The following is a 56,116-nucleotide window of genomic DNA, read 5'->3' as shown; positions in this document are numbered from 1 at the left end:
ATGGTCTGTTCAGGCTCATCAGAGACTGTAACGGCAGTGACTGACTCGTGCTGTCCGTCGAGAACGGCCTTAACCTTGTAACAGCCGTCCTGTAACAGGCTGACCGAGCACCCCGACTGGCCTGCCAGAAGATGATAGTGTGCTGTATGACACCATTCCTCGTCATCGTATATTTTCACCTGGATATCATGCTTGGTGTCAGTGGCATTTCTGATGTGGAGGTCTTCGCGTGCTAAACGCCACTCTTCACTGGTCGCCGAGAGGAGTGCAAGACTGCTGGAGGGCATATCGACATCGTATCTATGTAACAACTACAATATATATTTTAAGATGGATATACGATATACATGTATCCCGTGTCGTCAATCTCATCGCGGCAACTCGGATTTTACCAGCGGCTGTACCACGTCGGATTTTTATCTGTCCATCATCTTCATAATTATATGCAATTTTACGAGGATGTCGCAGTCGGCGACGTGCGCCAGTCGGATGGCTACACTGTGTCGAAATCCGAGATCGTCGAATTTGCCAAGAAATACGACCCACAACCGTTCCACACCGACGAGGAGGCAGCGAAGGACTCAGTCTTTGGCGGGCTAGTCGCCTCCGGGTGGCAGACCGCCGCGATCTGTATGCGTCTCAACGTCGAGACCAGCGAGGACATGGCAACACAGGCTGGCGTCGGCGTCGACAATCTCCGCTGGCACCAGCCACTCCAGCCCGGTGATACGCTACGATTACGAACCGAAATCATCGACAAACGTCCCTCTGACAGTGATCCGAGCCGGGGGTACCTCACCGCCCGCTACGAAGGTCTGAATCAGGACGACGAACTGGTTATTTCATACGAGGCGACAGCCATGATCCGCCGCGAAACCGACGAGTGACGACACACGCAAGCCGTCTGCATTCCTGTGTGTAACTCGTTGAACTGGCGGCGTTCGTTGGCAGCTACATATTGATATCTGCTTCAATAACATTTCTACAAAAACAACTCTCGGTATGGGCACCTGTCGATGAGTGTACCCTTTCACATCGATATGCTGGCTGTATGCGGAAGCTTAGATACAAATATGCGCCCCTGAGGTAGCAAAGGAGTATACCACATCCGAGTACCACTTATATGACATTCCTTCTCCACACCCAATGGCACTCAGCCGAATTCGGTCTATGTTCGGGTACGTGCCCGTATTCGCTACTGCCAGCCGAGTTCAACGGCCGAACCGGTGTCTCGACAGTGTTCGAGTTCGTGTTTTGCAGTCATGCCCGCGGTTTGGGCGGTGCGTGCCCGACCGACGCCGACCTTCAGGTCTACATCTACGGTATCTCGAACGTGGGTGATCGTATCCCGATATGCCGATGCGCCCATCTCCGAACAGACGGCAATGACGTTGTCGCCGCCAACAAAGAATGCCAGTGACTCATGCGCTTCCCGGAGATATCGCATCAGTTCCGCGTAGCCCTGCTCGATGCGAATGAAAGTATCGAACTCGTTGAGGCGGTCAGTGTACTTGCCTGTGGCGTCGTTGACATCGAAATGCGCAATCTGAACATCATCGTCACTCCGACTGGTAGCGGGGTCCCCCTGGAGGACTTCCCGGCGGGTACTGTCCTGAGCGCTTCCGGTATCCTGGAGGCGACGGGAGGCGGTACCTAGGGCTTGGACGGGCGAGGAACGGGCTTCGAGACTCATGCTTACCGTCACCGGATAGCGGTTGCCTAACGACTCCTGGATGCGGATATGATCGGACGCATCGAGGCCGTTTGTGACGGCGACCATGTTGTCGAACCTGCCGAAGAAGGCGTACCCGTCCATGTTGCCAACCAACTGCGAGACATCAGCGAACAGACGCGACTGTAACGTCTGGAGGTCAACCTCGCGGCGTGGTTCGGGCGTTGTTGTCCACGGGCCATAGTTGTCAATCTGAACCAGAGTTACCTGCGTATTTGTCACATAGGTATTCAGGAACTGACCTATGTTTGTGTTTGGAAATCAGTCAGTAGCACCGGTTTACGAGTCGATACACCCAAAGAAATCCAGCTGATGTGTGTAATACAGTAATTCGGCTGCAGCGACCTGTTCTCGCCGGCGTGCCAGCCAGGTCTCAAGGTCCTCGAAGTCGTTACCTGTCACCTCATCGACTGCATCTCCGATTGTATCGAGAATGTAGCGGAGAAAGTAGGCTTCGTCTGCCGGGTAACTTCCGTCTATAGGCCGGACGATCCAGTCTGATCCGGCCACCGCCGAGAGCGTCGTGCCGTCGAGGCGCTGGAGTCGGGCAAGCACGGTGCCGCCGGCGCGGCTGTCTCCGCCCTGTTTTGCGTCCATGTGGTCGTGATAGTGACCCTCGATCGCTCGGTCGGCCGGATGGCTGGGCTGGAAACGCGTCGCGCCGTCGAACGTGATCGGGAAGTAGTACAGACCACCGGGTGCAAGCGGTTCGAGTAGCGTCGCCAGCTCTTCACGGTCGAGAATGTCGAGCAGGGCGGCCCCGATGAGGAGGTCGTACTCCCCGTCGGCGGCTTCGGCGTATGCAACCGCTTCGGCCTGGACCGTCTCAATCCGAATCCGTCGGTTTTCGCCTTCCAGGACGGGTGGACTGTCTCCCACTGATATCTGCCGGTCGGCGGTCCAGTCACGGAGATAGTCGGGCAGGTGGGCCAGGTTCTCTGACTGAATATCGACCGCTGTGTAGCGGATATCGCCCGCAGGAAGCACGTCCCACTCGACGAAGCGAGCGAGCATCGTGCCGATGCCAGCCCCGATTTCGAGGACACGTAGTGGTCCGTCAGTGTCGGCTGCCCGGGCCGCCAACTGCTCGCGGAGGGTTTCGATCAGCCGGCGGTCCACCGCGCGGTCGTCGATAGTCTGCTTGGCCCGCAGATACCGCTGGAAGGACCCCGTCACGCCGGCACCTCCGCGGGCTGTACGATGTCGGACAGCAGGCCGCGGACACGCGCTACCGTCGCCTCCCAGTCTGGATGCGCCTCATAGCTCTGTCTTGCGGCCCACCCCATTTCGGCCAGTCGGTCCCGGTCGGTAGCGAACCGCTCCAGTTCGCGGGCGACAGCTGCCGAATCGTCGGGGTCGACGAGTGCCCCCGTTTTGTCATCAGTTATGATGTCGGCTGCTCCGCCCGCCCGGGTGGCGAGCGCCGGTAGTCCGAAGCTCATCCCCTCCAGGTAGACGATGCCAAATCCCTCGTATCGGGACGGCACTGCGAGAACGTGGCTCGACCGGAGCGTGCTCGCCAGTTCGGAATCCAGAAGCCGCCCCGTGAACTGTACGCGGTCATCCAGACCGTGTTCTCGGACGCGGTTCCGGACCGCAGTAACATGGGCCGCGTCGGCAGGGCGACCAACGACGGTCAGTTCGATGTCGGCATCTGCCTTGGCTACACCGTCGACGAGCGTATCCAGTCCCTTTCGAGGCGTGACGTTCCCGACGAAAACGACTCGTAGCGGCTCGGTGGTGGCCCGTTGCTCGACTGTTGACCGGTCGATTTCGGGGGCGAACCGGTCCCCGGTCGGCGGCGCAACGACGGTGTTGTTGGGGTTGACGCCCAAGTCGGTCACGACGCCTCGGGTCGTAGTACTGTTACAGACGACGCCCCGAACAGTCCCGAGATAGCGTCGCTCGACTGCTCGGTACAGCGGCGCGAGTCGGCGCGGCTCGCTCGCCCGTAGGTGATGGACGATGCTGACGATCGGGTATGAGAGGGCACGGTTCGTGCGGACGAGCGACGGATGGGCGAGTTCGTCTTGCAACATAACGTCGACGTCGACGTCCAGTCGCCGGCGGAGCTTGCGCGACCCGTTGTCGAGGAGTCCTCTGTGGTAGTCACGCCAGGGGAGCTGGATACACTCGACGGTGTTTCCGGCGTCACGAAGTCCCTCGACGAGTTTTCTATCGTACCGAAACCCGCCCGACTGCTCGTCGAGGCTCCCGTACAGCGTCAGTCCGACCCTCATACGGCGGCGTCGTAACTTGCAGCAGCCTCGTCGTCCTCCCAGATGGTGACTGACAGTTCGGTGACTGTCTCGTCGGTGACATGCTCCATGACACGTTCGAAGATGACCCGGGCGAACCGTTCGACGCTGGGGTTGTACCCCTTGAACTCCGGGAGTTCGTTGAGCATCGTGTCCCGGTACCGGCCGGCGAGTGACGACAGGGCTGTGTCGGCATCGTCGATGTCAACGATGTAATCGAACTCGTTGAGTTCGGGGCCCCGGAAACACAGCTCAACTCTGTAGTGGTGTGAGTGTGGGTCACCTTCGAGGCCCGGGTTTGGGACAGTGAGGTAGTGCTGTGCCACGAACTCGGTCCGCACTGTCGTCGCGTACATGCCTGCACAAACGGTCGGGGCAAACCTAAATTTCGGGTGTCAGCTGTACGTCAACACGACCTGGACTGCGTCATCTGGCCGGTTCTCTAGGAGTTGATACGCGTCGGCCGCACGTTCGATGTCGATTTCGTGTGTCAGCAGCGCTGAGAGGTCGGTGTCACTCAACCACGACCGAACAACGTCCAGTCGGCGGTCCTTGTCCCAGCGGTCCGCGTGGTCCGGGTCGATTCGGCTCACCTGACTGCTGCGAAAGCGGATGTGGCTCCGATGGAAGTGGTGCCCGAGGTCGAGTGAGACGTCCTTCGAGCCGTACCACGACCCGACGATGACTTGGCCTGCATAGCCAGTGGCGTCGACCGCCCTGTCGAGTGCGGTGGGGTTCCCCGAGAGTTCGAAGGTGATGTCGGCGTCGGCGTCACTGAGATTCCCCGGGGAGACCGACCGGTTTGCACCGAGCGCTTCCGAGAGTCGACGGCGGCCAGCACAGGGGTCGACTGTTACGAGCGACGACAGCGGAAACTCGGCTAGGAGTCCGGTCGTCAGTAGCCCGACCGGGCCCTGGCCGAAGACGACCACCCGAGCGCCGATACGCGGCCGGGCGTCCATCACGAAGTTGACCGCCGCCTCGACGTTCGGGATGAATACTGCCTGTTCCGGTGGTAATGTCGTGGGGATGAGCGACGACGGCTCGGCGAGAAAGTGGCTTTCGTGTGGGTTGAACGCGAACACACGCCGGTCCAGCCAGCCGTCGTCAACCGTCTCCCCGACGGCGGTGACACAGCCGACCGCAGCGTAGCCGTACTGCAGGGGATACGAGAATGTGCCGTCGAGGGCGTCGATCGTCTCGTCAGTCGTAAGCTCCGAATCGACCTCACCGCGGTACACCAACAGCTCCGTTCCGGGACTGATGCCCGACAATTCTGTCCGGACACGGACCTCTGTGGGACCAGGGTCGGGCACCGTCTCTTCGTCGACCCTGACTGATTCCGAGCCAGTAAAGTACAGCGCTTTGGCGGGCATTATACTGGCTCCTGGCGGCGTGAGTGTGAACCGGTGCCGATGGTTCGGTGCGACCCAGCTCGAACGCGGCGACGGCTCCGGGGATGCACGTCTTCAATCCAGGCTTTCTCGGACTAAAAGGTATCTCAGCAAGAATTATAAGTATCCAAGCGAGTCGAGTCGGTCCCTGTCACTCGCAGCACCGTAGACACGCGAAACCGGGAGTGGCTCGGGTGGCGTCAGTTCGGGCTCGCGCTGGCCGTGATTGACGCCGCTCGTCTCAGCCCACGGCACGGCCAGTAGCGCCGGGACTGGCGTGTGCATCGGATGGCCGTACAGCCCCCACTCCCCGAAGAGATTACCGTGGTCTGCGGTGACGGCGATTCGGCCGTCGACGTTTTTGACGAGTGCTTCGACTTCCCGAAGGACGTACCGCAGGTTTGCTTCGTAGGCGTTCCAGACGCACTCCGGCGAGACTTCGCCGCGGCGGAGCGCAACCCACGGATTCGCCGTGTTACTGTGGCTTCCATTGCGGGCCAGCCCGCCGTCACTATCCAGCGGGTCGGGAATAAACGGGTGATGTGGCTGCATGTAATGGACGACCAACCGTTTGGGGTCCAGACACCGGGTTTGCGCGATGGCCCGGTCTGTGATAGCCGCGGCCGGGACGGTGTTCAAATCCTCGTCCCACGCGTACTTCCAGACTTCGTCCAGCGCGGCGAAGGCATCGGCATCGAGATACCGGTCTGTCCACGTGTTGCCGGTGACCATGACGGTGTGGGCTGTTTCCGGATGACCGAGGAACGTGTTTTCGAGCCACTCCGAGGACGAACTCCCGATCGAGCGGACCGTCGAGACGGAATCGAACAACTCGATATCGGGGGCAACCGTCCGTAGCAGATCCGCTCGACAGGCGTCGAGGACGACGAGTACGTCCCACTCGCGCTCGTAGACGTTCGTTCCGTACGGAATCCGCCGGCCCAGCGCCTGCAACGCGCGCAAGTACGCCGTCCCCAGCCGGCTCATCCCCGGTTCTGTCACGTCTGGCATTCGGCGGCGGCGAATAAAACCCCACTGTCGATATGATATATATGTGAGGACGCCTCTATCGGAGTGTGCACTGTCTGTTCGTCGGTGCGGGCAGTATCGCGGCGGAGTACGCGGCAGAGCTGGCAGATGGCCCGCTCTCGCTGGCGGGCGTCTGTGACCTCGAAGCGGACCGGGCGAAGGCACTCGCCGCGGAACACGATTGCCCGGCGTTTACCGACCTCGACACCGCGCTCACCGCCGTCGACGCTCCGCTGGTGGTGAACCTGACGAACCACGCTGCCCACGCATCGGTGACTCGAACGGTACTCGAAGCAGGGCGACACGTGTACTCGCAGAAGCCGTTGGCACTGGAAGAGGCGGCCGCCGCCGATTTGCTTGCGCTGGCCCGGGACCGGAATCTGGCGCTTGGTTGTGCCCCGGGCACGCCCCAGGGGCCGTCACAGCGTCGTGCTGGACGACTGCTCGCCGACGGTCGTATGGGTCCCGTCCAGCTAGGATACGCCCACGCTCACGTCGGCCGCGTGACCGATTGGCACGACCGGCCCGATTCGTTTCTCTCTATTGGGCCGCTCTACGACGGCGGTGTCTATCCGCTCGCGCTGCTGATCTCGTGGTTTGGCCCCGTCAAATCCGTCCAGTCCGCTACTGCACTCGATAGCTGGCCCGAGCGGGAGGCAAAACGGCCGTCCGTCCCGAGCCACATTGAGGCGACGCTCGCGTTTGACGGCGGTCTGACCGTGCGGCTAACCGCGAGTTTCTACGCGCCACACCGGAGTCGCGAGTTCTACGGGCTCGAACTCCACGGCGACGACGGCTCGCTGTATCTCCGCGGGACCGGCGCAATGGCCGACAGCCCCTCAGCCGTTCAGTATGGTCGCGTCGGCCGCGAATACATCGACGCGCCCGCCCAGCACCCCACACAACCGTATCGCTATCTCGACCCGGTGGAGTCGCTTGCGGCCAGTGTCAATCGTGGTTCTCCGTCGCGGAAGACGGGCCGCCGTGGCGCCCACGTTGTCGCGGTCTGTAACGCGATTGAGACGACTGCGGAGACGAGTGGGCCGGAGTCCGTGTCCGACTACGGCGTGGCGGCCGCCCCTCAGCCAGCACCGACAGTCACCCCGAACAGTAGCCAAGAGCAAGCGATTCGGCTCCCGGCCGTCGGGTTTGGCTGTTCCCGCTACCGCAACGGAACGTACGTCGACCGCGCGGACTCCATTGCGGCGGCCCTCGATGCCGGCTACCGACTGCTCGACAGCGCCGAACTGTACGGTAATGAACACCGTATCGGCCGTATCCTTGCCGCTCCGGGCGCGCCCGACCGGCATCAGGTGTTCCTGCTCGGGAAAGTCTGGCGCACGAACCATCGTCAGGAGCACATGCTTACGGCCTGTCGGGGCAGTCTCGACGAGTTAGGCATCGACGCGTTCGACTGCTACGCATTACACTGGCCAGAGGCGTGGGCTCACAGCGGGCGCTTAGATCGACTGGCCGAGAAACCAATCGAGCGCCAGGAGGCATTGACCTTCCCCGAGGACGACGCGGGCGACATCGAGACCGACTCGGTCTCGCTCCAGCGAGCCTGGGCGAATCTGGAAACCCTCCACAAGCGGGGCTGGGCGCGCACGCTCGGGCTCTGTAACGTCTCGCAGCCCCAACTGGAGACGGTCATCGAGAGCGGGACTGTCAGGCCGGCACTCGTCCAGGTTGAGCGCCATCCGTACCAGCCACGGACTGACCTCGTCGAGTACTGTCACGAGCGAGGCATTAGGGTCGTCGCACACTCGCCGCTGTCGGCTCCCGGATTGCTTGACGAACCAGTTCTGGTGGATATCGCGGAGGCGTTTGGCTTATCACCAGCCGGAGCGGTGCTGGCGTGGAACGTCACACAGGGCGTCGTTCCAATTCCGTCCAGTACGACACCATCTCATATCGTCGAGAACATAGACGCCGCTGGACAGCGACTCGACGCCGAGGCCTGTACCAGAATCACCGGGCTTCAACGGCCGGATTTCGAGCGGTGAGCGACACATTTGGGAGTGTTGTTATATGACTGAAAGTCGAATCAAACCCATGGCCGCGACGGAGACACAGGGACCTTCACTTGATGTAGCTTCGCTAGACAGCCGACACTGGATCGGTGTCGTCGCGGCACTGGTCACGGCCGCGATACACCTCCTGCTCGGTGTCAGGCTAGCCCCATCTGGTATAGGTATCAGCTTTATCCTCGCGGGGCTGGGGTTTCTCGGCGCTATTGTGCTGGTTATCCTGGGTATTCGACGCCGACTCGTCTACGCCGTCGGTGTCCCGTTCACGCTCGTCCAGATACTGTTGTGGTACTACGTCAACTTCGCCACCGGGCCAAAATCGTTCCCGGCTGATGTTGGAACACTGGGGGCAGTCGACAAGGTCGCACAGCTTGTCCTGCTGACGGTCCTCGTTGCGCTGCTGCGATGAGCTGTGCTACTGTAGCGGCGGATGAATGGCGGCCGGGAGGTGTCGATGGCCGAGAAACACGGTGACGGCGGGGTCCCTGTCGAACTTTCGGTTGTCGGCGGGTTCATTATCGCTGCCATTGTCGGCGTGCTGTTTCCCGCAGACGCGATGACCCATTGGATGTTCCACCCGGCGGTCGTCGCAGGCTGTTGCTGGGCCGGACAGCTCTGGTACGTCGGCCGAAAGCTCAGTGTCACGCCGGCCGCCGGTAACCCTTGGCGCTACACCTTCGGGATCGCGAACACGGTGACGCTACTTCGCGGTGGGCTTTATGCTGTCGTCGCTGGCTTTCTCGTGGTGCCGGCGACGACCGATCTCGTCTGGGTTCCGGCGGCCTGCTACGGTGCTGGCGTCGTGCTGGATAAGCTTGATGGCACCGTTGCCCGAACCGTCGGTAAGCAAACCCAATTGGGCACGCGGTTGGACATAGCTTTCGACACTTTCGGGTTCGTGGTCGCACCGCTTGTCGCAGTCCTTTGGGGTCAGCTTCCCGCCTTGTACCTCTCACTGTCGGCTGCTCGTTACGTCTACGTCGGCGGTATTCGCTGGCGGCGATACCAAAACCGGCCCGTCTTTGAGCGGCCTGACAGTGACCTCGGGAAGTATCTCGCCGGCGTCCAGATGGTGTTCATTACTGCCGCACTCGTCCCTACGGCGCCGACAGAACTGGTCTTCAAGCTCACACCGGTCGTCATCGCCCCGTCGCTCGCGGTGTTCCTCCGAGACTTCCTCGTCGCCAGCGGTCGCCTTCCCCGCGAGTGGTTCGACCGGCAGCGTTGATACGTCTCTGTCCCTACCCTTCTGTATGCTCTTCCCAACACACTTGCTCGTGGCCGCGCTTCTGGGACGGGTGTCGCGGTTGTCGCCGCTGTGGCTTGTGGTCGGGACCGCAGTGCCGGACGTAGTGGACAAGCCGCTAGCAACGGTCGGTGTCACCTCTCTCTATCATTCAATCGGTCACTCTGCGCTACTCGTCATCGTGGTGCTCCCGCTGGCTCTCTCAGGCCGGACCGGCTTGTCGGTGGCAGCTGGCTGGGTATTACATCTCCTCCTCGACACTGTCCACGTCGTTCTCAACGGCCGCGCCGGCGACGCAGTCTTTCTGTTTTGGCCTGTTGTCATTCCGGCGGACCCACTGTCGCTCTCACCAAGGCCGTTCTTCGTGTACTACCTCTGGAGTCCGTCGTTCTTCCTCGAAGTCGCGCTCTGGTTCACTACCGCGGGCCTAGCCGTCAGACACGTTACACGAGGAGGCCGTGTTAGCTTGTGGGACTTGGTCGATTGAACGCCCCTGTTGCTTTGGTAACTACAACACGGAGTTACAGCCCCTGAAACGCTGCTGCACTGATAGGGTCGACACTATCGGACTGGGTCAGCATCTGCCAACACAACAAAGCAACTGAGAGTTGCTGTGCCGTCGGCATCCCGTCTCACCGCAGTTACCGTCCAACACGGCTGACCGCACGCCTACGCATTCGGTTAGGTCGCACTACGTTCGGCCTTGACCTGCTCGACGTACGCTTCGACGACGTTTTGAATGATCACTTTCCCGGCCTCGGTGGTTGCCGCTGTCGGGTCACCGAGGACACCGTTTTCTGTGATTGATTTGAACCCTTCGCTTAGCAACCGTGCCGGCGAAATATCACCTTCGGGCCCGGGTTCGATAGCCTCCGTCCTGATGAGTCCCTCATCGATAGCTAGTACAATCGCTGTTTCGGCGGCCCCGGCGTGAATAACATCCTGCTCGTACTCGATACCGGCCTTGCTGAGTCCCTCATTCAGCAACTGCATGTGGTCATCGAGGTCAGCGAGCGGAATTACTGCGGCTTCGAGGTCACGTGCGATGTCTGGTGCCACGGTTTTGACCGGCCCGAAGTTCCCACCGTGGGTCGGGACAAGCACGATGTGTTCGAAGCCGTGGGTATCGAGTGACCTGCAGTACGATCGGATGACATCCATCAATGTCTCGGGTGGAACGGTTATTGTTCCAGGGAACTCCATGTGATGTCCCGAGCATCCGGGGCGGATTGTGGGAGCGGCAAGAGCATCGCCCATCTCGACCGCCATTCGGCGCGAGAGTTCATCCCCATCTAGCGTATCCATATTCAGCGGCAGGTGTGGGCCGTGTTGTTCGATCGAACCGACAGCTACGATCACTGTCCGTGTTCCGTTTTCGAGTGCAGACTCAATTTCTGGCCATGCCAGTTCCTCAAGACACACTGACCTGCGAGAAGACATTGCTGTCAGTTATCTGTCTTGACCCAAATACCTGCCGAACCCTGCATACGATTACCCATTAGCGGGTACGGGTCCACCGTTAGATTGCCCTTTGTACTGATTTTCGTCCTGTCGGGCCAGTAACCCGATGTTAGCTTTCTACACAGTCAGTGCAGCGGCCAGCGCCGGGTAGCGAGGGCCCGCCACATTCTGTGCACGCGTCAAGGCCTGCGCTGGGCTTCTCCCGTGGGACAGGTATTGTATCCAGTGCTTTTCGCAACCGCTTTTTCATGTAGCGTAGTATTGTAGTCAAGTATTTTAATATTTGGGGAGAACATCCGATTGATGGTGTACTTAAGTGGGAAAAATAGCCACAGTATTGGATGAATGTGCCGCAATACCGTCTTGTATATGAGAAATTAACCAAAATATGTCTAGTCTGGCGACGCTACATTTTGTACCCGTGCCGATGGACGAATCATGTGGGCTCAGACTGTCTTGCCAGCTTTCGTGGCCGTCCCAATGTCCGAGAATATGAATTTGGTTTCTTCAGGTCTCGTTTCTACGTCGCCCTCCCAGCCATGCCCAGAAACGACTCGCTCTACGATTAGGAGGCCGAGGCCGACTCGATTTTGGCCGAACGAGCCACCAAACACCGACTTTGCTATCGGCTCCGGTAGTTCAGGCCCGTCATTACTGACTTCAAATCCGGTCTCTGTGCCCCGGACCGTGACTGTCACATCCTCGCCACAGTGCTCTTTGACATTACGGAACAGGTTCTCGAATAATTGCTGGAGACGCGACCTGTCAGCCATAATCGTGCGACTATCAGAGATGGTCAATGTGGCGCTCGGCGGCGAAACGATATCCCATGCGTCACGTGCAATCGTTGCGATATCGACCGGTTCTCGCTCTCCAACATCCGCGCCGTTGCGGGCCAGCGAGAGTGTATTTGTGATGAGTGTCTCAATCCGGTCTAGGGAGTCAAGCACTGTCTGTAAGTGCGTCGCAACTGCGTCCGGCGCGGATTCCAAGGCATATTCTGTGTATCCGATTGCAGCCGTCAGTGGGTTCCGAATATCGTGTGCAAGCACCCCAGCGAACTCGTTGAGTCGCTCATTTTGCGCTTCGACGGTCTGGTAGTGTTTGTGCCGCTCTATTTCGTAGCTAATCCACTGCGTTAATAGCTCGACGAACTGTTGTTCCTGGTCTTCAAACTCGCCCTTTCGAGGGCTGTCGTCAGAGTAACAAAGCGTTCCATATGTTTCACCGTCGACCAGTATTGGTGCACCGATATAACACTGCAACCCGGTAGCCTCTGCGGCGATGTCATCAGCATATTCCGAGGCGTCCGCATCAGATACAATGAGCATTTCGTGGTCCTTGACAACGTGCCGACACCACGTTTCGTCAAGATTGTGGACTGTCCCGACTGCGTAGTCGCCCGTCTCAACAGTTGACCCAACGACATTATACTCGCCTTCAGCTGTGTATGAGAGCACTCCGTAGGCCAGCCCCAGTCGATCACGTCCGATTGTTATCGCCTGCTCGATTTTTTCATCTAATGCCAATGAGCGATCTGCGCCGAGTTCATACAGGTCTCGAAAGTAATCGTCAGCATCGGCTGCCATAGCCATTTGGTTACATTCAGTTCTCAGCTATCTTCACGGTTTTCAACGCTGAACCCGCCCCGTTCCATGACGCCCCAGCTATCTACTCCGCGGAAATACTCAATGAGGCCCTGCCAGGCCACGATAGTCTTCCACTGTCGGTAACCGAAGTTCTCCAGCACGCCGTACCACAGTAATCGTCCTATCTGCCGTGGGTCTTCATATCGGTTGAAACTCCAGACTTCGCTGAACACGCCGAACCATGACAGGAAGATACCAAACCCAGTCGTAAGCAAAAAGAAAACAATGACAAATTCGATGCTCAACACCCCAAAGTACCACGCAAGCGGGAGAATAATGTAGCCTAGCCCCTCGATAAGTGGACCAAACACCTCCGCTGCGACAAAGAACGGAAGAATGACTGTTCCGACGCGGCCGTACGATGGGTTGAATAGCATTCCTCGATTCGTGACAACCGTCTCAACCATTCCACGGAACCAGCGACGGCGCTGGCGGCCGAGCATGCGTCTATTGCTTGGAACTTCCGTCCAGGCGACTGGCTCGGGCACAAAATCGACAGTGTATTCCCGTCCTTCGTCGGTCAGATACCGGTGGAGGCGAACGATGATGTCGAAGTCTTCTGTAATCGTGTCATGGCGATAGCCACCAATCTCGCGGACAACGTCGGTTCGAAAGAGACCGAACGCACCCGAGATGAGAATTAATCCTTTGAGCCGATTGAGTCCGAGTCGACCGGAGTAGAACGCACGGAGATACTCCATTACCTGTAGTCCTGGGAGCCCAGTCTTCGGAAGCTTCACCTCTTTGACGAGGCCATCCTTGACAATACATTCGTTTGCTACTCTGATGACGCCGCCTGTCGCCACTGTCGTCCCCGGCCGCTTGAGAAACGGTTTGACGATCTGCAATAATGCATCTCTGTCGATAATCGTATCCGAATCGACCGCACAGAACAGCGCCATCTCTGTCAGCCAGATACCGGCATTGAGTGCGTCACTCTTGCCCCCGTTTGCCTTGTCAACAACCAACAGCTCCTCGTATCGGGTTGACCGGTATGTCCCGTGTATCTCTTCGCTAGGCACTTCGAATGGCACGGCTGCCTCGATTTCCTCGAGTTCAAACCGTTCGATCAATCTCTCAAGCGTCTCATCAGTTGACCCATCGTTGACGACGACAACCTCGAGTTCTGGGTAGTTCAGCGACAGCATCGACTGGACACTCTCTTCAATCGTCGCTGCCTCGTTGTAGGCTGGAACGACAAGCGCAATCCCTGGATAAAACGGGCTGGCAAACCGCCTGAACGGCTCATCCCAGTTTGCTTCACGCACGTCGTCGCGCAACTCGAACAGAGCCAGAATATGGAGACAGAGATAATAGCCGTTTACTACGAGATAGTAGGCAAGAATGAACAGCCCAATTGCGCCAAACACTGTGACGGCCAGATGAGTCGTTGAATGCATTAGTTATCCCTGGGTGGCCCGGGTGTGGCCCCGGGCGACACTATCGTATGATACGTGTTCACTGCTCCATTCCCAGGCAGCGCCGAGAATAGCTGGTCCACTACGACCGATCTGATCCTGTCGTCGCACCAGTGCGTTCGTTCCACGGACTAACGCCCGTGGATCCTCTTCGGAAACAAGCGCATAGAGAAGGATTGTCACTGCCTCTTGATCGCCCCATGAACCCAGCATCTCGTAGACAGCACCCCGAACACGCGGCGAGGAATCAGCCGTGGCCCGGGCCAGAAACCGTGAATCTCGAAGCTCCGGTCGCCAGCCGAAACTGCCAAGCGCACTTGCTGCGGCCGCTCGTACACCCTCGTCATCAGCCTCCAAATTGGATGTCAACCAAGATATATCTGCTGTGCGAATGCCGGTTCCGAGTTGTCCGTGAACGAGTAACACTTGCGCCAACAGTGCATCTGACCACGCCTCGTACCGGTTTGCTGCAAGTGCAAACATCGTATCGGGGGCCTCCCGTGCAAGCCGATACAGCGTATCTTGACCAAAGACACTGAACTCCGTTGTCGCCCCATCTAGCAGTAACTCGACGCCCTCTGCGGGGGAATCCAACTGTCCGGTCTGAAAGAGCAGACGCGCTACGGCCGCTCGCTCGGCCTGTGTCGTTGGCTCGTAAGATGCCGCATGATACGGATCTGGATCATCTAGTCTGATGAGCCACGTTAATGCCTGTAATCGAACGAACGTATGACCACGTTCTAAATCAGACCGGGCGTCATCTGGGATGCCCAACGCGGCACCGAGCTGCTTGAGCGAGTCGGCTTCGCTCCCGTCAAGCTCACGAAGATACTCTGCTAGAAGTTCCATCGCGACGCTCCGTTCTGTCTTCGAAAGAGTAGGGACCCATTCGTCCCACTTTGATTCTGGTGCAAAGGCTCTGCTGAGTAGCTCGTCTTGTACGTCCGAGCGCACACGACTCCGCTGTGTGGCCTTGAGATACCGGTAGCTCGACAGCCCCATTGTGAGTGCAAGCGAGACTATGAGTCCGATTCCAACGAGGAGTCCTATAACAGCGAGGATGACACTGATGGGTACGGAATACTCACCTACCGCCACAGCACCCTGCATCACCGGCACTCCTGTTCACGCCGTCGCATATCTTCGAACCCGAGCTAGTAGCTCTTGTGCACGAAACGGCTTGGTGACATAATCATCCGCGCCGGAGTCAAACCCCTCTAGTACGTGCTCTTCCTGTCCACGAGATGTGAGCATGACAATGGGTAAGTCCGAACGCACTGCCAACTCACCGCCCCGGATCATCCGTAGTAGTCGGGTCCCGTCGAGACGCGGCATCATCACATCACAAATAACCAGTGCTGGTTCATACCCCGTATCAAGCAGATCGGCCGCGGCCTGTCCGTCCTCACAGACGCGGACAGCGTATCCCGCACTCTCCAATCGGTGGGTGAGCAACTGCCGAAGTGTTTCATCGTCATCAACTACGAGTATTTCATCACCCATTTGTTGTCGTCGCTAATATATGCAGGGTCAAAAGTCCGTCTAATAATATATCAGTGGCTAGTAATTACTATCCATTAGAGAGCAATAGAGTAATCAGATACAGAACCATATGCTATCTATGGAACGTCGCCGCTTTCTCGCGTCTGTCGGTGTGACTGGGGCTGCTGGTGTTGCGGGGTGTTTAAGCGAGAACGGTAATCAACCGATGTTTCAGGTCCGTCGGAAAGGGTTTGAGCGACTCACTGACGACGGGTATGAACCGCTGACCGTTCGTGGCCTGAACATTGGTATGGCAAAGCCCGGCTATTTCCCAGGGTCGGCAGCCATTACACGGGACGAATACGACCGCTGGATAGCGGATATCGGCGCTATCGCCAATGTGATACGAACCTATACGATTCATCCTCCCGAGTTCTATCACGCCCTTGTAGCGTACAACGCGGATGCAACCGATCCGTTGTACCTCTTGCAGGGAACGTGGGTACCACACGAGCCACTAGTCACCGCAGGCGATGCAACCAGCATCGCAGACACAGTCGATCAGGAGCTACAGCGTACCGTGGACGTTGTCCACGGTGACACGACTCTTCCGGACCGACCCGGGCATGCTGGTGGTATCTACGATGCTGATGTTCACGAGTGGCTTCTGGGGTATTTATTCGGTATCGAGTGGCCACCATCCGTGGTCGAGGCAACGAACCAAGCCAACGACGCTGGGACGTACAGCGGGTCGTACGTACAAAGTGATGGGAGTGCCTTCGAGCGGTGGCTTGCGGAGCGGTTAGACGGTACTGTCGCTCACGAAACAACCAACCATGACTGGCAAGCCCCTGTCGGGTTCGTCAACTGGGTGACGACTGATCCGCTGGAGCATCCGTATGAGCCATTTGTCGACGAAGATTCAGTCACGATTGACCCGGATACTGTTACCACAACTGATGCGTTCGATCCGGGCACGTTTGCGGCCTACCACGTCTACCCGTACTATCCCGACCTGCTCAATGAAACACCGGACTACGTCGACTTTATTGACCACCGTGGTGAGCCCAATAGCTACGCCGGCTACCTCAATGACCTGGTCAGTGTGACAACCCATCCACTCCTCATTGCTGAGTTCGGAGTGCCAAGTTCACGGGGTATCGCGCACCGTGACGTACATGGGCGTCATCAGGGCCAACATACTGAGCAGTCCCAGGGCGAGATCGTCGCGGCGATGTACGAGGACATCGTCAAAGCAGGCACCGCAGGCGGCGTTGCATTCGCATGGCAAGACGAGTGGTTCAAGCGGACGTGGAATCTTGATGCCCGCTCGGTCCCCGGCCGTCGTCCGTACTGGTCAAACATTGAGACTCCCGAACAGCGATTCGGATTGTTGGCGTTTGAGCCGGAGAATTCTGTTTCCCTGTCCGGCAACAGCTCAGACTGGAACGACGCCACTGTCATCAAGCCACAAACAGCAGCCAATGTTCCAGCCGATCAACAACTCGAGGAGCTTCGCATCTCACACAGTCTAGAAGGATTAGAGATGCGAGTAACGCTCGGTGACGTAGCCGACCCGATGGACTGGAGTCAGGTGAACATCATCCTGACAGTTGGACTACGTGGGCAAGAGACGCCTCTCCCACTCAATACGGGTGCGACAGCCGCTGCTGACTTTGTCGTTCACCTGCGTGGACCAGCGACATCCCGTCTGCTGGTCCAGTCGTCGTTCGACGCGTTCGCCCGCGAATCCGGTTCTCAGGCGGGCTTACCAGTGCAGGAATATCGCGACGGAACGGCGGGATTCGTTCCGGTACGCGAGCCTATCAATCGTGGATACACTGTCCCAGCGACCGGCGATGTGGTTCCGTTTGAGGCCGTCGAAACGGGACAGCTCACCTACGCGAACGGGGACCCGTCATCGCCAGATTACAGTTCCCTCACCGATGTCCACGTCAGTCCGGCAGACCGAACAGTCGAGATGCGACTGCCCTGGGTTCTACTCAACGTTGCTGATCCGTCAACCAAACAGCGAATCGCATCAGACTGGTCCGACGGTCTTGAAACAACGTCTTTCGAGACAGTAACAGTTGGCGCTGCAACGTATCGTCCGACCACAGATGGACGTCAGGCGCAGACTCTCGATGGCACAACAAATCTCATAGACGCTCTCCCCGGACGCAACGGTACGACAGTGGACACAGCCACGTACAGCTGGGAACAGTGGAACCAGCCATCATATACCGAGCGATTAAAACAATCATATGACGTTTTGCAGAACCTGTGGAGTTAGCTTGCTGTGAAACCCCCGCGCTCGTGCCCACATGGCGACTCGTTCATCTCCATGGCAGCGTTAACTACAGCATGGCCCGTCAGCACAGGGCTAAAAAAGACACACAATCACTGCTGTCCGACAGCGCGGCCTGACCGTTCCTGCGCTTTCAGTGCCCACACGTTAGGATTCTCCTGCAGTTCGTACTCAGAGAGAAGGTTTGACTGGTACGCGTTATCAGCGAGTGACTCACGTGCGCTGTCCCATTCGTCGATTTCGATGCGGTTGAGCGGTCCGGAGACAATCACACTCCGCCATGCACCATCTTGACCAATATCGAAGGTGGTAAAACTCGCGACATCCGTCTGTTCCGCGTAACTTTCTTTCCGGAGTTCGGTGGTTGCGCCCAAAAACACGAAATATAGGGTGTCCTCTCCGTCGTACCCGAAAGATAGCGGCACGCCGTATGGCACTCCCTCAGCGGCCATCGACAGCACACCAACACCTCTCTCAGTTAGCACCTCATCAATGACCGATTCTTCCAATTCCGCACCCAACAAGGGTTGGTAATCTGAACTCATAGCTAAGATATGTTCTTGATAATGGATTAAACTGTGATAGGATTCCCAGAACCTCGGAATTCGAGTCTTGATTAACGACCCGGGGGAGCGCAGGCCACCACTATAACAGATAACGACCAACACTACTCCCTGTCACTTGCTACCTGAGTACAAGACTTTGTTACCTGTCAGTCCGAACAGGTGGTATGGCGATCGACCCACTGACTAACGACGAAGTTCTGGCGGTCCTTGAAGACTGTGAGGCGACGGCGGTCCCGACAGCACACATCTCTGCACGGCTTGCGGCCCCAAAACCGTATGTCACGACACACCTCCAACAACTCGCGTTGAAGGGATTAGTCGGGTTCAACACACACAGAGGCGTTCGCCGCTGGCGGCTCACAACCGCCGCGAGAGAAGCACGTGAGTAAGAGACAGGTGCCCCTTCCTGCTGTCGTCTGGGCACAACTCCTTCACAGAACGCTGGGCTGTGAGCACACGGCTATGCGTCGGCGCGAATATCCCGATCAACAGCGTTCCTCGCAAGCGTACCGAAGCGGTCTTTCGCGTCGTCTGCTAGTACGTAGCGCTCGTGGACATCATCCGGTTCTCTGCCGCGCCCACTCGCCAGACCAACGACATGCGCGATCTTCTCGTAGTTCTCTCTGACGAGCGAACCGACGAGATCAGGGAGGCCGGCGCGGCCGGCGAGTTCTTCGGCGGCTGCCCGCCCCGCGTACACCTGCTTTGCCGGCCGATCGACCAGCACCATCGCAAACGGTGGCTCGTCGAACTGGGCCGTCAGAAACGACTGAGCTGACTCATCATACCACGAGATCGCGCCGATATCGTCGACCTGCTCCAGAGCTTTCGCAGCCACCGAGCAGTACGGGCATTCGCCGTCGTAGATGAGAACCGAGCTAAAACGGGCCATGTATCTACTAGGGGTTCTCGATGCATATATCGTTGGATTGGGGGCCGTAGGTAGTGTCAGTGGCCAGTTCGGACCGCGACTTATCTGCCTTTATTTCCCTGAACTACCCTCGCCTGAGCCGAAGTTGTGTGCCGACTCTTGCCTGTTGTTTGGCACAGTTGCTGTGTAATCAGTTCGTTCATACGTCATTAGCTATCACCACGGAGTAATGCCCTTCACCAGACGGGTTCTCTGTACAGAGGATAGCCGTCGGACAGAACTACTTGGTACTATTGCCTCGAATTCGCTCCCGATTGTTGGTGTTGCGTTTCTCGACTGGAATGCGGCCGCACTGCTGTTTCTCTACTGGTTTGAGCTCGGTGTCGACTCGGTCTGGGCACTTGTCCGAGCAGTGTTTGCCGGTCGCCCACCGGAGATTGAGACTGGCACCTTACTTATCGGGTCACTGGCGACACGACAGTGCTCCCTCTCCGTCCCGAGAACCGGTCTGCGAGTCTATCTCACGACGCTGCTCGTGCTCCCAATTACCATTCTCATCCTGGCGGTCGTCTGGTTGTTTACTGGAGCCCTACTCGTCGGGCCACTGCCGGAACCCACTACAGAAACGGTAACTGGCGTGCTGCTTGCAACTGTTGGGATCTTCGTTCTGACGGGCGTCACAACGGTACGCAATTACTTCTACAACGGAGAATATCGGAAACATAACTCGACGACGGCGTTTCGCGGACTGTTACCTCGGATATGTACTGTCTTTTTCGGCGGCATACTCACTCTGACACTGCTAACAGCAGCTACGGAAGGGCCTGAAGCGGAACTCGGCAGTCTTGATCCGACTGTCGTCGGACTCCCACTGTTACTCATGGTCGTCTGCCTCAAATTCACCTCTGATCTCCTGGGCGTCTATAGCGACCGTCTTGCTGTCTATTTCAAGTCATACGATCAGGAATACGGCTGGCAAACGGCCCCGCCGAAGGCACGATCTATCGACGGGATGCTCGCTGATGCACCGGAGCGCGTTTGCCCGGTTCGCTGGGGACGGGTCATCGGCGGCCTCCTCCGACTCCCATATCACCCGGGAAGTGCACTTATCGGCGGCTTGGGGCTGCTCGTTGCGGCCCTGTTTGCAATTGGGGGTGCGTGGGACATCGTTGCCGTCATTGTTGTCGCAAGCGTTAGCATCCCGGTTCTCCTGCTGTGTCTCGATCAGCTATTGCGATACGGGACGGTCGAATACCGAATTGACTCTGACGCTGGTGCGCTCGTCGCATATGACCGTCTGTTTGGCACGGCACTCTGGCGGATCGAGTCGTGGGAGGAAAGCAGCCTCCGCGTTGAGAAGACGCCTCTTGATTCGCTGCTGGGAACAGAGACGGTTACTATCGAACACGCTGACGGCGAGTATATACTGCCACATCTGCCTGAGACCACCGCAGTCGTGGCGGTGTTTGACCGACAACCTGAGCGTTCAGAACAGATATTCCCCGGTCGGGCTGGTCTACTCGGCTGAGTCGTTTGAGCCCGTGCGGGGGTCGTTATCTATCCTCGGAGCCGATGTTGTCGGTCCACAGGTCATAACCGACGACAAGCGCCATGCCACTCGTTGGGATAATCAACAGCAGCCTGCCAACGGGTGAGAAGTCAATGCCTGCCATCGAGAGACCGATGTATGCGACAGCGAGTACTGGTGGGACAGTGAGTGCGGCACCGAGTTGAGTACTGTCCGCCCGGAGGTAGCCAGCGCCCCAGCCGACGAGTCCCAGGAGTATGAGCGGGATCGCAAGAGCCCAGATGAGGAAGGCGGTGAGTTCTCTCCCGATATCGTCTGTGCCGGCTGTGGTGAACAACAGTGTTCCAAGCAAACAGGCCCCAGTCCCACAGAGAGCGCCGAATGCGAACCCGCGCTGCAAGCGTGACATCGACGCGCTGTCACGCCTGAGGACGGCACCGAGACCGACCACCAGTAGCGCATTCGCGCCTATGATGAGTCCGGGCCTGAGTGTCTGTTGCACCCAAATTGCACTAAGCAGCGGTGGGTTGAATACATACGAATCTCCCGGCCGCGGTGTCGGCCAGAGTTCAAGCGGCACTGCGGTGATGAGCAGACAGACTGCACTCAGACCGAGGAGCGAAGCGGCGACCCGAGATGAGTGACGCATAGCAGGTCACTCACCTCCAAGAGCCACAACAGTTCCATCTGGAGAGACACCCACGATTCCGCCATCGAGTACTGCCAGTGAGACAGCCTGATACTCGGCTGGATACTGCCATACTGCCTCGCCAAAACGCGTTGTGAACGCGGTGAGGCCATCATCAGGCTGGAAGGTAAACACAGCGTCATCAGCCGCGGCAGTCACGGCGCCACCGAGATTGATTTCCGAACACCACCGTGGCTCCGGTGGACCGTTATCGACGCGGTCGAAGGCGAACGTCGCACTGGCGGCCTCACCGGGCCGCTCGATTGCATACACACTCTCGGGCGTCACGACCGGGAACTCAAGCGACCGCCTGTTGTCGAGACGCCACTGCTCGGTCCCGTCTGTGAGTGACCGGCCGAGCAGATCGCCGTACGTGTTGCTCACATAGACCGTCCCATCGGACAGGACAGGATATCCACCGGGCCGGTCCGAGCGTCTCCACTGGACCGCCCCGGTTGCGGCGTCTACCGCCACTATCTCCTCACCGGCGACAACGACGGTGTCGTCCACCATGGCCAGCCTCGTCCCGTTGGCGGTCGCCGTCCACTGCCGGCGTCCGTCGTCGGTCGCAAATCTCGCTACCCCGTCAGTCGTGGGGACGAACAGGGCGTCGTCAGTCACCGCTGGAACGCCTGCCCCGGCCGTGTCGGTGTTTCGCCACGCAACTGTTCCGTCCGCAACCTCGAATGCAGCGATACCGTCTGCCGTCGCGAGGAAGACGCGACTGTTAGCTATCACCGGTGGCGCTGGTTCGTCTACGATGTCGACCACTGACGGGACTGCCACCGGTGTGAGATCACGCCGCCATTGTTCTGTGCCGTCACGGAGCGATAGGGCGACGACACCGGTCGCCGTCGTTAGCACGACAGTTCCGTCGGCGACGACCACCGCGCTTGCACCGGTGATTTCACTGTCACCAGACGTTGTTGAAATATCTGCGTGCCATCTGACCGATGGTGTCGTCGTCTTCATCTGCACTGGCGCATAGCTCGTGTTTGCTGCGTCGAACCGCGGCGAGGGCCACGAGCCGTCGGGTACCGTTTTGAAGCCGGGGTTGTCGAAACCCGGTTCGACTGTATGAGATGGGTCTGGTGCGCCGTCGTCGGGACACGTCGACGAACAGCCAGCGACGCTGGCGACTGTTCCGGTGGCGACCATTCCGAGGAATGTCCGCCGCGATGTGGAGGGCATCGACTGTTCGTTCCGATACCTGCATAAAAAATGTTAATACGATATCCTGGTGAGGCGAAAATTCTCTTCTGTTGATCCAGGTCGTCCATCCATCTTCAAGTCAATTGTCGGGTGAAGCCCGCTCTATTATCGATTGGCGGCTCAGCCTGCGATAAATCCAGCAAAGCTTAGTGAACCGTTCGCAATAGCGTTTCCATGGCCGAAACGACACTTGCGACGATGGACGAACTATTGGAAGGCGCTTTAGATGACGTGGACGACCCTGAAGTCCGATACAAACTCAGAAGTGCGCGACAACTTCTCCAAGTCGTTCAACAGCGGCAGGATATCATGGATGAAGCCATCGATACTGCCATTGAAGATGAAGCGGTTCTAGAAAACCTCCGCGACCTTGGCTATACTGAGTGATACGACACTAGCTGTCTGTTGACTCAGAACAAGTCTTTTGTCCTTCTCACCTAACTCTCCGACATGGCAACAGATACTGCTGAGCAACTCAGGGCGGAGTTAGAGTCGGTGTTCACGAACGCGGATTACCCCGTCGAAGAACCGATGGAACTGGTGCCAGCCCTGCCGGACGGTCCAGGTACGACATTCGAGGCGGGTGATATACGCGTCGGGGTGATGGATTTCGGTGCAGAATACGCCGACTATCAAGAGTACCCGTACGAGACGGCGGAGGCCCTCATTGACGACCTGATGACTGGGTTTCGGGAAGAAGGACTGTTTGACTGAGCGGGACGTTCCTCACACCGCTTGACTGCGTGATGGATATTCGCTACTCAGCAGTAGGAACGAAGCTGTATCGACAGCAACTATAACAGCGTTCGCGACGAGGCTGTCTCAGGCCTCCGCGTCATACCCCGCATCCTCCACAGCGGCGATGAGCTGTTCTGTGCTCACATTGCCGTCGACAGACACCTGCTCGGCGTCTTTGTCGGCCTCAGCGCCTTGCACTCCGGTGAGCGCTTCGATGGCCTCTTCGACGGTCTGCTCACAGTGGCCGCAACTCATCCCTTCGACGGTCAACGTCGTAGACATAGCAGTTTTGACGAAGAAAGCACGGACCTTTTCGGTTACGACTTAACTATCAGGAAAGTAGTATATGGTCCTATTAGAATACGGTTATTTGAGATATCAACTCAGTAGATAGACATACGTATACCAGAATATTATCGATATAGTTTTCGGCGCTCAGTAAAGAAGGATTGCACCGCCTCGGGAACACTCCAAGCAGTTCTCGACCAACTTCGCCAAAAGCGGAACGATCCTCAGAACACCGTTCTGATCAAGCTACGATGAGTCCCACCGAGGCGTACTCGTAGCTCCCACCACAGATGAGAAGCGGGTCTGGTCTAAGAGCAATTACAGCGGTTAGAACTTTTGAGCAGCAGTTACAGGGATTGTAGCCCTGTCGGTCACGTCAACGCCGGTTCGTTGAGCCCATAGCAACCGCTACCGACGGTGAAATACCTGCGACCAGTGTGTGACTACACAGCCTCTTACTCTATCTCGGAAACGTCAACGGTGAGGACCGGAACGGACGACTTCGTGACGACCTTCTGTGCCGTGCTCCCGAGCATATTCTGCTCATATTTGTCTGCCTGCGTTCCCATCGTAATCAGATCAATATCGGCGTCTTCAACGTACGACACAATGTTGTCTGCCGGCTTGCCCCGCTGGGTCGCTGTCGAGACTTCGATTCCTTCCTGTTCCAGTGTGTCCCGGACTGCCGACGTGGCTTCTTCGCCCTCTGCTCGCAGGTTCTCAAGCACTTCGTCCTGCATCTCGTCATCCATCGACAGGAACGCCCGGTCGTCGATGACATACAGCGCGTGGACGGTAACATCCCGCCCGTCGGCAATATCGATTGTGTGTTCCAGTACCTGCTCCATTGACGCACTCCCATCCGTTGGAACGAGAATATCGCTATACATCGTTCGTACAAATCAAGTTGTGACAAACATCCCTTTCGATTCTGTTCAGGCATTGTAAATACAGTAGCTGTACCGCGAGTGTGGCGAACGATGCTCGGTTTCGGCCTGATGACACCGTTTCAAAGATAACCGAGCCGCTCCAGCCGCGACTGGAGATCTATGTCGTCAAAGCCATCGATGTCGTACTCTGCCATTTCATCTTCTCCGGTAGCGAGTTCGGTGATGTCGAGTGTCTCACTCCGCTCTGCGGAGTCAGCGACAACGTCGGACGGTGGGCGGTCGATAGGTGTGCCGTCGATGGACTCAGACCGCCGGCCCCGCACGACCGCTTCGTACTCATCATCCCCCCACGCTGCGCGCTTGTATACGGTGTCGCCGGGCCCATCACGATAGACGAGTGACGCAGACTGCCGGAACCGGTCGGGTTCGTCAGTGTACTGCTCGGCGTACTCCGCCGTCTGGCCGGTCGGTGGTGCTTGGTATGCAGTCGTTTGTCCATCGGGTGCGGCGAACCACCCGGAATCGTCTGCTTCGCCGTCGAAGGCAGCCAGCACAGCGTCGGGAAACTGTGCTAACGTCGCCAGGGACTCGATTCGCTGTCCCTCGGTCTGCCCCGGTCCGTGGACGACCAGTGGGACGTGAAACAGTTCCTCCTGTGTGCCCATCCCGTGCATGACGGCCGGTGGCTCTGTGGCGGCCTGTGGCGGCTCTCCGAACCCATCACCGTGGTCCGACGTGATGACCACGAGCGTGTCGTCTAACACACCGCGTGCCTCCAGAGCACCGACGACCTGCTCTAGAATGGCGTCAGTCTGTCGAATCGCTCCGTCGTACAGCGGTTCGAGCAGTTGTCCGACGCCCGCCGGGAGTTGCTCCCCATAGACGCTCCACTCCCACTTGATCGGGAGTTCGTCGTGCATGGCCCAGTAAAAGTCTGCCCCCCACTCATCGTAGGCGTCCCGCGTCACGTACGGCATATGCGCGTCCATCAGATTCAGGCACGCAGCCCAGGACTCCACTTGTTCGTCGATCCACTCAGTCAGCCTATCAGCGTACCAGAAGCCGTCGACACCGTTGCGGGTCTCGGACGGGTCGTCAACGTCTGTCGAATCGGGCCGTTCCGTAACGACGGTCTCGAAGCTGTCACTGAGTCCGGACGGGTGAACCGTGAGATACGGGTTCTCGGTGAACACGCCGGTCTCGTAGCCCTCCCCATCGAGGAAATCAAAGATGGTCTGGCCGGGTTGCAGCCGTTCAGTTATCTGGAGTTTATGGCCCTCTGAGGGAACACCGGTGAACAGACTCGTATGGGCCGGCAGCGACCAGCTCGCGGTCGTCCGTGCCTGCGTGTACACCGTCGCCTCACGACCGAATTCTTCGAGGAAGGGTGTGGTCTTGCGCCGATGACCTAACAGCGAGGTGTTCGCCGCGCGTACGCAGTCAAGAACGACGAGTAACACGTTTGGCCGACCCATTGTCAGGCTTTAGGAGGTCTTCACGGCAAAAGTATGTTCTGTAACCGTTCTCTTTCACGACAGCACCGGTGGTCCATCTCGACCCGTCTGGGAATCACATCGACCACTCGGAACAGAGCCAGTCGGTTATTCAGCGGTTGCCGGCGGAGAACTCTTCTATCAGTAAGCGCCAGATTCACCGCTTGTTGCCGTTACAAACCTCCAACCATTTTGATACAACCCGTCACTTCTTGGACTATGCCAGAAAGTCAAGACACAGGCTCTGTTGCAATCAGCGGCAAGTGTTAGTTTTGTACCCCGGCCGTCCAGTACAGAGGACAATTCTATCAACAAGTCTTTTAATTGGATTGTCTGACACCTAGAAGAGTCGCCCATGGTCCTTCGTCGAAGAAAGTACCTCCAATTCCTTCCAATGTTGACGCTTCCGGTTGTCTCGGGATGTAGCCAGCAAAATGAGTCGCCTTCGGTTATTCTTCGGATGGTACGGATCATCAATCTCTCCGAGACGGAGTTACCGGTTGAACTGACTGCGGTGGATGACACAAGAACGGCTGTTGGGCTATATACCGGACAGATTGGGACTCAAGGGCCGACTGCAGGGGATGGTGAAGTTGTCCTCCAGCCGAGTGAAATTATGGAGCCGCTCCAGTACGATTATTACCTCACAGTCTCCGGGTCCCAGCGAGCAAAAATCATCGCTAAAAGCCTCAAATCTGCCTATCAGAGAGAGTCGTCCGAACATCTCGTGGGATGTGTAGAACTCAGTTTCGCCATTCGTGATCCAACCACCGATGCCGAAGTGTGGGGTGACTACACGTTCTGGGAACGTTGCGAGACTGCCCCCGGAACAGTGGACCCCACGACCAGTTCCTGAACTGCACATACGCACCTTTCTGCGACCGACTGTTTTTGCCTGTTTTCTATCTGAAAATAGGACTTTAGCAGAGCCAAGACACAGTGTGCCAAACCCGCGGGAGTATATTTTATATGGGTCGACAGTCTGATGAGTAATACGTGGTCAAGTCAACGGTTCGGTTCCCTGAAGCGGTGATGGACTGCGTTGAGGAGATGGTAGAAGAGGGTGTCTTCTCGAACAAGTCCGAGTTTCAGCGGTTCGCCGTTGAGTACGTCCTTTCGGAAATCGAGGACTACGAACCCGAGATGGTTGATTTCGACGAACTACAGAAAGAAGTCTTTCAACACCAGCCGGTTTCCAGCCGGGGCGAAATGTCACCAGAGATCAACGAGAACTTCTACGAGAACGCCGCGCGCGTCCGACAGTTCGCTATTCGCGGTGACATCGAGACGGCAGAGGAGTACATCGACACCGCGTACCCCGTTACTGACCCTCGCTGTTTGCTCCTCGATGACTTGCTTGAACCCTATCGACAGCGCGAAACCGACGACGAGTAAGCTTCTTCTCGGAACTGGTACTTGTCGCCTCGCGGCGTCCATCGTTGGAAATCTCTGTGGCTGTGTCCTCGCCTCGGTAAAACGGTGACCAGTTCTCCGTATCTTTACACCGCTCATCAGCGAGCGTCTGTTCTCCGGAGCGTCAGTCGTCGTCAGCGCGGGCCTCTGGCGCTTCTTCCGAGCGTGGCCCAGCAGCGTGTCCCTCATGCGCCAGCGCCGTGGCGAACAGTTCTTCGGAGACAGCGGGCACCTCCGCATCTTCGACCGCTCCCTCGGACTCGATGTCGTCGACTGAACGCGGGTACTTCCTGAGGTCTTTGTGGATCGCAATACCCGCGTCTGCACCTTCGCCCATGGCGATCGGGATCTGGTTGTGGCCCGGCGTCAGGTCGCCGACGGCGTAGACGCCGGAGACACTGGTCTCGCCGTGGTCGTCGACAGCCACTGTCCCGTCGTCGTTTCTATTGAGCCCCAGTTCATCGGCCAGTTCCGCGTGGTAGTCCGACCCCAGCATCGGGAAGCCACCCTTGTACTCCCGAACGCTTCCGTCCTCGAATTCGTAGGCGGATAGCCAGCCGTCGTCGTCAGTCTGCTTCCCGGAGAGCTCCGTCTCGACGATCTCGACCGGGTGATTGTCAAGCATCGTCTGCGTCTCGTCGCTCCACTCCGGCGTTTCGCCGCGAGTCAGGATGTCAACGTCGTCGGTGTAGTTTAGCATAATCATCGCGACGTGGGCCGCGGCTTCGCCGGTCCCCATGACGAAGACCGGTTCGCCGACAAACATGAACGCGTCACAGTGGAGACACCAGTGCAGCCCCTTGCCGGTCCGTGGCAGCGGCGGGTCCGGACGCTCGTCGGCGAACCCGGTCGCCAGCACAACTCGCTTAACTGCCAGCTCGCCGTCGCTCGTCGTCACGGTGAAGCCATCCTCATCCTCGTCGGCAAGTGGGTCCACTGACTCAACGAAGCCCCGCTCATAGGTTCCGCCGTAGTCCTGCACCTGTTCGCGTGCCGTCTCTAGAAATTCGTTCCCCGAAACGTCCTCGGTGACGCCGATGACGTTGTGAGTGTCGGTCATCATCGCAGCGCGGCCCCCACCGCGGTTGATAACAACCGTGTCCATCCCCAGTCGGGAGGTGTACAGTGCGCTCGTCAGTCCGGCCGGCCCACCGCCGACCACGGCCACATCATAGTCGAACTGCCCATCGGTATACATTATCATAAAACACGTGCTCAAGGAATAAAAACAGCAGAACAGCGGCCATCGACACAGTAATGTGTCACTGGTGACTGACTTCTTGAGCGACGGGAACGACAGGCTCGCTGGCCCTCTGTCTCACCCAGGACCGAGGGCTGCGATATCAGCCCCGACCGTCGCCTGTGCATCAGCCGGATTCGGATCACTGTCGGCCAGATGCGTCCACTCATGAGCCGTCAGTGCCGACAGATGGTCAGTGATTGCGGTGCTGTACGGAGTCGCCTTCACAGTGCTCTCGCTGTCGCCCCAGATGTGGTTGATGACAGTCATTGAATCGATGCGTATCTCAACTGATTCCGGGTCACATCGTGCCGCTAGCGCCTGTAGTCCAAGGTGGAGGGCAGCGTATTCGGCGACATTGTTGTTCGTCCGGGAGCCGACTGGCCGTCCGAGCCGGGCAATCGGTGTCCCGTCGGCCTGAATCACAGCACCGGCTCCAGCCGGTCCGTTACTGTGCGCGCTGCCGTCCACATAGAGGACGACCTGTGACGCGGCGACAGCAGCCGCAGCCTGCTGTCTCGGTGGCGGGCTGGATTCGAGGACTTCCTCGATTGCGGTCCGTATTTCATCAGCCGTGGTCTCCGGGTCGAACAGGCCACCGTAGCCAGCAACGGCCGCATTAATCGCATCGATAGCGGGGGTGAGTTCATATCGATACAGCGCAAGCAGCTCATCGACCCGCGTCGCCAGCGGCGAGAGCGTCTCGGCTGGCAGACGCTCTCTGTCACCTGCCGGCTGATCCTGACGGTCCATCTATGATATGTAACTGCGGGCGGGTAAAAGACACTTCGCCGCAACAGGCCCAAGGACGGGCGGCCGGCGTACGGACATCTCTCGGTGACGGAGCTCACACAGGCTATCGATATCGCCGACCGAATGCTTGCGGAAGGACGGTCCGCGGTTGTCGAACTGAACAACAATTCGCTTCGGTGGCGTGGAACGCTTGACCAGCCGATACCGTACAGCTCTCCAGCGGTTGCCGCGTTGTTTGCTCCAACGACTGGAAGCTACGGATGGGAGTCCAAATAAGCCGTCGCTGCCTACCGGATAGATATCTGATGAACGTCGATCGGATCGAAGTAAGCCACACCGCTGCAGAGAAAGCTGACCGATATCTCACGCCAGAGCAACTCAAAACCGTGCTGCGGGAACACACCGGCTACGTGTGCCGACGCGCGTCACCGAATCACGACGACCTGTACCCGGACAACGAATTCACACTGCGCGGTGAGTTTTACGGACTACAGCTTGACATCGTCTTCGCCGTCGAAAGCGACCATGTTGCAGTCATTACACAGATGTCACAGCACAGCGACAGCTTGCGCGGACAGTTCTACGAGTACGTCGGCGACACCGCTGAGGATGCCGTCAAACACGCCAGGTCGTAGAGCGCATGAATTCAATGGACTGTCCGCAGTTGGGACCGCAGTTAACAGTACTGAGGCCGTAGCCGTGGCCACGATGGACAGACGGACCTTCCTCGCTGCGAGCGGGCTCACGGTTGCGGGGGCACTGACTGGCTGTAGTGCTCCCAGTGACGACCAGCAAGGGGGCGGCGATACAGTGACGGATTCCGGACAGACCGACGATGCAGCGACGGCTGTGACTGTCGAGACCGTCGCCGACGGGCTCGAATCGCCGTGGAGCATCACGCCGCTGTCTGATGACTCGCAATTGCTGGTCACAGAGCGCGTCGGCCGCGTGGTGCTGGTTGATCCAGCCGACGGCACAGTCACACCGATCAGTAATGCACCGTCGGTGTACGCGAGCGGACAGGGCGGGATGCTCGATGCGGCGCTCCATCCCGATTTTCCGGACCCGGCGTGGGTGTATCTGACATATTCGAAGGCTAACGACAGCGGTGAGTCGGCCACACATCTGGGCCGTGGTCGCCTGAACGTGGCTGACGCGAAGTTCGAAACGTTTGAACAACTACACGTCGCCGAGCCGTTTGTCGACTCCGACGGCCATTTCGGGTCCCGCGTCGTGTTCGGCCCTGACGGACTGGTGTACATGACTGTGGGCGACAGGCAGTTCAAGGACTTCGGGCCCGACCACGTCGCACAGGACCGGACGAACGAACTCGGGACCACACTTCGATTGACGCCCTCAGGCGGGATTCCCGATTCGAACCCGTTCACTGACGACCCGAACGCGGTCGCGTCGATATTCAGCTACGGCCACCGCAACGCACAGGGAATGACCGTCCACCCCGACACCGGTGCAATCTGGCAGGCTGAGTTCGGTGAACAGGACGGCGACGAAATCAACATCGTCGAACGGGGCGCGAACTACGGCTGGCCGGTCGCCGACGAGGGCTGTACCTACGGCAGCGGCGACCCGATCGGCGTCAGCCACGCGGAGCGTGACGATGTCATTGCACCGGTGTATTCGTGGGAGTGTGGTTCGGGAGGGTTCCCGCCCAGCGGCGCGACTTTCTACACCGGCGATGCCTTTTCCGAGTGGACCGGTGATTTGCTCGTCGGCGGGCTAGCCTCGCAGTACCTCGCCCGGTTCACCGTCGACGGGCGAACGGTTGAGGAGGCGACGCCTCTCCTTGCCGACCGAGGGTGGCGAATCCGCGATGTCGTGATTGAATCCGGGAGCGGCCATATCCTTGCTGTTGTTGACGCGCCGAATGCACCGATTGTCCGACTCCGGCCCGCCTGAGGCGGGAAATTCGTCGACAACGGCATGGAGGGCCGGCGACCCGTTCCCAGAGCCTGAATTGGTGCTGGAGGAGTGCGTCAGCGCTGGCAAGGTGGCGCTCCGGTCGCATAGCCCCACACAGATTTGCACCGATTCGTCCCGGAACAGCAAGCCTCGGACCGCGTCATTTTTGCTTCTGAACCCGCTAAACTGGCTGTGAATCAGACTGCGATTCTGCACGTTGCGTTCGGAGTACTGATCGTCGCAGGGTTCCTCGTTTCGGCACCACTGAGCTATGGCCTGTACGGACTGGGGGCCGCGTGCTTCATTGCCGGCATCGTACTTGCACGGCAGAACAGCGATGAACCGGAGACCGCTGATAGCGTCTGACATCTCAGACATAGACGCCGCTTTCAGGATGCGATCGAAGCTTCTACAGAGATGTACAATAAATATATGTCACATGGGCGCGAATAGATCGCTTCCTGACCGGTCACGCTTCCTGTAGCCGACCACCGTCGATGGCCACATTCTGGCCGGAAATGTAGTCAGCCGCATCACTACAGAAAAACAGAATCGGTGCCGCAACGTCCTCGAATGTGGCTGCCCGCCCACGCGGGAACTCTGAGACGTCCACGACAGTGTTTTCGACCGCAAAGGGCGACACGGTGTTGACCGTAATCCCATCGTCCTGCGTATCATACGCCAGGGTTCGCGTAAACTGCAGGACAGCCTTCTTCGCTGCGAAGTACGGGAAGTTCATCGGGACTGCTCTATCATCTCGCGCATCCGCCACGCCGAAGTTGACAATCCGCCCCCAGCCGGCTGACCGCATCGGCGGGAGCGCGCGCTGCGAGCAGAGGTACGTCGAATACAGACACCCTTCCACAGCGGTTTTCCACTCGTCGAGGGACAACTCGTCCCACCGCCCCTGTGGGAGCGGACCGACTGCGTTGACCAAGATATCGACATCGCCAAGTTCCGATTCACAGTCCGAGAACAGCGAATCAACGGCTTCGGGTTCCGTTACGTCGCCCTGTACGGTTGTTGCCTCCACACCGTGGGCCCGTGCGTCGGCTGCTGTCTCCGCCGCCGCTTCTTCGCTCGTCCGGTAATGTACGGCGACATCGGCACCGGCAGCTGCCAACTCGAGGAGCATCTCTCGGCCGACACGCTTCGCAGACCCTGTCACAAGAGCAGTACGCCCGTCCAGCTCCGGCTGAATTGCTACCACTTTTCGATATAGCGCTGTGATAAGCAAAAATGCGCGGGTACTCGCAACGCTTGATGACCGGCTGCTGTCCGGTGTCCCCTTTTCGCGTCATCCGAGCCAGCGTCCATCGGCCGACACACCACCCCCCAAGTACATTCCACCAACGGAGTACAACAATAGCGATTGAACCGCGTACCGCGGCGTGCTGTCAGTCGTCGGCAGGCGTCTCGGCTTCCTCCGTGGGACCGAGCGGTTCCTTGGGCTTGATCGGGTCCCCCGATTCCAGTCCCTTTTCTGCGAGTGCCATGCTCCCCATGACCTCGATGATGAGACGGTTGGCCAGCCCGCTGGTGACGCCCCCGTTGTAGGAACTACTGTCGCTGGTGTCGTAGGCCGGGGAGACTTCGACCACGTCGAAGCCGAAGTCCTCTGGGTCGAGGGCCTTCACAACCTCGCGGACCATGTAGATGGCTTCCCGCGGAACGAGGCCGCCGGGTTCGGGTTCGCCGGTGCCGGGTGCGTAGGCCGGCTCCATCACGTCCACGTCGAAAGAGACCCACACTGCGTCGGTCCCGTCAGTAGCTCGCTGGACCGCGTCGGCGACGATATCGTCGAGGTCCATCCCGCCGACATCCATGGAGGTGTACCACTTCATATCTGCCTCTCGCATCTCCTCATAGGTGTCCGGACCGGGCCAGAACCCACGCGGACCGATGAGCGTGTAGTTCTCTCCGGCCATGAGGTCGTCGTCGAAGACGCGCTTGACCCACGCCCCGTGGTCGTACTCGAAGCCGGTAAGGCCCTCGTCGCCCGTGTCCGCGTGACAGTCGAAGTGGATGAGGCCGATGTCGTCGTAGCCGTTCGCTTCGGCCCAGCCCTTGATGTCCGGGTAGGAAATAGAGTGGTCGCCGCCGATGACAATGGGCGTGGCCTGCTCGCTGATTTCGTAGACCGCGTCCTCGATGTTCAGTTGGCTCTCACGGGTGTCCCCGGGAGAGACGGCTGCATCGCCGGTGTCGGCCACACTAAATGTGTCGAAGGGGTCGACGCCGGTCTCGATGTTGAAATGCTCGTAGGGGGGCGAGGGGACCGTCGAGGCGGCCCGGACTGCACGCGGGCCGTAGCGGGTGCCCGGACGGATAGTCGTCGCCGTGTCCAGCGGTGCACCGAGAATACCGATGTCGACATCCTCTTCATCGAGCGCGTCGCGTTCGACTTCTGGGAGTTTGAGGAACGTCGGGATGCCGCTGAAAATGGGTTCGTTCGCTTCTTTGTGCTTTTCGCCGTAGATGTCGTCGCCGTTTCGGTTAGTCATGATATAGTGGTTTCCCGGGCTCGAACTGGTCGAACCCAGCGTGTGTATCGACAAAAGTAGATGATTGCGAACTACGGATAAGCGTTCCTTCGGATGTGTAAAACCCACCCTTATGACCACGAGTGGACATGTACCGTTCGAGTTTCCTTAAGGAATTTAATGCTGGCTCGCCCCTCTCGGTCAGCAGTTACTCCCCGGTGACCAGAGAAGGGTCGTTCCGGAAGGCCAGATGCGTCGCAACTGAGAGGCTGTCGCGGGCGTGTCTGGCGCTACGTTCGAGCAGGACCACAGCGCGCTGGAGCGCCAGCAACGGTTCGGGACGTTCGGCTTCGAGGTGGGCGTTCAGTTCGGCGATCCTGTCATCGACCAGGTCGAACGCGGCGCGGGCGTCTTCGGTCGCGTCGTAGTCGGGGGTCGTCACTGCCGACCGGGTCGCGCTCGCGGCGTCATCGAGCGCGTCACCGAGTTCGGTGAGCTTCGAGGCGGTCCGTTGGTCGGGTGTCGCCGAGTCGCTCGCCAGCCCCGCGATCTCGATGGCCGTGTCGGCCATCAAGACCACGTCCTGTGCGACCGAGCGGTACCCGATCAGTGGAAAGCCTGTCTCCAGCCCGACAGTCTGGTTCAGTCGCGGGTTCCGGTAGATAGTAAACACCAGACGCAGGAACAGGTAAAACAGCTTCTCGACCTGGGCCTGGCGGCTCTCCACCGTCTCGATGAGGGCCGTGTCACCCTCGATGAGCGCGGAAATCGCGTCCCCACGTATCACCGCCTCGGTGCGACTAAGTCGGCCCAGCAGCGTCGGGAGGTCGAAGTCCTCGGGCGCGACCGAGCATCGCACTGTCACCGTTGTTTCGGCCTGTTCAACGATACCCAGCCCCATTAGTCGACGCTCGGCATTCATTACGGCGGTACGGTGTTCGGTCTCCAGCGGTGCCGTCGCCTCGATTCGGATGAGCTGTCGGCCAAGAACGTACTGCGTGATGATGGCCCGCTCCAGCGCGTCAGGGGTCAGCGCGTCGGCGTCGATGGTCGCCTCTACGTCCTCGATAGTGGGCTGTTCGGGGACGACGAGCAGCGACCCACCATTTTCGTCGCGCTGGACGATGACCTCGTCACCCTTCGAGATGTCGTGTTGCCGTGCCCAGTCCACGGGCAGTGTCACCGCCAGCGTGGACGAGCCCAGCTGCTGGACTTTCCGTTTCATTCGAATCGGATCGGGCGTCACCACGCACCACTCCTATGGATTTTCGAAACGTCCATCAATCGCTCTATCTCTTATCAGATTAGGGCGCATTTTCTACTTCCGGTTGAAACAAATTCTCCACATTCGCAAGAAACTGAACGATATGCAAGTGCCTGCGCAGCTAAGGTATTAAAACAGTCCTAGGAGTTACGCACCGTACATGTGTCCACTAACACACTCCTACAGTCCATGCTCGTTGCGGGATAACTCTACTGTGTAAACAATACTGTCATAATCGCTTTATGTAGTCCTCAAAACGAAACTGATGTGACTCAATACCGTCCGGCCCGGAACCAATCTGGGCGTAAAACTGTGGAATCGGGCTACAGAGGCGATTATAGTTGTCCAATCGTCAACAGTGGTGGTTCGCCGTGAGCGTCATCCTCTACGGGCTTGCCGCCACCATCGTGACGATGATGGCGATCGGGTTCTACGTCGCGAAGAAGGTCAACGGCGACAGTATCAACTACATCGTCGCCGGTCGGGGACTCATTCTCCCGCTGGCCGCGGCGACGCTGATGGCGCAATCGCTCGACTCGAACGCGACGCTTGGGAACACCGACCTCGCAGCAGGCTTTGGTTTCTGGGCCGGCGCTGCACTGCCTGTCGGGCTGGCGCTCTGTCTGTTCCTCACCGGGCTGTTCTTTGCGAAGCCGATGAACCGACTCAACCTCACGACGCTGCCGGACTTCTACCGCCGAAAGTACGGTCGGACCGCCGAGATCGTCGCAAGCATAATTATGTCCGTCGCCTATGCGTTCCTGCTTGCGGGGAACCTCGTCGCCGGTGGCTACCTCTTCCAGATTTTCGTCGGGACGAGCTTCCAAGTGGGCGTGTTCATCATCGCCGGACTCGTGCTCACGTACACTGTCGCCGGCGGGCTGTTCTCGGTCGCCTACACCGACGTGTTACAGGCGGGCGTCGCGTTCATCGGCTCCATCGCGCTCATCGTCTACGTCACGACGAACTATGGCATCACGATTCCATCCGGGATGGGGCCGACGAACCTCGGGCAGCTCACCGACCCGAGTCAGGGGGCGTACATCAACCTCGCTACCATCGTCGCCCTCGGTCTCGGTGACATCGTCGCAATCGACTTCATGGAGCGGGTGTTTGCGGCTGACAGCCCCGAGACTGCACAGAAAGCCTGCTTCATCGGGGCTGCCGGTACGCTGATTATCGGCGTCCCGTTCTCCGTCGTTGCGCTGTCGGCGAACCCGATTCTCGCCTCCCTCGGTGTCGAGGCCGGGAACCAGGCCGTGCTGTATACGCTCCTCCAGAACGCCGTGCCGCCGTGGCTGGCCGCACTCGTCCTCGCCGGTATCGTCGCCGCCTCATTCTCGACGAGCGATGGGGCGATTCTGGGAACCTCTGCCGTTATTGCCCGGAACATCGGTAACATCCGCGTCGACGAAGAGGGTACCGCCAGCCCGGCAGCCGCCGCGGACGGCGGCGTCGACGAGGGCTTCTTTGGTTCGGAGAGTGACAAGCTGCTCACCGTCACGCGCCTGATGTCAGTCCCGATAACGCTACTTGGCGTGTTCCTCGCAATACGGGTTTCCGCGACCGGGATGTTGCTCGTGCTGGCGTTCGATATCATGCTGGCCGGCGCGTTTGTCCCGCTTGTGATGGGACTATACTGGTCCGATATCGCGACCACGCCGGCAGCACTCGGCTCGATGATTGCCGGCTCCGCCACCCGTCTCGTGCTCTTCGTGATGGTGCCGACGACCTACGCCTACGAGAACACGCTTCTGTACATCCCTAACGACATCTTCACCGCCGCTTTTGACGGCCTGCCGACGTTCATCGCCGCCGCGGTGGGACTCGTGGCGTTCCTGGTGATCGCCTTCGTCACCAAGGATGACTACCCGATATACAGCGTCGAGAAACAGAGCAACCCCAACATCGTGGCCGGCGGAGAGGAAGACTGAGTACATACCGCTTTATCACCAGTGCTTCCGACTACGCTGTCGAACAGCACATAGCAGCCCCGAGTTGCCACACTTAGACCAGTTACCTCAGATGAGCCGTGGCAGTCTGGTCGGCTCTTCATGGGATGCTTCTCCCATCACTGGGACCTCTTGCCAATTAAACAACCCCAGTCGGAACAGCCGGTAACTGTAGGGCTCCCCGTGTGGGGCAAACACGACGAGCGCGAACCGGTCACGGATGTTCCGTCGGTCGGTGCCCGTCAGACCGGACGGCGTTGACGCCGACGTGTGTGAGTGATAGAACACGCGAGGCTCCGGCGGAACCTGATCGGGTGCCGTGGCGGCGAACCGACGCCGCGGCCTCGGTGAAACATTTTCGAGCGGGACGTGATCGGTCGCATACAACTGGTCATCCTGTAGCGTACACGCGAGGTATCCTCCGGCCTCGTGGGGATGACTCGCCGCGATGTGCGCCGCTATCGCGTCCCGAATGTCGTCGGGAACCGTGAGCGCTCGGGCCCGATGACTGAAACGCACAGTATTCACAGCAAGTGACCGAGACATAGAGTTGTTTCGACTGGCCAGCCGGTAGTGTGTGGCCGGCTCACTGGCTTCCGGAGCCGCAAGCGGGGTTTCGCGAGCCCACAGAGATGGTTCTCTATGTGGCGCTACGCGCCGGCTGCTCATCCAGTTCACCGGCGCTGTGGCCTGCGGAGTCGGCACGCATTTCGTCGGCGGTTTTATCGGGTAGGTGGGAATATTCTGTCACATGCCTGAGCAGCCTGTCGACGTCGACCCTGCAGGCGAGAACATCGCCGGTGAGGTACCTGCTGAGGAACCGGAAGCCGTCACCGACGACGCAGTCGTCCACGACGACAACGTTGAACTGGAACGGACTATCGGGCTGGTCGGTGGGCTGGCAATCGGAATCGGGACGATGATCGGTGCTGGAATCTTCGTGTTTCCGGGGCTGGCGGCCGCAAACGCTGGCCTTGCAGCTACCCTTTCGTTCGCAATCGGCGGGCTGATCGCGTTGCTCGTGGCGCTTCCGACCTCCGAACTCGCCACGGCGATGCCACGGAGCGGTGGCGGGTACTACTTCATCTCGCGCGGGATGGGGACGGCGTATGGCGCGATCGTGGGCCTCGGACTGTGGCTCGGACTGATGTTCGCCTCGGCGTTCTATCTGGTCGGGCTCGGCCACTACGCGAGCGCCGTGTTCGCTGAGCTAAACGTCGCGCTCCCGTTCAGTCCGGTCATCGGCATCGGGTTGCTGTTCGGGGCTGCACTGACGGCACTGAGTATCGGCGGCACCGAAAACACCGCGAAGATTCAGAACGTGGTGGTGGGGGTCCTCCTCGTCGTGCTCACGGGATTCCTTTCATACGGCGTACTCGATGCCGTGGGCGTGTTCGGCGGCGACACCGTACCGGAGCAGTTCTTCTCGAAAGGATACATCCCAGTGTTGACGACCGCTGCGCTCGTGTTCACGTCGTATCTGGGGTTCGCGCAGGTCGCCACTGTCGCAGGTGAGATCAAACAACCGAGTCGGAACCTCCCGCTGGCGATGGTGGGCTCGGTCGTTATCGTCACCGTATTTTACGTTGTCACAATTTTCGTCGCGACCAGCGCATTCGGTGCCGATCGGCTGGGGGAGTTCGGGGAGACCGCGATGGTCGAAGTCGCCCGTGACTTCCTTGGGCTGCCCGGTGCGGTTGCGATTCTGGGTGCCGGGCTGTTGGCGACGTTCTCGAGTGCGAACGCGTCAATTCTCAGTGCCTCCCGGGCCGTGTACGCTCTGAGCCGGGATGCCTTGCTCCCCAGAAAGGCGAGCGAAGTCAACCTTCGATACGGCACGCCACACATCGCATTGCTCTCTGCTGGCGGTCCAATCCTCGTCCTCGTCGCGACTGGCCGGGTCGAACTCCTCGCCGAAGTCGCCTCGTTTCTCCACCTGATTATGTACGGGCTGATGTGTATCGCCCTGCTCGTGTTGCGTCGTCAAAATCCCGAGTGGTACTCGCCAAGCTATCGAGTGCCGGGCTATCCAGTGGTCCCGGTCGTGGGCGCGCTCGCGAGCTTCGGACTGATCATCTTCATGCAGCCCACGTCAATCGGCATCGGCATCGTGGTCATGCTCGCCTCGTACCTCTGGTACCGTTATTACGCTGGGGACGTGACACTTAAGGGAGATATCTGAGTATGACTGACCGTTTATCCATACTCGTCCCAATTCGCGTCCTCGAGGGAGAATCGGTCCCGGAGGGCGTCCCCGAACTGCTCGCCCATGCACATGTCGTCCTGCTGGGGTATCACGTCATCCCGGAACAGACTGCGCCCGGCCAGGCCCGGATGCAGTTCGAGGACCGGGCCACGGAACGGCTCGATGATTACGAGGAGATGTTCGAGGACGCCGGGGCCACCGTCGAGCGGCGACTCGTGTTCACACACGACGGCCAGAAGACCATCGATCGCATGATTGCCGAGCACGACTGCATGGCTGTTCTCGTTCCGAACGCCACAGGGCCGGTCGAAGACGTACTGGTCCCAGTCCGTGGGGCCATTGGCGTTGACCGTCTCTCCCGTGTCGTCGCCAGTGTGTTCGGAGACATGGACGCCGATGTGACGTTATATCACGTTGCGGACGAAGATACAACAGACGACGATATCAAGACACTACTCGGCGGAATGGCGGACCGGTTGGCGGAGTTCGGCATGGACCCGTCGACTATCGAGACACGGATCGACCGCGATCAGGACCCCCTTGACGCAATTGTCGACGTTGCTGATGCGTTTGACACGGTCGTGATGGGTGAAACCGACCCGTCGCTGTCGACGTTCGTGTTCGGGATGCCAGCCGATCAGGTCGCGAACCGGTTCCTCGGGCCGGTGTTCGTAGTCCAGCGCGAACGCGCTGAAGAGGACGAAGACGGGTAACCCACCCTGACTCAGCATCCGGTCGGCTGGATAGCTGCCGGTGCTTACTCTCTTGTCATGCCCTCAGTGCCCCACTGCCCACGGATAGCCACCCGTTGCCGCGTGGGCGTGGTCGTGTTCAGCGTCAGTTCTGCGCTCGTCTGCGCTAATCTGCACGATGTCGTCAACCCGGAGGATCTGTGTCACAACAGCGACTGCCCGTTGCAGAGCACTCCTGAACACTGTGGATGGTTCCAGAACACCCGCCGCAACCATATCCCGGGGATGTCCATCGGGGCCGACACCGACCGTCGCCGCGCCGGCGTCGTGTCGCTGTTTTATCGCTGTCAGCGTGCTCAATGGGTCTGTGCCCGCGTTCGTGGCCAGTGTCCGGGGGAGGGCTTCCAGCGCGGCTCCAAACCCATCGAAGACGAGCTGTGTCCGGTCTGGTATCCCACGGGACAGGGCAGCGATGTCTATCGCCAGTGCGGTCGGAACCGCACCGCCGCCGGGCACGAACACGCCGTCATCGAGTGTGACACGCGTAACGTCGATACAATCCGCCACGATGCGACGGACCTCGTCCGCAACGTGTGGCGTGCCGCCACGGAGCAGTAGTGTTGCTCGTTGTTCCTCTGGGCAGCCCTGCAGCGTGAGCGTCTGTGTGGTCCCGACCGTCCGCTGCGTGACCGATTCGACAGTGCCGGTGCTGTCCACGGTCAGGTCGTCGACGGACATGACTGGCGTGCTTCCCGTCGCCCGGGCGATGACATCGAACTCGTCCCGCCGGGTCCGCTCGACGGGGAGTACGCCCCGTTGCGCGAGCGCAGTCCTGACTGCCTCGTCGATGGATTTCTGACAGAGGAGCACGGTCGCACCCGACTGCACCACCTGCTCTACCAGTTCCGTCTTCCGGTCCTGTTCGTGGTCCTGAAACGCGCTCCGCTGTGTCGCATTCTGCAGCTCTACCGATTCGATGTGGTTTGGTTCCTCGATGCCGATTTCGGCGTCGACCATCGCGATAGCCGGCTCGTCGTGCGTTTGGATGCTTGGGTGACTGAGCGCTTCGAGGGATGTTGATGATGTCTCTAGATCGACCACCACTCCGTCGAGACAGACGGATTCACGGAGTTCGCCGCCGGGGTAGGATTTGAGCGTGAGCCGCGATGTGTCGAACTCGACTGCCTGCAGCGCACTAAGAGTCAATTCGGCGAATCGGTCGGTCGAAGCGTCGTCCCACCGCCCCGTGACGGCGGTCCTCGCAATCTGTATCAGTCGGTCGTCGTTTCGGCTGTGCAGGCCACGTTCGTACTGCTCAAGCTGGTCAAGGGCAGCTTCGGCAGCCCTGACGTAGCCGTCGATGATTGTCGTCGGATGAAGCCCGTCCGAACGAAGCGCCGCGGCTTCCTCGAGCAGTGCCCCGACCAGCACAACTGCCGTCGTCGTCCCGTCCCCGACGGCGCTGTCCTGTGCAGCCGCGGCCTGCTCGACCAACCGGCCGACCGGATGCGTGATATCCATCCATTCGACGATACTCGACCCGTCGTTCGTGACGATGACTGTCCCGTTCTCACCGACGACCATCTTGTCCAGCCCGTTAGGTCCGAGTGTCGTCCGAATTGCGTCGGCGAGTTCACCTGCGGCGGTGTGCGTGGGATTCGGCTCGTCATTGCCGTCATCTTCAGTCGTCTCTCCCAACATCAGTGTCGACAGTCCTCGTTGTCTCTGGCCCTCATTACAGTGGGTCGTCAGTGACACAGAGGTCACCGCGGTCGGTGCTGTTGTGTTCGATACCTTCGGGTGACGCGTCGAAGTCGAACGCGCCCGTCGGGAGCGCCAGCGTCGAGCAGGCGTTTGGAACGTCCACGACACCGCTCTGTCGCCCTTCAACGGGGACAGTCCCGAGGATGTGCAGCGCCTGCTGGCCGGTGTAGCCGAACTGCTTGAGATAATCGATAGCCTGGAGACAGGCTCGCCGATACGCGGTGTGTGAATCGATGTACTTCTGCTCGCCGTCCTCCGTGACAGAGTAGCCACAGAAGGTGACGTAGTCCTCGAAGTTCGGCCCGCGGTGGCCCGGCTCGAAGATCGGGTGGTCGACACCGAACTTCTCCATCCCGTCTTTCACGAGGTCGAACTCGAGGTCGACGTAGGCGGCCATCTCGATAGCGCCACAGAAGGATATCTCGCCGTCGCCCTGCGAGGCGTGGAAGTCGCCGATGCCGAACTTCGCGCCCTCGACGTACACCGGGAAGTACACCGTTGAGCCGATGGAGAGGTCCTTGATGTCGTGGTTCCCGCCATGTTCCCGGGGCGGAACGGTTCGGGCCGCGACTTCGGCAGCCTCTTCGGCCTCGTCGGGGTCCATCTCCCCCATGAGCGCACCGTCGGGCGTCGGCGGATTCGCCACGGCTGGCTCTTCCTTCCCGGTCGGATGGTTCGGTATCGATTCGGGGTCCTCGGCGTGTTTGTCGATGAGTGCCTGTTCGCGTTCGTTCCACGCTTCCAGCAGTTCTTCGCTGGGGGCACACCCCGCGAGGCCGGGATGAATCTTCCCCTCGTACTCGACATCGGGAATGTGGCGCGAGGAGACCGTGTAGCCGTCGATGTCCCAGATAGATTTGGCCGCTTTGGGGAAGTGGTCGGTCAGGAAGCCGCCGCCGTTTTGCTGGGAGAACGTGCCAGTGAACCCGAACTCGGAGCGATCGTTGAGCGGCCCCATGTCGTGGAACTCGACTTTCAGCAGGTCACCCGGCTCGGCACCGTTGACGTGAACGGGCCCTGCGAGATAATGCACTTGCGAGAGATCCACGTCGCGGACCTCGTTGGCGTTGTCGTTATCGGTTATCTGTCCGCCGGTCCAGTCGAGAGCTTCCAGTCGCATACTCTCACCAGGGTCCGCTTCGACGACCGCCGGGATGTCCGGGTGCCACCGATTGAACGGGTTCGCGCCCGGCTGTTCGTCTGGCTCGCTGTCGACATCGACCTCGAACTTCGTTTCTGGCATTACGACTACAGTATCGGATAGATTACACATAAGTGTTCGGACGATTGACGTTTCGGACCTACACTTCTGCTCCAAGATACGAAACATTGACTACCCGTACTTCGAGATATAACTACAAACCCATTTTAATACGGAGAATATATCCAAATCCACTCTTCTCAAACTAGCGGTATAACTTCGAATAGTTTCTCTTTTGATATTGGTGTATGATAATTCACCACACACCAACTATCACAGTGTACCAGTTGATATGCCACTGCTCCCCTAAATTAACAAGACGCTGTGCTATGTTACGTGATTCGAGCGGACCCCGCCAGAAAGTACGTGGTACACAGCGTCACGGTGAAACGTGATACGTACTGCTAATATAAGCGTCGCCCCACTCCTCCGGAGTCCGACCGGGTCCGAAAATCGTCTCTTTCACTGCTCTGTGGTTTTACGAGAGTCACACCAGATTCTCCAAATATTCGAGGGCACAAGTACCGCGTATGCGCCGACGGACGGTTCTCAAATCGACGGGTGCGGTTGGAACAATTGTCGGAATGGCCGGCTGTCTCGGTAGTGGTCGCTTCGGCGACTCGAATCCCGATGTCGTGCTCGAAGAACCCGACCGGGAGTTCGAGAGCAGCGATGTTCCGTATCCCGCATGGGGTGAACAGATTCCGGACGTACGTGTCGCCACACCGACTGAATCACGCAAGGTTCGGTTGCGCGATATTGAAACACCGACTCTCCTCACGTTCTTTTATAGCCACTGCCAGACTGTCTGCCCTGTCCTCATCTCGACCCAGCGGAACATTCAGAGCCACGCACAGAACAACGGCTACGCCGCTGATGTCCGGTTCCTCCCGATGACGTTCGACCCCGCCCGTGATACCGCAGAACGACTCGGAGCGTACGCTGACAAGATGAACGTCGACGCCGATAGCGGAAGCTGGCAGTTCCTTCGACCGGCGTCAAAGAAACGGGCGAAGGCTGTCATACAGGACCAGTTCGGGGTCATGTTCCAGCGAACTGAACCCGAGGATATGGATATGTACATGTTCACGCACACAGCACTGACGCTACTGGTCAACGCCGATGGGTTCGTCGAGCGTGCTTACCGCTCGAAGTCACCGGACGAAGAAACAATCATTGCCGATCTTGAAACGGTGAGAACCGCGTGAACCGCCGGCAGGTCGTTGCGGCGATGACCGGACTCGGTCTCACCGGTGGGAGTCTCTGGGTTGCCCAGAACGGGCTGTCAGGTATCCAGCTCCAAGACACAGAACAGCTTCCGGTTCGCGTTGAAACCCTCGATGCACGCGGCTCGTCGGCAGGCGAAACGGCCGTGCCGACGCCGGGAACTGTCACGGTGGTCGACCTGTTCGCTACGTGGTGTGCGCCCTGTGACGACCAGCTTGAGATACTCGACGCGATCCGGCCCGAGTACACCGACGTGTCGTTCGTCTCAGTGACGAACGAGCGGCCGAATGAGACACTGACGAGGGCTGATATCAGCGAGTGGTGGAACCGCAATGGCGGAGCCTGGACTGTCGGCTTGGACCCCGGCAGCGAGTTGCTTGCGGCGTTCGGGGCAGACGGACTTCCGTACATCGCGATTGCTGACGAAAGCGGAACTGTCCAGTTCGGTCACAGCGGGCTCGCCGAGGAAGAGACGCTCCGAGACGAACTCGACGCACTGGTGTAAGATGGCTGAAGTCGCCGTATTCGGGACACTTGCGTTCGCTGCCAGCGCTGGCGTCGCGACGTTTTTTGCCCCGTGTGCGTTCCCACTTCTTCCGGGGTACATCGGGTATTACCTGCGTGAAAGCGACGGTGATGTGAGTATGCTGCCACCGGCCACCGCCGCTGCTGGCGGAGCGCTTGCTGCGCTTACCCTCGTTGCGCTGCTCGTCCTCGCACTCGGCCAACCGCTCAAGAACGCACTCCCGATGCTCGAACCAGTTATCGGACTTGGTCTGATCGCGTTCGGCGTCGTGATGCTCCTGAACCGTGAGCCTGAACTCCGCGTCCCGCTGCCAGAGCGACCGGCATCAGTAACTGGATTTGGCGTGTTCGGTGCTGTGTACGCGGTCGCCGCAGCTGGCTGTGTCGTGCCGCTGTTCTTCGGCGTGGTCACCCAGGCGCTTGCACTGCCAGTCCACACAAGTCTTCTCGTCCTCACAGCGTACGCACTCGGCGTCGCGGTTCCGCTTGTCGGCGTGACACTTCTTGCAGGCGTTGGAATCGGCATTTGGCGCACCTTTGGCACGTACCTGCACCGGATACACCAGATCGCAGCCGTCGTGATGATACTTGCTGGCGGCGGGCAGATTTACCTCTCAGTGTTCAAGCTCGGCGTGGTGTAGGTTCAATCGAGCTTAATTGTAGTGGGTAGCCCCACAGTCGGGGCTGGAACAGCGGCATAATTGGAGTCTCATCATCGGATATCGATTAGCGGGTCCTCAGATAGGCGGACAGCGGACTGCTCATAGGCCGAACCTGTTCGAATTCTTCGTTGCGTGGTCCTCGTAATGGCCGAAGATGTCCGTCACTTCGGGTGTCGCCCCTGAACCAGAGTACACCGTCAATAGATCACCCGCTTCGATGCGTGTCTGCCCTCGTGGTGTGATAGGCGCGTCCGCGTCGTTCCGCTCAATCGCGACAACGAGCGTCTCGGCATCTAACAGTCCCTCCTCGTCGGCTTCAATGAGTGTCAGCCCGGCAATCGGTGCCTTCTCGGTGACTGTGATTTCGAACACTTCCGCAACATCACCGACTCGCATATAATCAACAATCGATGGCCGGTCCACGGATCTGAAGAGTGATTCCGCAATGAGACGCTGTGGGTTCTCCATCGTGTTGACGCCGATCTGTTTAAACAGGTTCATGTGCTCCGGATTATGGACGACTGACACAATTGCAGGGATTTCCAGTTCCTGTGCCAGAAGGGAGATCATGACGTTTGTCGCATCTTGATCCGTCGTCGTGATGATCGCATCTGCGCGGTTGGCACCGGCATCCTCCAGCGTTTCTTTGACGGTCGCATCCGCGTTGAGGACCATACAGTCGAACTCGTTGGCGACTTCATCCGCTCTCGCAGCGTCCTGCTCGATGACGACGACTTCGTTTCCGGTTCCTGTTGCAATTTCGATGAGCGGCGTTCCAATATCGCCCGCTCCGACAGTGATTATGTACATATATTCTGTGTGTGGTTGCTTTGCAGTCCATATACAGCAGGGATCACGCGTCACTCACCAACCGGTCACCATTGCATACCTTCCCGAGATAGTGCCACCGGTACTTGCCGTCTTCTCCTTCGATATCGGGTTCCCACTGGACGCGGTAGGCGAAGGGGCCACGCCTCTCCCCAGCACTGTCAGATCGTTCGACAACGACAATGGTGTATGCCTCGTACTCCTTCGTTCGCACGAGTGTCTCCCCTTCACGGGCTTCGATTGCCTCTGTGAGTGGTGGGTGGTCGTGGAGCAACTGCTGTGCGTAGTGGATGATCGCCCTGAGTTGGGTGTCACTACTGTCCTGCAGCGCAGTGATCGCTTCTTCAGAGACGTCCTCAGGCGGTTCAGTATCAAGTCCAGTCATATGTTCGTCGTATCCATCTCGTTTATACGGCAGTCGGCGTATCTTCCAGACTACTATTCTGGTATCGCTGAGATCGTTGTCACTGCTAGAATATTGTATCGTCATAAGTATTGCCAACCAACTACTGAATCCTGATACTGAATAATATATATTCTGCATTCCAAAATAGAATCAACAAGAAATACATTCGTTGTGTGCTTGCCGTGACTGTCTGTCCGAACACCGTCAGGACAAGAGGAACAGGCAATTCAGTACAAAACCCGTGCGCAGGAAGAATAGTCAGCAGGAGGATCTATGACGGCGTAATCGCTTCGTTCGTCTCACCGAACGCGTCCAGCGTCGACTCGGGGACACCGTTCCGAGAAAACACAGAGATAAGGTCTCCGGAACGGATTACCGTATCGCCTTTCGGCGTAATCATCTCATCGCCACGCTCAATTGCGATGATAAGGACCGCTTCGTCGAGTAGTGACTGTTCGTTCGCATCACGAAGTGTCGTCTCCACAATCGGGGCATTCGGGCTGACGGTTACGTCGACCACTTCCGCACCACCGGAGAGCGACACCATGTCGGTCATCGCCCCCTGCTTACTCGCGCCATCCGGTCCGAAGGGTTCGTAGGGGGTAAAATACTCCTCCTGAATCAGGTCTTCGTCCTCTATCTCGAGGCCAAGCTTGCTGAGCTGGTGGGCAATCCGCGTGAGATCACTCATTTCCTCGCCCACGGCCTTGATCTGGAGGTTGCCACGGCCGGTCCGGAGTTCTCGAACGTTTACCACGCCGGGGACCGTGAGCGCCTTTCTGGCCAGATTCTCTCGCTCGCTCGCAGAGGTGTTACAGACGAACAGATTGGTCAGGCGACTCTCACACCGCTCGTAGTCGATATCGGCGTGATACCCCTTGATGATGCTTGCATCTTCGAGCTGGTCGATGCGGTTGCGAATCGTCCCTGGGGAGACATCCATCTCATCAGCGACCATCGGGGCCGAGATGTTCCGTGCATCCTGTTGCAACGCGTAGATGATGCGCCTGTCGATTTCGTCGAGACGCCGACTCATACTGGAACTACAGGGGGCGTGGCAATCCCTTTTTCCCTTAACCCGACGGCGGCTAAAGATGACAGTCGACAATTTGACTCGGCGAGTAACCGATCATAACGAGACATCGTCGACTTGGAGTCGGGCTATTACCGCGGTCTAGGTGGTTCATTCGCCGATTGACCTATACAGCGATTCAAACACTGTTTGCGACACCGCTCCGGAACGTGTTGCGCCTACACAGACGGACAGGCGCGTGTCCTCGGTGTTGGCTTTTGGTATATCTGAGCTACAGCATACATCTAATACGCTATCCGCAATATCTCCACGCACTTATTACGGATAAACAATCAGTACGTAGCATGACTCACACAGAAACCAGTCTGCAGGAGTTTCTGGAGCGCTCTGATACTGCTGCTCCGCCACAACGAATTCTCTACCCGATTTTCAGTACACACGACGATTTCACGTTCGAGACTGCGCTGAACATCGCGGACGGTATCGATGGGGAACTGCTCGTTCTTGATTTTCTCACGGGCGGCGCTACCCGGAGTTCAGAGACAACTTCAGTCGGTCGAAAGCTACTGCAGGCACGACTGGACGAGACGCACACTGCTGACGCGCATTTGATTGTTGAAGAGACCGATAGCCCACTCAAGACCGCAATCAAGGTCGCACAACGGCGCCACGTCCAGTTGGCTGTGTTGGACGAGCACACACCCGAACTGTTTGGTGAAGGACTTCGAGGCAACGCAGCCGACCGGATGCGAAAGAAAGCATCGTGCGATGTTGTCTCCGTTACATATTCACGACCTGCCTCGGGAATCTCATCGGTACTTGTCCCGATTGCCGAAGGCACACATTCTGCTCTCGGAGTTGTTGTCGGCGGCGCGTTAGCGATGGGCGCAGACGCACCCCTTGACCTCTTCCACGTGTCTGAAACGAAAGACGAGACTGCGGTGGCAAGAGCATCAAAGCTGTTCGAAACAGCGCGAACCCGTCTCCCGGAGTCGGTCACCCTCGACACATGGCATCTCGAAGCACCTGATGTTGCGGAAGCAATAATCAACGAGTCTACGCATTATACGGTCACTGTGATAGGGAAACCAACCCAAAGCCGCCTTCGAGAGTTCGTAACGGGCTCAGTGACTGCAGCCGTAACAGAAGAATCCGAGAATGCAGTTCTGACCGTACAGGGAGACGGCGATGGCGGTTTCAGCTTCGAGCGAAACTGACTTCGATAGACTGAGTATTCCGAGACGTGACCCCGAAACCGTGATGTTAGTGTATGCAGTGCTATAGCGAAGTCGCGTAGCTCACCAGTACTTGTGAAGAGGTATGAATGGTGGCGGCGAACCAGATTTCCCAGAGGCTCGCGCACTCCAGTACTCCCTGGAACGCTGGTGGGCTTATCTTCCGTGTTCGAGATGGGTACGGGAGGCAACCCCACCGCTGTGGCCGCCTATATACCTACTCTGGGGGCCACAGGTATAAGGGTAGCTACTCGGAGACGAAAACTACCCGAACACAGTTCACCCGTTCAATAGCAGAAAATCGAAACGTACGATACGACTTGCTCCGGCATTCTGTTCTGGAGTGCTAACCCATTTTCGTGCTCGGTAGCGCTGGAGAGATATCGGTCGCTGCGATCTAAGCGGCGTACAGAATCCAACTAGGCGCTCACTCAAACCGGCCGCTGAAGACAATTTCGTCCAGCGGCTTCCGACCGCTCGGTTCTTCACGCTCTTTGAGGTCGTCAGGTAACGTTTCGGGGTCGGCGCGTTCACCGACGGCGACCATCGCCTCGGCATCGAATTCGTCTTCGGGGACGCCAAGGACGTCGTGAATCCGGTCCCAGTCGAAGCCCGCCATCGGATGGACAGCCAGGTCACGCCGAGCGCCTTCGAGAGCGAGGTTCTGCCATGCCGCGCCGGTATCAAAAGAGCGCGTCACAGCGGGCTCGCCGTTGTGGTCGAGGGTGACCTTCGAGAAGACGGCGATGAGCGCGCCAGCATCGCGTGCCCAGGAGCGGTTGGCCTCGTTCAGCAGGTCGAGGAAGGAGTCCCACTCGTCGTCTTCGCGAGTAGCGTAGACAAACCGCCAGTGCTGATTATTGAACGCGGACGGGGCCCAGCGTGCGGCTTCAAACAACGAATGGAGGTCATCGTCAGCGAGAGAGTCACCAGTCATCGCACGGGGCGACCAGCGATTGACAAAGAGCGGGTCGACGTTGTGGACAGGGTCACGGTATTCTGCGATCTCGTCGTCGAGATTATGGGCGGCATTCGTCTGTGACATTATACATCTCTCTTCGGTTTGCGCACGTATGTACTACCGGCAACATAACTACAATCAGGTAACATCGATGCTATCTTCGAGTACATATAAAGTACATGATATAGTGTAGCACAGTCACGTACAGCTAATCAAATCAGGGCGCGACCGTGGTTGTCTATGATAAACTGACACGTCTACGCCGGGCTGTTCAGACCCACACCGAGTGTGTGCTCGCACTACGGCTGTCGCCAGAGAACTGGTCAACGGCCAGACGAGGGAACGCCGAGCGAGACGCCGGCAAGGAAGATAGGCAGGCCGACGATAGCAACGGCGGCGGCGCTGGCCGTGGCCACGGGGATGAAAAGCACGCCCAGTCCAACCGGTGCAGGCAGTATCGGAAGAACTGGCAGCATCGACAGCACGAACCCGATGGCGGCGGTTTTCAACGCCAGCCGGCGGTTTCCGTGGCCGACTGCGTACCCAGCCGGGAGAAGCACAAACGCCGGTCCAAGAATCAACAGTGTTGACACTAGGAAGGTGAACCCGTCCCTGACAACCATCGGCGCCGCCGCTATCGTCACTCCGAGCGCGATGCCCGCGCCGACTACTGCGCCGCCAACGACCGCCCGATAGCTTGTGCGCTCACGGACACGCTGCTGAGAAAGGGCTATTCCACACACGAACAGCGCAGTGCCACCGCCGAACAGCGGTGCCGCTATGCCACCTACCCGCAAAACGCCCGCTGCTCCAAGAAGCGACAGGACAGTCGCTAGCGCGCCGACGCCGGCGAATACGATGCCTGCGGAGTCTCGGACTTGTTTCAAATCCCAATCAAGCCAGTCAACGCCCCCGGCAGCAGCGCCAATCAAGAGAGTAAACACCGCTGCGGGGAGCGTGATGTACGCAATCGCTTTCACTGCCATCACGGGACCGAGAAGTGTTCCGACCGCGAGTAGACTCAACAGCGGCCCAATGGCCGTATCCTGGGGAACGAACGTCACAACACGCCCGTCGTTGAGTTCGGTCAGCGTCATCCGCTGTCCGTCGTCTGAGACGGTTGCGCCGTCAATGCCCTGCCCGACTCGCATCCCGTCGGGAGCCACGACGACAAGCCGGTCAGCACCGAGGCCATCGAGGTTTCGATAGCCGTAGGCTTCAGTAAACTCGCCAGTCCGGACCGTCCTGCCGACGGACTGCTCGGCGAAGTCGGCCTCGCGGTAGCGTAGCGTTATGACGCCATCACCGGAAACGTTCGCGCTCAGGAGTTCGGTGTCCCACATCGCTCTGTCAGCGATAGCAGTCCGGAGGCTCTCGTTTGCCCGGAGGCGTGCAACCCCCTCTGAATTAGACAGACGATTGTGGACGACCCACGTAGCGCTTCCGTTGTTGTTGACGGCGACGGTTGCATTGCTGTGGGTGACGGTGACCGATACACCGTGGGACTCGGCTGTCGATTCAAACGTGTCACCGCAGGCGTCACACAGCGGCCGCGGTGGGGGCGCTGCGCCAGCGGGCATGGCGATACAGAGGAGCGACGCACAGACCAGACAGAGGAGGGCAAGGTGGTGGAGTCGATGCGGGGCCATGTCACATATCTATCCTGTCATGTGTTAAGAGATACCGATTACTCAAACAACGGTTATACCAACACGGACAGCAGGTGACACTTCGGCCGATACATCTCTGACAAGTATACCGCTCAATACATATCGCGTCCGCTATGCCGGCCGGAGTTAACTTTTGGCGGTATCGATGTGGTTACTGAGCGGAGCCGACGCCGTCACTGCTTCATCGAGTACCCCTGACGCCCGGTCCACCACATCGGGAGGGTACAGTAGATACTGTCGAATCCGCTATCGCGTTCGCCGTCGCTGGTCAAAAACGCGGTCTCGCCGTCGATGAGGCCGATACTGCAGGGCACAGATTCGTCAAGTTAGATGCACGTATCCGCGAAACCGCTATCAGATCATCTGGGATGTTCTCATCTAGTATAACAGCTTATACGGACAGAACCACGATAGTGGAAAGAACTCCGTGACAGCAATCGAGATCGAATCACTCCGGAAGTCCTACGGCGACGTAACCGCGATAGCCGACCTCTCGCTCAGCATCGACGATGGTGAGTTCTTCGGACTGCTCGGGCCGAACGGCGCCGGCAAGACCACGACGATGGAGATCCTCACCGGACAACTCAGTCCGGACAGTGGACAGGCAGCGGTACTCGGTGTCGACCCGGCAACGCAGCCAACAGCGGTCCGCGAACGAGCGGGGATTCTCCCTGAAAAAGAGTCACCGCCGAGTTTCATGACGCCGCGCGAGTACTTCGACTTCGTCGGTGCTATCCGGGATATGCCCGACGACGAAGTGACAGCGCAGACCGAGTCGTGGGCCGACCGGCTTGGCTTTACCGAGAAGCTCGACACGCTGTCCTCGGACCTTTCGCGGGGCCAACAGCAGAAAGTGATGATCGCCGGCGCGTTCTTCCACGAGCCTGCTGTCGTATTCATCGACGAACCGCTGGCGAATCTCGATCCGATCGTTCAGGAGCGGGTCAAGCGCTTCCTGCGTTCGTACCGGGACGACGGCAACACAATTGTCGTCACAACACACGACGTAGACGTTGCTGCCGAACTCTGTTCGCGGGTCGGCATCATGTACGGCGGCGACCTCGTCGCTGATGTCCGGCCGACAGAACTCGACGCCGATGTGACGCTCCTCGACGTGTTTCTGGACAACGTCGACGCGACAGTGGACCAGGGACCCAAACCGCTGACACATGAGTGACGGACGGGCGCGCAGGGTGTTTGTCGAGATGCTCCGGGAGGAGTGGCGACTCCACAGCCGGCTCTTTCGCGGCAGTCACTTCTCCCTGTTTCCGGTGTTTATCTGTCTGCTCGCTGGAGGCGCAGCCAAACTTCTCTCTGTTACCGGGACCGAACCGGAAACCGTGTTCGCCGGCCTCCACGCACTGGTATTCGTCTTCGGTCTCCACACGGGGTCTATCGGCTTTGTGGGACGGGATGCGCTCCGGAATCTTCTCGGTGATGTGACGCTGCTGGTCTTTTCGGCCCGCACACTCCCGCTATCGCAGAACACGCTGCTGGGACTGTTCATCGTCAAGGACAGTGTCTACTACGCAGTGCTGTTTCTGCTGCCGATCTCTCTTGGAACGGTGCTTGCAGTCCAAGGAGCCGCTGGGCCCCTCCTCGTGGCTGAGACTGTCTCCCTTCTGTGGACGACTCTGGCACTGACGTTCGTCTTCGGGATGGGAACGACGATTGCGGCCCTCGGTCTCGCTGGCCGCGGCGTTCCCGGTCTGGCGCTACTTTCGGCCCCACTCGTCGCCGTCGGTGCAGCGCTGGCAAGTGGTGTCGATATCGTCTCCTACACCCCCTACGGTCTGTTCCTCGCCCAGACCCCTGTGCGGACCGGAGCGACGGTTGCCAGTATCCTCATCGTCTTTCTGCTCAGCGCTGCCACCTTCGATGCGACCGCGCCCCGTCCCGCTCGAACGGTCACACCGGCCTTCCGCCGCTGGTGGCGACGGCTCGGTGACCCAGTTGCAACGAAGAGCCTGCTCGACATCCACCGGAGCGCTGGCGGGTTCGGGAAAGTCCTCTTTTCAGCGGCGGTGCTGTTCGGCGTCACTGCCGCACTGGTCGATTTCGCCGGACAGATAACGGGCGTGCCACCGTCCACTGGGATCTCATTCGGTGCTATTCTCGGGCTCTCGGGGTTTACGACCTACAACTGGCTCACACAATCCGACGATGTGAGCCTGTATTTCGCCCACCCACTCTCTGTGAAAGCCGTTTTCGCGGGGAAGTTTCGGGCGTTCCTCCTGCTCGGCCCACTGGTCGGACTCGTGTTCTACGGACTCGCACTCGTCTGGCGTGGCGGGCCGGTCGTTGAGGCAGCCGTCGGGGCCGTCCTGCTCGTCGGCGTTGCCTGCTACATCTTCGGTACTACTGTGTACCTCACCGGCCTCTCTCCGAACGAGTTCCTCTTCGACACAGCCCTGTTCGCTGTTTTCGGCGCGGCAATGGTCCTTCCGCTAGTCCCGATCCTTATCGCCGGGTTCGCCATCTCGCCGCTGTCTGGGACCTTGCTTGCCGCGCTCGGTGGGTTTGGTGGTGTCCTCGGCGTTGTCGGTGTCGGCCTCTACCGTCGGTCGCTACCGAAGTGGTTGAACCGGTATCACCAGGCCTGAACTGCAAAAGCGGTCGTCTGTAACGACGAAGAGAACACAGCCCACCGAAATATATCGGTGATGTGGTCGATGTAACCGAATGCGGGCTCCGTGGTATCGCTGTTGGAGCCCTGCCCTGAATATATTCGCACAAAGGCTCTCTACAGTAGCTAGTGATCGATAGATTGCATGGCAGAACAACAACTCGATCTTCGAGAGATTCCACCGCCGAAGCGACACCCGAAGATCTTCGATGCGTTCGAGGACCTGGACAGCGGAGAGGCACTGACGATAGTCAACGACCACGAGCCGACGCCGCTCTATCACCAGATGGCCGCGGAGCGACAATCGTTCGACGCCGAGGGCTACACTGTCGACCGCATCGGTTCAAACGAGTTCATCGCAACCCTCCCGAAAAAGTAGCCTGCGACCGGGGTGGAAAAACTGGCTACGCCGATTGAGTGAGGGTGGTCATTGCGTAGCCGGCGTGACAAAGCACTTACAAAGCGATATAGAACCGTCCTCTATGGTCCCTGCCCGTCCTACCCGCGATCAGGTCCCGGCCCTCTTGTTAATACTGGCCGGCATCGGTCTCGTGTTGTTCGCTGGCATCCAGATCTATGACCACTCCCGGACTCAGCACACGTACTCCATCTCCGAACCTGACCGCGATATCTACCGGTACGAGGAGCTCTCAGATGGTGGCCAAGCGCTGGTCAGGACAGCACACAATACCTCCGGTGAAGCCGCAGTCTCGGCGGAGGAGCTGGACGCAGCCACCGAGTTCCGTCCCGATTACGGCTCGACAATCGTTGCGGTCGATGACACGTATTACTGTATTGATGCTCACCGCGGCCCTCGGGATGACGGGGGGACTGTGACTAGCGCCAGAGGCTGTGAGAACCGCATCTTCGGCACGGGTCCCGTCGTCCACGACTTCGAGTCGCTGTCGCCACAGGCTCAGGACGTGGTGTCACAGACACTTGCCGACTCCGACAATGAGGTCTCAATCTACGGTGACTCACCACCAGAGTTCGAGGGCGGCTCCGATGCCCCGTCGCTCAACGAGGGCATCTACTACATCCAGTACCAGGGAGAGTACTATCAACTTGATGTCGTCAGCAGGGGCGGTCTGGGCGTCGCGTTCCTGATGCAGTTCCTGTTTTTGGCTGGCTTTGTTGGGTTGTGCCTTGCGGTTGTCGGCGCAGTCAGCTTCTCCCGCCGACAGGTGTTGGTTCCGACGGCCCTGCTCGTCGGGCTGGTTCTGGTCCTCGGTCTGTTCGCTACCCGAAACGCCGACCTGCTGCCGCTCGAGTTCGTCCTCTTCGACCTCGATATCGAGTTCGTCATCATCATCGGGGGACTTGTCGTCGTCTGGGTAGCGTACACCCGGCTGCGATAATCCGAATGGGCGCCAGTGATCGCACTGCGGTTTTCGAATAGCTTTTGCTGGTCAGTATTTGTACTGGGATATGGACCGTCGTACCGCGAGACTCCTCAACGGTGTGCTGGCGCTATGCTGTCTCGCGCTCGTCTTCGCCGCTGTGTATCCGTTCACTAGTGTAAACCCTCACTCAAAGAAACCGGTCGATGAACGGTTCACGGTGCCCGAGTCCGACGACTACCGGGCGACGGGAGCGATTGTTGCGGCTAGTGAGACAGCACTCGAATTCGAGGGTGCTGTGACCGCTGACGGCGGGCGCTACCTGCACATTGACGAAGGTGATGTCAGAACCGAACACTTTCAGGCATCGTCGGGCGACCCGATCTACAGTCGTATCGTTGTCGAGGATGACGGCAGTACCGACCGACGACGAG

Annotated in this window: 59 protein-coding genes, 1 rRNA gene and 1 pseudogene (1 of these 61 cut by a window edge); 27 read left to right on the top strand and 34 right to left on the bottom strand. The window is 58.9% G+C overall.

Annotated elements, in window-relative coordinates; all coding sequences use genetic code 11:
• Positions 1-287, bottom strand: the 5' portion of a protein-coding gene (locus RBH20_RS16505; RefSeq protein ID WP_306710637.1) for a hypothetical protein. It extends 64 nt beyond the left edge of the window; 287 of the gene's 351 nt are visible here — the first part of the coding sequence; the start codon lies at positions 285-287; its stop codon lies beyond the left edge, outside the window.
• 156 nt (positions 288-443) lie between these two features.
• Between RBH20_RS16505 and RBH20_RS16500 the strand changes: the two genes are divergently transcribed.
• A complete protein-coding gene (locus RBH20_RS16500; RefSeq protein WP_306710635.1) occupies positions 444-887 on the top strand; it encodes a MaoC family dehydratase in 444 nt (147 codons plus the stop codon).
• 308 nt (positions 888-1,195) lie between these two features.
• Here RBH20_RS16500 and RBH20_RS16495 read toward each other — a convergent pair whose 3' ends face one another.
• The 6 genes from RBH20_RS16495 to RBH20_RS16470 all read right to left on the bottom strand — a co-directional run bounded on the left by RBH20_RS16495 (position 1,196) and on the right by RBH20_RS16470 (position 6,371).
• Entirely contained in the window at positions 1,196-1,954 is a 759-nt protein-coding gene (locus RBH20_RS16495) for a GTP cyclohydrolase III (protein ID WP_306710633.1), read from the bottom strand.
• A gap of 57 nt (positions 1,955-2,011) precedes the next feature.
• Positions 2,012-2,908, bottom strand: coding sequence for a class I SAM-dependent methyltransferase (locus RBH20_RS16490; RefSeq protein ID WP_306710631.1), 897 nt, complete (start codon positions 2,906-2,908; stop codon positions 2,012-2,014).
• Entirely contained in the window at positions 2,905-3,972 is a 1,068-nt protein-coding gene (locus RBH20_RS16485) for a glycosyltransferase family 4 protein (RefSeq protein ID WP_306710627.1), read from the bottom strand. The genes RBH20_RS16490 and RBH20_RS16485 overlap by 4 nt, the downstream gene beginning before the upstream one ends.
• Positions 3,969-4,346, bottom strand: a complete 378-nt coding sequence (locus RBH20_RS16480; RefSeq protein ID WP_306710625.1) for a 6-carboxytetrahydropterin synthase — start codon at positions 4,344-4,346, stop codon at positions 3,969-3,971. The genes RBH20_RS16485 and RBH20_RS16480 overlap by 4 nt, the downstream gene beginning before the upstream one ends.
• A 39-nt stretch (positions 4,347-4,385) precedes the next feature.
• Positions 4,386-5,366 carry an oxidoreductase gene (locus RBH20_RS16475; protein ID WP_306710622.1) on the bottom strand — a complete coding sequence of 327 codons (981 nt, stop codon included), beginning with the start codon at positions 5,364-5,366 and terminating at the stop codon, positions 4,386-4,388.
• 135 nt (positions 5,367-5,501) lie between these two features.
• Positions 5,502-6,371, bottom strand: coding sequence for a hypothetical protein (locus RBH20_RS16470; RefSeq protein ID WP_373567974.1), 870 nt, complete (start codon positions 6,369-6,371; stop codon positions 5,502-5,504).
• Positions 6,372-6,460: 89 nt separating this feature from the next.
• Between RBH20_RS16470 and RBH20_RS16465 the strand changes: the two genes are divergently transcribed.
• From RBH20_RS16465 to RBH20_RS16450, 4 genes are read left to right on the top strand one after another with little or no spacing between them, the layout of a single operon-like run.
• Positions 6,461-8,419: an aldo/keto reductase gene (locus RBH20_RS16465; protein ID WP_306710617.1), complete on the top strand. Its 1,959-nt coding sequence runs from the start codon at positions 6,461-6,463 to the stop codon at positions 8,417-8,419.
• Positions 8,420-8,468: 49 nt separating this feature from the next.
• Positions 8,469-8,852, top strand: coding sequence for a hypothetical protein (locus tag RBH20_RS16460; protein WP_306711216.1), 384 nt, complete (start codon positions 8,469-8,471; stop codon positions 8,850-8,852).
• A 45-nt stretch (positions 8,853-8,897) separates the two neighbouring features.
• Positions 8,898-9,671: a CDP-alcohol phosphatidyltransferase family protein gene (locus tag RBH20_RS16455; protein ID WP_306710614.1), complete on the top strand. Its 774-nt coding sequence runs from the start codon at positions 8,898-8,900 to the stop codon at positions 9,669-9,671.
• Positions 9,672-9,696: 25 nt separating this feature from the next.
• A complete protein-coding gene (locus RBH20_RS16450) occupies positions 9,697-10,176 on the top strand; it encodes a metal-dependent hydrolase (protein ID WP_306710613.1) in 480 nt (159 codons plus the stop codon).
• Between the two features lie 194 nt (positions 10,177-10,370).
• Here RBH20_RS16450 and RBH20_RS16445 read toward each other — a convergent pair whose 3' ends face one another.
• From RBH20_RS16445 to RBH20_RS16425, 5 genes are all read right to left on the bottom strand, one after another.
• Entirely contained in the window at positions 10,371-11,129 is a 759-nt protein-coding gene (locus RBH20_RS16445) for a creatininase family protein (RefSeq protein ID WP_306710611.1), read from the bottom strand.
• A 467-nt stretch (positions 11,130-11,596) separates the two neighbouring features.
• The gene (locus RBH20_RS16440; protein WP_306710609.1) at positions 11,597-12,739 is read right to left on the bottom strand and encodes a GAF domain-containing sensor histidine kinase; all 1,143 of its coding nucleotides are present in this window, start codon (positions 12,737-12,739) and stop codon (positions 11,597-11,599) included.
• A gap of 23 nt (positions 12,740-12,762) precedes the next feature.
• A complete protein-coding gene (locus RBH20_RS16435) occupies positions 12,763-14,199 on the bottom strand; it encodes a glycosyltransferase family 2 protein (RefSeq protein WP_306710607.1) in 1,437 nt (478 codons plus the stop codon).
• Positions 14,200-14,202: 3 nt separating this feature from the next.
• Positions 14,203-15,327: a HEAT repeat domain-containing protein gene (locus tag RBH20_RS16430; protein WP_306710605.1), complete on the bottom strand. Its 1,125-nt coding sequence runs from the start codon at positions 15,325-15,327 to the stop codon at positions 14,203-14,205.
• Positions 15,328-15,342: 15 nt separating this feature from the next.
• Positions 15,343-15,720 (bottom strand): response regulator transcription factor, encoded by a 378-nt coding sequence (locus RBH20_RS16425; protein ID WP_058991837.1) that lies wholly within the window; start codon positions 15,718-15,720, stop codon positions 15,343-15,345.
• 118 nt (positions 15,721-15,838) lie between these two features.
• Between RBH20_RS16425 and RBH20_RS16420 the strand changes: the two genes are divergently transcribed.
• Entirely contained in the window at positions 15,839-17,992 is a 2,154-nt protein-coding gene (locus RBH20_RS16420; RefSeq protein ID WP_306710601.1) for a hypothetical protein, read from the top strand.
• Positions 17,993-18,099: 107 nt separating this feature from the next.
• On the opposite strand, the gene RBH20_RS16415 is transcribed toward RBH20_RS16420, so the two are convergent.
• Positions 18,100-18,552, bottom strand: a complete 453-nt coding sequence (locus RBH20_RS16415; RefSeq protein ID WP_306710599.1) for a pyridoxamine 5'-phosphate oxidase family protein — start codon at positions 18,550-18,552, stop codon at positions 18,100-18,102.
• Positions 18,553-18,737: 185 nt separating this feature from the next.
• Here RBH20_RS16415 and RBH20_RS16410 point away from each other — a divergent pair, with 185 nt between their 5' ends.
• Positions 18,738-18,962, top strand: a complete 225-nt coding sequence (locus tag RBH20_RS16410; RefSeq protein ID WP_306710596.1) for a hypothetical protein — start codon at positions 18,738-18,740, stop codon at positions 18,960-18,962.
• A 71-nt stretch (positions 18,963-19,033) separates the two neighbouring features.
• Here RBH20_RS16410 and RBH20_RS16405 read toward each other — a convergent pair whose 3' ends face one another.
• Positions 19,034-19,465: a DCC1-like thiol-disulfide oxidoreductase family protein gene (locus RBH20_RS16405; protein WP_306710594.1), complete on the bottom strand. Its 432-nt coding sequence runs from the start codon at positions 19,463-19,465 to the stop codon at positions 19,034-19,036.
• 208 nt (positions 19,466-19,673) lie between these two features.
• Here RBH20_RS16405 and RBH20_RS16400 point away from each other — a divergent pair, with 208 nt between their 5' ends.
• On the top strand, positions 19,674-20,972 hold the full coding sequence (locus RBH20_RS16400) for a DUF6498-containing protein (RefSeq protein ID WP_306710592.1): 1,299 nt from the start codon (positions 19,674-19,676) through the stop codon (positions 20,970-20,972).
• Positions 20,973-20,997: 25 nt separating this feature from the next.
• On the opposite strand, the gene RBH20_RS16395 is transcribed toward RBH20_RS16400, so the two are convergent.
• Together RBH20_RS16395 and RBH20_RS16390 are read right to left on the bottom strand one after the other, a co-directional pair.
• Positions 20,998-21,621, bottom strand: a complete 624-nt coding sequence (locus RBH20_RS16395; RefSeq protein ID WP_306710590.1) for a hypothetical protein — start codon at positions 21,619-21,621, stop codon at positions 20,998-21,000.
• 6 nt (positions 21,622-21,627) lie between these two features.
• Positions 21,628-22,818, bottom strand: a complete 1,191-nt coding sequence (locus tag RBH20_RS16390; protein WP_306711214.1) for a PQQ-binding-like beta-propeller repeat protein — start codon at positions 22,816-22,818, stop codon at positions 21,628-21,630.
• Between the two features lie 228 nt (positions 22,819-23,046).
• Here RBH20_RS16390 and RBH20_RS16385 point away from each other — a divergent pair, with 228 nt between their 5' ends.
• Both RBH20_RS16385 and RBH20_RS16380 read left to right on the top strand, forming a co-directional pair.
• On the top strand, positions 23,047-23,259 hold the full coding sequence (locus RBH20_RS16385) for a hypothetical protein (protein ID WP_306710588.1): 213 nt from the start codon (positions 23,047-23,049) through the stop codon (positions 23,257-23,259).
• 63 nt (positions 23,260-23,322) lie between these two features.
• Positions 23,323-23,586 carry an MTH865 family protein gene (locus tag RBH20_RS16380; protein WP_306710587.1) on the top strand — a complete coding sequence of 88 codons (264 nt, stop codon included), beginning with the start codon at positions 23,323-23,325 and terminating at the stop codon, positions 23,584-23,586.
• A gap of 108 nt (positions 23,587-23,694) precedes the next feature.
• Here RBH20_RS16380 and RBH20_RS16375 read toward each other — a convergent pair whose 3' ends face one another.
• The 3 genes from RBH20_RS16375 to RBH20_RS16365 form a co-directional block, all read right to left on the bottom strand.
• A complete protein-coding gene (locus RBH20_RS16375; protein WP_306710584.1) occupies positions 23,695-23,892 on the bottom strand; it encodes a heavy-metal-associated domain-containing protein in 198 nt (65 codons plus the stop codon).
• 461 nt (positions 23,893-24,353) lie between these two features.
• Positions 24,354-24,788 (bottom strand): universal stress protein, encoded by a 435-nt coding sequence (locus tag RBH20_RS16370; protein WP_306710582.1) that lies wholly within the window; start codon positions 24,786-24,788, stop codon positions 24,354-24,356.
• A 119-nt stretch (positions 24,789-24,907) separates the two neighbouring features.
• Positions 24,908-26,263 (bottom strand): sulfatase, encoded by a 1,356-nt coding sequence (locus RBH20_RS16365; protein ID WP_306710580.1) that lies wholly within the window; start codon positions 26,261-26,263, stop codon positions 24,908-24,910.
• A gap of 1,014 nt (positions 26,264-27,277) precedes the next feature.
• Here RBH20_RS16365 and RBH20_RS16360 point away from each other — a divergent pair.
• On the top strand, positions 27,278-27,676 hold the full coding sequence (locus RBH20_RS16360; RefSeq protein WP_306710578.1) for a transcriptional regulator: 399 nt from the start codon (positions 27,278-27,280) through the stop codon (positions 27,674-27,676).
• 142 nt (positions 27,677-27,818) lie between these two features.
• On the opposite strand, the gene RBH20_RS16355 is transcribed toward RBH20_RS16360, so the two are convergent.
• Together RBH20_RS16355 and RBH20_RS16350 are read right to left on the bottom strand one after the other, a co-directional pair.
• Entirely contained in the window at positions 27,819-28,892 is a 1,074-nt protein-coding gene (locus RBH20_RS16355) for an NAD(P)/FAD-dependent oxidoreductase (protein WP_306710577.1), read from the bottom strand.
• A gap of 120 nt (positions 28,893-29,012) precedes the next feature.
• Positions 29,013-29,687, bottom strand: coding sequence for a ribonuclease HI family protein (locus RBH20_RS16350; protein ID WP_306710575.1), 675 nt, complete (start codon positions 29,685-29,687; stop codon positions 29,013-29,015).
• An 84-nt stretch (positions 29,688-29,771) separates the two neighbouring features.
• Between RBH20_RS16350 and RBH20_RS16345 the strand changes: the two genes are divergently transcribed.
• The 4 genes from RBH20_RS16345 to RBH20_RS16330 all read left to right on the top strand — a co-directional run bounded on the left by RBH20_RS16345 (position 29,772) and on the right by RBH20_RS16330 (position 31,973).
• The gene (locus RBH20_RS16345; protein ID WP_306710573.1) at positions 29,772-29,963 is read left to right on the top strand and encodes a hypothetical protein; all 192 of its coding nucleotides are present in this window, start codon (positions 29,772-29,774) and stop codon (positions 29,961-29,963) included.
• 29 nt (positions 29,964-29,992) lie between these two features.
• Positions 29,993-30,322: a hypothetical protein gene (locus tag RBH20_RS16340; RefSeq protein ID WP_306710571.1), complete on the top strand. Its 330-nt coding sequence runs from the start codon at positions 29,993-29,995 to the stop codon at positions 30,320-30,322.
• A 73-nt stretch (positions 30,323-30,395) separates the two neighbouring features.
• Positions 30,396-31,604 (top strand): PQQ-dependent sugar dehydrogenase, encoded by a 1,209-nt coding sequence (locus RBH20_RS16335; RefSeq protein ID WP_306710569.1) that lies wholly within the window; start codon positions 30,396-30,398, stop codon positions 31,602-31,604.
• A 195-nt stretch (positions 31,605-31,799) separates the two neighbouring features.
• Complete coding sequence (locus RBH20_RS16330) at positions 31,800-31,973, top strand: hypothetical protein (RefSeq protein WP_306710567.1); 174 nt, start codon at positions 31,800-31,802, stop codon at positions 31,971-31,973.
• Between the two features lie 103 nt (positions 31,974-32,076).
• On the opposite strand, the gene RBH20_RS16325 is transcribed toward RBH20_RS16330, so the two are convergent.
• The 3 genes from RBH20_RS16325 to RBH20_RS16315 form a co-directional block, all read right to left on the bottom strand.
• Positions 32,077-32,775: an SDR family NAD(P)-dependent oxidoreductase gene (locus RBH20_RS16325; protein ID WP_306711211.1), complete on the bottom strand. Its 699-nt coding sequence runs from the start codon at positions 32,773-32,775 to the stop codon at positions 32,077-32,079.
• Between the two features lie 229 nt (positions 32,776-33,004).
• Positions 33,005-34,111 carry an agmatinase family protein gene (locus RBH20_RS16320; RefSeq protein WP_306710564.1) on the bottom strand — a complete coding sequence of 369 codons (1,107 nt, stop codon included), beginning with the start codon at positions 34,109-34,111 and terminating at the stop codon, positions 33,005-33,007.
• Between the two features lie 187 nt (positions 34,112-34,298).
• Positions 34,299-35,315 carry an AbrB/MazE/SpoVT family DNA-binding domain-containing protein gene (locus RBH20_RS16315; RefSeq protein WP_306710562.1) on the bottom strand — a complete coding sequence of 339 codons (1,017 nt, stop codon included), beginning with the start codon at positions 35,313-35,315 and terminating at the stop codon, positions 34,299-34,301.
• 410 nt (positions 35,316-35,725) lie between these two features.
• On the opposite strand from RBH20_RS16315, the gene RBH20_RS16310 reads away from it, so the two are divergent.
• Positions 35,726-37,288, top strand: coding sequence for a sodium:solute symporter family protein (locus RBH20_RS16310; RefSeq protein WP_306710560.1), 1,563 nt, complete (start codon positions 35,726-35,728; stop codon positions 37,286-37,288).
• 87 nt (positions 37,289-37,375) lie between these two features.
• Here RBH20_RS16310 and RBH20_RS16305 read toward each other — a convergent pair whose 3' ends face one another.
• A complete protein-coding gene (locus RBH20_RS16305; RefSeq protein WP_306710558.1) occupies positions 37,376-37,852 on the bottom strand; it encodes a Mov34/MPN/PAD-1 family protein in 477 nt (158 codons plus the stop codon).
• Positions 37,853-38,057: 205 nt separating this feature from the next.
• Here RBH20_RS16305 and RBH20_RS16300 point away from each other — a divergent pair, with 205 nt between their 5' ends.
• Positions 38,058-39,488, top strand: coding sequence for an APC family permease (locus RBH20_RS16300; protein WP_306710557.1), 1,431 nt, complete (start codon positions 38,058-38,060; stop codon positions 39,486-39,488).
• Positions 39,489-39,490: 2 nt separating this feature from the next.
• The gene (locus RBH20_RS16295; RefSeq protein WP_306710556.1) at positions 39,491-40,225 is read left to right on the top strand and encodes a universal stress protein; all 735 of its coding nucleotides are present in this window, start codon (positions 39,491-39,493) and stop codon (positions 40,223-40,225) included.
• A gap of 63 nt (positions 40,226-40,288) precedes the next feature.
• On the opposite strand, the gene RBH20_RS16290 is transcribed toward RBH20_RS16295, so the two are convergent.
• Positions 40,289-41,905 carry a TCP-1/cpn60 chaperonin family protein gene (locus RBH20_RS16290; RefSeq protein ID WP_306710555.1) on the bottom strand — a complete coding sequence of 539 codons (1,617 nt, stop codon included), beginning with the start codon at positions 41,903-41,905 and terminating at the stop codon, positions 40,289-40,291.
• Positions 41,906-41,939: 34 nt separating this feature from the next.
• On the bottom strand, positions 41,940-43,211 hold the full coding sequence (gene fmdA / locus RBH20_RS16285) for a formamidase (RefSeq protein WP_306710554.1): 1,272 nt from the start codon (positions 43,209-43,211) through the stop codon (positions 41,940-41,942).
• Between the two features lie 488 nt (positions 43,212-43,699).
• On the opposite strand from fmdA, the gene RBH20_RS16280 reads away from it, so the two are divergent.
• The 3 genes from RBH20_RS16280 to RBH20_RS16270 are packed head-to-tail and all read left to right on the top strand — an operon-like array spanning position 43,700 to position 45,562.
• Positions 43,700-44,377, top strand: a complete 678-nt coding sequence (locus tag RBH20_RS16280) for an SCO family protein (protein WP_306710552.1) — start codon at positions 43,700-43,702, stop codon at positions 44,375-44,377.
• Positions 44,374-44,901, top strand: coding sequence for a TlpA disulfide reductase family protein (locus RBH20_RS16275; protein WP_306710550.1), 528 nt, complete (start codon positions 44,374-44,376; stop codon positions 44,899-44,901). Before RBH20_RS16280 ends, RBH20_RS16275 begins: the two co-directional genes overlap by 4 nt.
• 1 nt (position 44,902) lies before the next feature.
• Positions 44,903-45,562, top strand: a complete 660-nt coding sequence (locus RBH20_RS16270) for a cytochrome c biogenesis protein CcdA (protein ID WP_306710547.1) — start codon at positions 44,903-44,905, stop codon at positions 45,560-45,562.
• Positions 45,563-45,682: 120 nt separating this feature from the next.
• On the opposite strand, the gene RBH20_RS16265 is transcribed toward RBH20_RS16270, so the two are convergent.
• The 3 genes from RBH20_RS16265 to RBH20_RS16255 form a co-directional block, all read right to left on the bottom strand.
• The gene (locus RBH20_RS16265) at positions 45,683-46,393 is read right to left on the bottom strand and encodes a TrkA family potassium uptake protein (RefSeq protein ID WP_306710545.1); all 711 of its coding nucleotides are present in this window, start codon (positions 46,391-46,393) and stop codon (positions 45,683-45,685) included.
• A 43-nt stretch (positions 46,394-46,436) separates the two neighbouring features.
• Positions 46,437-46,796: a hypothetical protein gene (locus RBH20_RS16260; RefSeq protein ID WP_306710543.1), complete on the bottom strand. Its 360-nt coding sequence runs from the start codon at positions 46,794-46,796 to the stop codon at positions 46,437-46,439.
• A gap of 292 nt (positions 46,797-47,088) precedes the next feature.
• On the bottom strand, positions 47,089-47,853 hold the full coding sequence (locus RBH20_RS16255) for an Lrp/AsnC family transcriptional regulator (RefSeq protein ID WP_306710541.1): 765 nt from the start codon (positions 47,851-47,853) through the stop codon (positions 47,089-47,091).
• A 341-nt stretch (positions 47,854-48,194) separates the two neighbouring features.
• On the opposite strand from RBH20_RS16255, the gene RBH20_RS16250 reads away from it, so the two are divergent.
• The gene (locus RBH20_RS16250) at positions 48,195-49,067 is read left to right on the top strand and encodes a universal stress protein (RefSeq protein ID WP_306710538.1); all 873 of its coding nucleotides are present in this window, start codon (positions 48,195-48,197) and stop codon (positions 49,065-49,067) included.
• 108 nt (positions 49,068-49,175) lie between these two features.
• Here the strand turns inward: RBH20_RS16250 and rrf are convergent.
• The 4 genes from rrf to RBH20_RS16230 all read right to left on the bottom strand — a co-directional run bounded on the left by rrf (position 49,176) and on the right by RBH20_RS16230 (position 52,030).
• Positions 49,176-49,298, bottom strand: a 5S ribosomal RNA gene (rrf, locus tag RBH20_RS16245).
• Positions 49,299-49,512: 214 nt separating this feature from the next.
• Positions 49,513-50,130: a nitroreductase family protein gene (locus RBH20_RS16240; RefSeq protein WP_306710536.1), complete on the bottom strand. Its 618-nt coding sequence runs from the start codon at positions 50,128-50,130 to the stop codon at positions 49,513-49,515.
• A 239-nt stretch (positions 50,131-50,369) separates the two neighbouring features.
• Positions 50,370-51,695, bottom strand: a complete 1,326-nt coding sequence (locus RBH20_RS16235) for a hypothetical protein (protein ID WP_306710534.1) — start codon at positions 51,693-51,695, stop codon at positions 50,370-50,372.
• Positions 51,696-51,889: 194 nt separating this feature from the next.
• The gene (locus RBH20_RS16230) at positions 51,890-52,030 is read right to left on the bottom strand and encodes a hypothetical protein (protein ID WP_306710532.1); all 141 of its coding nucleotides are present in this window, start codon (positions 52,028-52,030) and stop codon (positions 51,890-51,892) included.
• A gap of 113 nt (positions 52,031-52,143) precedes the next feature.
• Here RBH20_RS16230 and RBH20_RS16225 point away from each other — a divergent pair, with 113 nt between their 5' ends.
• The 5 genes and pseudogenes from RBH20_RS16225 to RBH20_RS16205 all read left to right on the top strand — a co-directional run.
• Complete coding sequence (locus RBH20_RS16225) at positions 52,144-52,893, top strand: ABC transporter ATP-binding protein (protein ID WP_306710530.1); 750 nt, start codon at positions 52,144-52,146, stop codon at positions 52,891-52,893.
• A complete protein-coding gene (locus RBH20_RS16220) occupies positions 52,886-54,319 on the top strand; it encodes a hypothetical protein (RefSeq protein ID WP_306710528.1) in 1,434 nt (477 codons plus the stop codon). The genes RBH20_RS16225 and RBH20_RS16220 overlap by 8 nt, the downstream gene beginning before the upstream one ends.
• Positions 54,320-54,487: 168 nt before the next feature.
• The gene (locus RBH20_RS16215; protein ID WP_306710525.1) at positions 54,488-54,721 is read left to right on the top strand and encodes a DUF2249 domain-containing protein; all 234 of its coding nucleotides are present in this window, start codon (positions 54,488-54,490) and stop codon (positions 54,719-54,721) included.
• Positions 54,722-54,824: 103 nt separating this feature from the next.
• Entirely contained in the window at positions 54,825-55,700 is an 876-nt protein-coding gene (locus RBH20_RS16210; RefSeq protein ID WP_306710523.1) for a hypothetical protein, read from the top strand.
• 70 nt (positions 55,701-55,770) lie between these two features.
• A pseudogene (locus tag RBH20_RS16205) lies at positions 55,771-56,116 on the top strand (hypothetical protein); the annotation flags it as partial.

The organism is Haloarcula sp. H-GB4 (assembly GCF_030848575.1).
In the GTDB taxonomy this organism is placed as follows: Archaea; Halobacteriota; Halobacteria; order Halobacteriales; family Haloarculaceae; genus Haloarcula.
The sequence above is the reverse complement of the archived record's forward strand: the minus strand, read 5'-3'. Positions and strand labels throughout refer to the sequence as shown.

Excerpts from the sequence above, each read along its gene's own strand:
- RBH20_RS16500 (WP_306710635.1), top strand. The coding sequence starts at position 444 with ATGCAATTTTACGAGGATGTCGCAGTCGGCGACGTGCGCCAGTCGGAT.
- RBH20_RS16485 (WP_306710627.1), bottom strand. The coding sequence starts at position 3,972 with ATGAGGGTCGGACTGACGCTGTACGGGAGCCTCGACGAGCAGTCGGGC.
- RBH20_RS16480 (WP_306710625.1), bottom strand. The coding sequence starts at position 4,346 with ATGTACGCGACGACAGTGCGGACCGAGTTCGTGGCACAGCACTACCTC.
- RBH20_RS16475 (WP_306710622.1), bottom strand. The coding sequence starts at position 5,366 with ATGCCCGCCAAAGCGCTGTACTTTACTGGCTCGGAATCAGTCAGGGTC.
- RBH20_RS16470 (WP_373567974.1), bottom strand. The coding sequence starts at position 6,371 with ATGAGCCGGCTGGGGACGGCGTACTTGCGCGCGTTGCAGGCGCTGGGC.
- RBH20_RS16460 (WP_306711216.1), top strand. The coding sequence starts at position 8,469 with ATGGCCGCGACGGAGACACAGGGACCTTCACTTGATGTAGCTTCGCTA.
- RBH20_RS16455 (WP_306710614.1), top strand. The coding sequence starts at position 8,898 with ATGGCCGAGAAACACGGTGACGGCGGGGTCCCTGTCGAACTTTCGGTT.
- RBH20_RS16450 (WP_306710613.1), top strand. The coding sequence starts at position 9,697 with ATGCTCTTCCCAACACACTTGCTCGTGGCCGCGCTTCTGGGACGGGTG.
- RBH20_RS16445 (WP_306710611.1), bottom strand. The coding sequence starts at position 11,129 with ATGTCTTCTCGCAGGTCAGTGTGTCTTGAGGAACTGGCATGGCCAGAA.
- RBH20_RS16440 (WP_306710609.1), bottom strand. The coding sequence starts at position 12,739 with ATGGCAGCCGATGCTGACGATTACTTTCGAGACCTGTATGAACTCGGC.
- RBH20_RS16435 (WP_306710607.1), bottom strand. The coding sequence starts at position 14,199 with ATGCATTCAACGACTCATCTGGCCGTCACAGTGTTTGGCGCAATTGGG.
- RBH20_RS16430 (WP_306710605.1), bottom strand. The coding sequence starts at position 15,327 with ATGCAGGGTGCTGTGGCGGTAGGTGAGTATTCCGTACCCATCAGTGTC.
- RBH20_RS16425 (WP_058991837.1), bottom strand. The coding sequence starts at position 15,720 with ATGGGTGATGAAATACTCGTAGTTGATGACGATGAAACACTTCGGCAG.
- RBH20_RS16420 (WP_306710601.1), top strand. The coding sequence starts at position 15,839 with ATGGAACGTCGCCGCTTTCTCGCGTCTGTCGGTGTGACTGGGGCTGCT.
- RBH20_RS16415 (WP_306710599.1), bottom strand. The coding sequence starts at position 18,552 with ATGAGTTCAGATTACCAACCCTTGTTGGGTGCGGAATTGGAAGAATCG.
- RBH20_RS16410 (WP_306710596.1), top strand. The coding sequence starts at position 18,738 with ATGGCGATCGACCCACTGACTAACGACGAAGTTCTGGCGGTCCTTGAA.
- RBH20_RS16405 (WP_306710594.1), bottom strand. The coding sequence starts at position 19,465 with ATGGCCCGTTTTAGCTCGGTTCTCATCTACGACGGCGAATGCCCGTAC.
- RBH20_RS16400 (WP_306710592.1), top strand. The coding sequence starts at position 19,674 with ATGCCCTTCACCAGACGGGTTCTCTGTACAGAGGATAGCCGTCGGACA.
- RBH20_RS16395 (WP_306710590.1), bottom strand. The coding sequence starts at position 21,621 with ATGCGTCACTCATCTCGGGTCGCCGCTTCGCTCCTCGGTCTGAGTGCA.
- RBH20_RS16390 (WP_306711214.1), bottom strand. The coding sequence starts at position 22,818 with ATGGTCGCCACCGGAACAGTCGCCAGCGTCGCTGGCTGTTCGTCGACG.
- RBH20_RS16385 (WP_306710588.1), top strand. The coding sequence starts at position 23,047 with ATGGCCGAAACGACACTTGCGACGATGGACGAACTATTGGAAGGCGCT.
- RBH20_RS16380 (WP_306710587.1), top strand. The coding sequence starts at position 23,323 with ATGGCAACAGATACTGCTGAGCAACTCAGGGCGGAGTTAGAGTCGGTG.
- RBH20_RS16375 (WP_306710584.1), bottom strand. The coding sequence starts at position 23,892 with ATGTCTACGACGTTGACCGTCGAAGGGATGAGTTGCGGCCACTGTGAG.
- RBH20_RS16370 (WP_306710582.1), bottom strand. The coding sequence starts at position 24,788 with ATGTATAGCGATATTCTCGTTCCAACGGATGGGAGTGCGTCAATGGAG.
- RBH20_RS16365 (WP_306710580.1), bottom strand. The coding sequence starts at position 26,263 with ATGGGTCGGCCAAACGTGTTACTCGTCGTTCTTGACTGCGTACGCGCG.
- RBH20_RS16355 (WP_306710577.1), bottom strand. The coding sequence starts at position 28,892 with ATGTATACCGATGGGCAGTTCGACTATGATGTGGCCGTGGTCGGCGGT.
- RBH20_RS16350 (WP_306710575.1), bottom strand. The coding sequence starts at position 29,687 with ATGGACCGTCAGGATCAGCCGGCAGGTGACAGAGAGCGTCTGCCAGCC.
- RBH20_RS16340 (WP_306710571.1), top strand. The coding sequence starts at position 29,993 with ATGAACGTCGATCGGATCGAAGTAAGCCACACCGCTGCAGAGAAAGCT.
- RBH20_RS16335 (WP_306710569.1), top strand. The coding sequence starts at position 30,396 with ATGGACAGACGGACCTTCCTCGCTGCGAGCGGGCTCACGGTTGCGGGG.
- RBH20_RS16320 (WP_306710564.1), bottom strand. The coding sequence starts at position 34,111 with ATGACTAACCGAAACGGCGACGACATCTACGGCGAAAAGCACAAAGAA.
- RBH20_RS16315 (WP_306710562.1), bottom strand. The coding sequence starts at position 35,315 with ATGAAACGGAAAGTCCAGCAGCTGGGCTCGTCCACGCTGGCGGTGACA.
- RBH20_RS16305 (WP_306710558.1), bottom strand. The coding sequence starts at position 37,852 with ATGTCTCGGTCACTTGCTGTGAATACTGTGCGTTTCAGTCATCGGGCC.
- RBH20_RS16300 (WP_306710557.1), top strand. The coding sequence starts at position 38,058 with ATGCCTGAGCAGCCTGTCGACGTCGACCCTGCAGGCGAGAACATCGCC.
- RBH20_RS16295 (WP_306710556.1), top strand. The coding sequence starts at position 39,491 with ATGACTGACCGTTTATCCATACTCGTCCCAATTCGCGTCCTCGAGGGA.
- RBH20_RS16290 (WP_306710555.1), bottom strand. The coding sequence starts at position 41,905 with ATGTTGGGAGAGACGACTGAAGATGACGGCAATGACGAGCCGAATCCC.
- fmdA (WP_306710554.1), bottom strand. The coding sequence starts at position 43,211 with ATGCCAGAAACGAAGTTCGAGGTCGATGTCGACAGCGAGCCAGACGAA.
- RBH20_RS16280 (WP_306710552.1), top strand. The coding sequence starts at position 43,700 with ATGCGCCGACGGACGGTTCTCAAATCGACGGGTGCGGTTGGAACAATT.
- RBH20_RS16270 (WP_306710547.1), top strand. The coding sequence starts at position 44,903 with ATGGCTGAAGTCGCCGTATTCGGGACACTTGCGTTCGCTGCCAGCGCT.
- RBH20_RS16265 (WP_306710545.1), bottom strand. The coding sequence starts at position 46,393 with ATGTACATAATCACTGTCGGAGCGGGCGATATTGGAACGCCGCTCATC.
- RBH20_RS16260 (WP_306710543.1), bottom strand. The coding sequence starts at position 46,796 with ATGACTGGACTTGATACTGAACCGCCTGAGGACGTCTCTGAAGAAGCG.
- RBH20_RS16255 (WP_306710541.1), bottom strand. The coding sequence starts at position 47,853 with ATGAGTCGGCGTCTCGACGAAATCGACAGGCGCATCATCTACGCGTTG.
- RBH20_RS16250 (WP_306710538.1), top strand. The coding sequence starts at position 48,195 with ATGACTCACACAGAAACCAGTCTGCAGGAGTTTCTGGAGCGCTCTGAT.
- RBH20_RS16240 (WP_306710536.1), bottom strand. The coding sequence starts at position 50,130 with ATGTCACAGACGAATGCCGCCCATAATCTCGACGACGAGATCGCAGAA.
- RBH20_RS16235 (WP_306710534.1), bottom strand. The coding sequence starts at position 51,695 with ATGGCCCCGCATCGACTCCACCACCTTGCCCTCCTCTGTCTGGTCTGT.
- RBH20_RS16220 (WP_306710528.1), top strand. The coding sequence starts at position 52,886 with ATGAGTGACGGACGGGCGCGCAGGGTGTTTGTCGAGATGCTCCGGGAG.
- RBH20_RS16215 (WP_306710525.1), top strand. The coding sequence starts at position 54,488 with ATGGCAGAACAACAACTCGATCTTCGAGAGATTCCACCGCCGAAGCGA.
- RBH20_RS16210 (WP_306710523.1), top strand. The coding sequence starts at position 54,825 with ATGGTCCCTGCCCGTCCTACCCGCGATCAGGTCCCGGCCCTCTTGTTA.